Source organism: Streptomyces sp. 15-116A (genome assembly GCF_025290915.1).
Lineage (GTDB): Bacteria > Actinomycetota > Actinomycetes > Streptomycetales > Streptomycetaceae > Streptomyces.
The window spans coordinates 1-55683 of sequence record NZ_JAOCQE010000012.1; the positions used below are offsets into that span (position 1 = coordinate 1).

57 protein-coding genes are annotated in these 55683 nt (G+C 71.0%); 33 read left to right on the forward strand and 24 right to left on the reverse strand.

Going from position 1 to position 55683, the window contains the following annotated elements; all coding sequences use genetic code 11:
* The coding region (locus N4P33_RS04135) for an MFS transporter (RefSeq protein ID WP_260824801.1) at positions 1–1125 on the reverse strand (1125 nt) is incomplete at its 3' end.
* Positions 1126–1302: 177 nt separating this feature from the next.
* Positions 1303–2085 carry an IclR family transcriptional regulator gene (locus N4P33_RS04140; RefSeq protein WP_260824802.1) on the reverse strand — a complete coding sequence of 261 codons (783 nt, stop codon included), beginning with the start codon at positions 2083–2085 and terminating at the stop codon, positions 1303–1305.
* 171 nt (positions 2086–2256) lie between these two features.
* Between N4P33_RS04140 and N4P33_RS04145 the strand changes: the two genes are divergently transcribed.
* From N4P33_RS04145 to N4P33_RS04160, 4 genes are all read left to right on the forward strand, one after another.
* A complete protein-coding gene (locus N4P33_RS04145) occupies positions 2257–3153 on the forward strand; it encodes a 5-dehydro-4-deoxyglucarate dehydratase (RefSeq protein ID WP_260824865.1) in 897 nt (298 codons plus the stop codon).
* A complete protein-coding gene (locus tag N4P33_RS04150; RefSeq protein WP_260824803.1) occupies positions 3150–4439 on the forward strand; it encodes a glucarate dehydratase family protein in 1290 nt (429 codons plus the stop codon). The genes N4P33_RS04145 and N4P33_RS04150 overlap by 4 nt, the downstream gene beginning before the upstream one ends.
* Positions 4440–4609: 170 nt before the next feature.
* The gene (locus tag N4P33_RS04155; protein ID WP_399028517.1) at positions 4610–5941 is read left to right on the forward strand and encodes an MFS transporter; all 1332 of its coding nucleotides are present in this window, start codon (positions 4610–4612) and stop codon (positions 5939–5941) included.
* Positions 5942–6056: 115 nt separating this feature from the next.
* Positions 6057–7166 carry a carbohydrate kinase family protein gene (locus N4P33_RS04160; RefSeq protein ID WP_260824867.1) on the forward strand — a complete coding sequence of 370 codons (1110 nt, stop codon included), beginning with the start codon at positions 6057–6059 and terminating at the stop codon, positions 7164–7166.
* 184 nt (positions 7167–7350) lie between these two features.
* On the opposite strand, the gene N4P33_RS04165 is transcribed toward N4P33_RS04160, so the two are convergent.
* The 6 genes from N4P33_RS04165 to N4P33_RS04190 form a co-directional block, all read right to left on the reverse strand.
* Complete coding sequence (locus N4P33_RS04165; RefSeq protein ID WP_260824805.1) at positions 7351–7839, reverse strand: hypothetical protein; 489 nt, start codon at positions 7837–7839, stop codon at positions 7351–7353.
* Positions 7840–7992: 153 nt separating this feature from the next.
* Positions 7993–8346 (reverse strand): cytidine deaminase, encoded by a 354-nt coding sequence (locus tag N4P33_RS04170; RefSeq protein WP_260824806.1) that lies wholly within the window; start codon positions 8344–8346, stop codon positions 7993–7995.
* A 20-nt stretch (positions 8347–8366) separates the two neighbouring features.
* Entirely contained in the window at positions 8367–8726 is a 360-nt protein-coding gene (locus N4P33_RS04175; RefSeq protein WP_260824807.1) for an MmcQ/YjbR family DNA-binding protein, read from the reverse strand.
* Positions 8723–10027 carry a hemolysin family protein gene (locus tag N4P33_RS04180; RefSeq protein WP_260824808.1) on the reverse strand — a complete coding sequence of 435 codons (1305 nt, stop codon included), beginning with the start codon at positions 10025–10027 and terminating at the stop codon, positions 8723–8725. The genes N4P33_RS04175 and N4P33_RS04180 overlap by 4 nt, the downstream gene beginning before the upstream one ends.
* Positions 10024–10521, reverse strand: coding sequence for an rRNA maturation RNase YbeY (ybeY, locus tag N4P33_RS04185; protein ID WP_260824809.1), 498 nt, complete (start codon positions 10519–10521; stop codon positions 10024–10026). The genes N4P33_RS04180 and ybeY overlap by 4 nt, the downstream gene beginning before the upstream one ends.
* Before the next feature lie 12 nt (positions 10522–10533).
* Entirely contained in the window at positions 10534–11604 is a 1071-nt protein-coding gene (locus tag N4P33_RS04190) for a PhoH family protein (protein ID WP_260824811.1), read from the reverse strand.
* 177 nt (positions 11605–11781) lie between these two features.
* Here N4P33_RS04190 and era point away from each other — a divergent pair, with 177 nt between their 5' ends.
* Positions 11782–12735, forward strand: a complete 954-nt coding sequence (gene era, locus N4P33_RS04195) for a GTPase Era (protein ID WP_260824812.1) — start codon at positions 11782–11784, stop codon at positions 12733–12735.
* Positions 12736–12745: 10 nt separating this feature from the next.
* Here era and N4P33_RS04200 read toward each other — a convergent pair whose 3' ends face one another.
* The 3 genes from N4P33_RS04200 to N4P33_RS04210 are packed head-to-tail and all read right to left on the reverse strand — an operon-like array spanning position 12746 to position 15461.
* Positions 12746–14065, reverse strand: coding sequence for a GH1 family beta-glucosidase (locus N4P33_RS04200; protein WP_260824813.1), 1320 nt, complete (start codon positions 14063–14065; stop codon positions 12746–12748).
* 58 nt (positions 14066–14123) lie between these two features.
* Entirely contained in the window at positions 14124–14390 is a 267-nt protein-coding gene (locus tag N4P33_RS04205) for a protealysin inhibitor emfourin (RefSeq protein WP_260824814.1), read from the reverse strand.
* A 21-nt stretch (positions 14391–14411) separates the two neighbouring features.
* Positions 14412–15461, reverse strand: coding sequence for a M4 family metallopeptidase (locus tag N4P33_RS04210; protein ID WP_260824815.1), 1050 nt, complete (start codon positions 15459–15461; stop codon positions 14412–14414).
* A gap of 360 nt (positions 15462–15821) precedes the next feature.
* Between N4P33_RS04210 and leuA the strand changes: the two genes are divergently transcribed.
* Both leuA and N4P33_RS04220 read left to right on the forward strand, forming a co-directional pair.
* On the forward strand, positions 15822–17543 hold the full coding sequence (gene leuA / locus N4P33_RS04215; RefSeq protein ID WP_260824816.1) for a 2-isopropylmalate synthase: 1722 nt from the start codon (positions 15822–15824) through the stop codon (positions 17541–17543).
* A 227-nt stretch (positions 17544–17770) separates the two neighbouring features.
* On the forward strand, positions 17771–18466 hold the full coding sequence (locus N4P33_RS04220) for a TerB family tellurite resistance protein (RefSeq protein WP_260824818.1): 696 nt from the start codon (positions 17771–17773) through the stop codon (positions 18464–18466).
* An 11-nt stretch (positions 18467–18477) separates the two neighbouring features.
* On the opposite strand, the gene N4P33_RS04225 is transcribed toward N4P33_RS04220, so the two are convergent.
* Complete coding sequence (locus tag N4P33_RS04225; protein ID WP_260824819.1) at positions 18478–19020, reverse strand: N-acetyltransferase; 543 nt, start codon at positions 19018–19020, stop codon at positions 18478–18480.
* A gap of 283 nt (positions 19021–19303) precedes the next feature.
* Between N4P33_RS04225 and N4P33_RS04230 the strand changes: the two genes are divergently transcribed.
* From N4P33_RS04230 to N4P33_RS04275, 10 genes are all read left to right on the forward strand, one after another.
* Positions 19304–20074 (forward strand): SCO2525 family SAM-dependent methyltransferase, encoded by a 771-nt coding sequence (locus tag N4P33_RS04230; RefSeq protein WP_260824820.1) that lies wholly within the window; start codon positions 19304–19306, stop codon positions 20072–20074.
* A 57-nt stretch (positions 20075–20131) separates the two neighbouring features.
* Positions 20132–21976, forward strand: a complete 1845-nt coding sequence (locus N4P33_RS04235) for an SCO2524 family protein (protein WP_260824821.1) — start codon at positions 20132–20134, stop codon at positions 21974–21976.
* 2 nt (positions 21977–21978) lie between these two features.
* Positions 21979–22896 (forward strand): SCO2523 family variant P-loop protein, encoded by a 918-nt coding sequence (locus N4P33_RS04240; protein WP_260824822.1) that lies wholly within the window; start codon positions 21979–21981, stop codon positions 22894–22896.
* Positions 22893–23849: an SCO2522 family protein gene (locus N4P33_RS04245; RefSeq protein WP_260824823.1), complete on the forward strand. Its 957-nt coding sequence runs from the start codon at positions 22893–22895 to the stop codon at positions 23847–23849. Before N4P33_RS04240 ends, N4P33_RS04245 begins: the two co-directional genes overlap by 4 nt.
* A 1-nt stretch (position 23850) precedes the next feature.
* Positions 23851–24846: an SCO2521 family protein gene (locus tag N4P33_RS04250; RefSeq protein WP_260824824.1), complete on the forward strand. Its 996-nt coding sequence runs from the start codon at positions 23851–23853 to the stop codon at positions 24844–24846.
* A 95-nt stretch (positions 24847–24941) separates the two neighbouring features.
* Complete coding sequence (locus N4P33_RS04255; protein WP_260824825.1) at positions 24942–26237, forward strand: hypothetical protein; 1296 nt, start codon at positions 24942–24944, stop codon at positions 26235–26237.
* 157 nt (positions 26238–26394) lie between these two features.
* A complete protein-coding gene (locus N4P33_RS04260; RefSeq protein ID WP_260824826.1) occupies positions 26395–28482 on the forward strand; it encodes an MMPL family transporter in 2088 nt (695 codons plus the stop codon).
* An 82-nt stretch (positions 28483–28564) separates the two neighbouring features.
* Complete coding sequence (locus tag N4P33_RS04265) at positions 28565–29848, forward strand: sensor histidine kinase (RefSeq protein ID WP_399028486.1); 1284 nt, start codon at positions 28565–28567, stop codon at positions 29846–29848.
* Positions 29845–30507 (forward strand): response regulator transcription factor, encoded by a 663-nt coding sequence (locus tag N4P33_RS04270; RefSeq protein WP_260824827.1) that lies wholly within the window; start codon positions 29845–29847, stop codon positions 30505–30507. Before N4P33_RS04265 ends, N4P33_RS04270 begins: the two co-directional genes overlap by 4 nt.
* A 78-nt stretch (positions 30508–30585) precedes the next feature.
* Positions 30586–31758, forward strand: a complete 1173-nt coding sequence (locus tag N4P33_RS04275; protein WP_260824828.1) for an exo-alpha-sialidase — start codon at positions 30586–30588, stop codon at positions 31756–31758.
* Here N4P33_RS04275 and N4P33_RS04280 read toward each other — a convergent pair.
* Positions 31755–32018 carry a hypothetical protein gene (locus tag N4P33_RS04280; protein ID WP_260824829.1) on the reverse strand — a complete coding sequence of 88 codons (264 nt, stop codon included), beginning with the start codon at positions 32016–32018 and terminating at the stop codon, positions 31755–31757. The two genes, N4P33_RS04275 and N4P33_RS04280, sit on opposite strands and share 4 nt — an antisense overlap.
* Positions 32019–32241: 223 nt before the next feature.
* On the opposite strand from N4P33_RS04280, the gene N4P33_RS04285 reads away from it, so the two are divergent.
* The 3 genes from N4P33_RS04285 (at position 32242) to N4P33_RS04295 (ending at position 34300) form a co-directional block, all read left to right on the forward strand.
* Positions 32242–33408: an abortive phage infection protein gene (locus N4P33_RS04285; RefSeq protein ID WP_260824830.1), complete on the forward strand. Its 1167-nt coding sequence runs from the start codon at positions 32242–32244 to the stop codon at positions 33406–33408.
* Positions 33409–33490: 82 nt separating this feature from the next.
* Complete coding sequence (locus N4P33_RS04290) at positions 33491–34078, forward strand: transcriptional regulator (protein ID WP_260824831.1); 588 nt, start codon at positions 33491–33493, stop codon at positions 34076–34078.
* A 15-nt stretch (positions 34079–34093) separates the two neighbouring features.
* Positions 34094–34300 carry a hypothetical protein gene (locus N4P33_RS04295; protein WP_260824832.1) on the forward strand — a complete coding sequence of 69 codons (207 nt, stop codon included), beginning with the start codon at positions 34094–34096 and terminating at the stop codon, positions 34298–34300.
* Here the strand turns inward: N4P33_RS04295 and N4P33_RS04300 are convergent.
* Positions 34255–34461, reverse strand: coding sequence for a hypothetical protein (locus N4P33_RS04300; protein WP_260824833.1), 207 nt, complete (start codon positions 34459–34461; stop codon positions 34255–34257). The two genes, N4P33_RS04295 and N4P33_RS04300, sit on opposite strands and share 46 nt — an antisense overlap.
* 222 nt (positions 34462–34683) lie before the next feature.
* On the opposite strand from N4P33_RS04300, the gene N4P33_RS04305 reads away from it, so the two are divergent.
* From N4P33_RS04305 to N4P33_RS04315, 3 genes are read left to right on the forward strand one after another with little or no spacing between them, the layout of a single operon-like run.
* Positions 34684–35967: a magnesium transporter gene (locus N4P33_RS04305; RefSeq protein WP_260824834.1), complete on the forward strand. Its 1284-nt coding sequence runs from the start codon at positions 34684–34686 to the stop codon at positions 35965–35967.
* A 2-nt stretch (positions 35968–35969) separates the two neighbouring features.
* On the forward strand, positions 35970–36557 hold the full coding sequence (locus N4P33_RS04310; protein WP_260824836.1) for a hypothetical protein: 588 nt from the start codon (positions 35970–35972) through the stop codon (positions 36555–36557).
* Complete coding sequence (locus N4P33_RS04315) at positions 36554–37303, forward strand: ABC transporter ATP-binding protein (RefSeq protein WP_260824837.1); 750 nt, start codon at positions 36554–36556, stop codon at positions 37301–37303. The genes N4P33_RS04310 and N4P33_RS04315 overlap by 4 nt, the downstream gene beginning before the upstream one ends.
* On the opposite strand, the gene N4P33_RS04320 is transcribed toward N4P33_RS04315, so the two are convergent.
* Together N4P33_RS04320 and N4P33_RS04325 are read right to left on the reverse strand one after the other, a co-directional pair.
* Positions 37304–37504: a DUF397 domain-containing protein gene (locus N4P33_RS04320; protein WP_260824838.1), complete on the reverse strand. Its 201-nt coding sequence runs from the start codon at positions 37502–37504 to the stop codon at positions 37304–37306.
* The gene (locus tag N4P33_RS04325; protein WP_260824839.1) at positions 37486–38319 is read right to left on the reverse strand and encodes a helix-turn-helix transcriptional regulator; all 834 of its coding nucleotides are present in this window, start codon (positions 38317–38319) and stop codon (positions 37486–37488) included. Before N4P33_RS04325 ends, N4P33_RS04320 begins: the two co-directional genes overlap by 19 nt.
* 116 nt (positions 38320–38435) lie before the next feature.
* Here N4P33_RS04325 and N4P33_RS04330 point away from each other — a divergent pair, with 116 nt between their 5' ends.
* Genes N4P33_RS04330 through N4P33_RS04350 form a run of 5 tightly spaced genes read left to right on the forward strand, consistent with a single transcriptional unit; the run spans position 38436 to position 41050 of the window.
* Positions 38436–38642, forward strand: coding sequence for a hypothetical protein (locus tag N4P33_RS04330; protein ID WP_260824840.1), 207 nt, complete (start codon positions 38436–38438; stop codon positions 38640–38642).
* The gene (locus N4P33_RS04335; RefSeq protein ID WP_260824841.1) at positions 38639–38854 is read left to right on the forward strand and encodes a hypothetical protein; all 216 of its coding nucleotides are present in this window, start codon (positions 38639–38641) and stop codon (positions 38852–38854) included. Before N4P33_RS04330 ends, N4P33_RS04335 begins: the two co-directional genes overlap by 4 nt.
* A gap of 21 nt (positions 38855–38875) precedes the next feature.
* A complete protein-coding gene (gene recO / locus N4P33_RS04340; protein ID WP_260824842.1) occupies positions 38876–39622 on the forward strand; it encodes a DNA repair protein RecO in 747 nt (248 codons plus the stop codon).
* Between the two features lie 30 nt (positions 39623–39652).
* Positions 39653–40489, forward strand: a complete 837-nt coding sequence (locus N4P33_RS04345) for an isoprenyl transferase (RefSeq protein WP_260824843.1) — start codon at positions 39653–39655, stop codon at positions 40487–40489.
* Between the two features lie 21 nt (positions 40490–40510).
* On the forward strand, positions 40511–41050 hold the full coding sequence (locus tag N4P33_RS04350; protein ID WP_260824844.1) for a YcxB family protein: 540 nt from the start codon (positions 40511–40513) through the stop codon (positions 41048–41050).
* A gap of 28 nt (positions 41051–41078) precedes the next feature.
* On the opposite strand, the gene N4P33_RS04355 is transcribed toward N4P33_RS04350, so the two are convergent.
* The 4 genes from N4P33_RS04355 to N4P33_RS04370 all read right to left on the reverse strand — a co-directional run bounded on the left by N4P33_RS04355 (position 41079) and on the right by N4P33_RS04370 (position 44225).
* Positions 41079–41498, reverse strand: a complete 420-nt coding sequence (locus tag N4P33_RS04355) for a Fur family transcriptional regulator (protein ID WP_260824846.1) — start codon at positions 41496–41498, stop codon at positions 41079–41081.
* A 71-nt stretch (positions 41499–41569) separates the two neighbouring features.
* Positions 41570–42472, reverse strand: coding sequence for a metal ABC transporter permease (locus tag N4P33_RS04360; RefSeq protein WP_260824847.1), 903 nt, complete (start codon positions 42470–42472; stop codon positions 41570–41572).
* Positions 42472–43239: a metal ABC transporter ATP-binding protein gene (locus N4P33_RS04365; protein ID WP_260824848.1), complete on the reverse strand. Its 768-nt coding sequence runs from the start codon at positions 43237–43239 to the stop codon at positions 42472–42474. Before N4P33_RS04365 ends, N4P33_RS04360 begins: the two co-directional genes overlap by 1 nt.
* Positions 43240–43259: 20 nt before the next feature.
* Positions 43260–44225 (reverse strand): metal ABC transporter substrate-binding protein, encoded by a 966-nt coding sequence (locus tag N4P33_RS04370; RefSeq protein WP_260824849.1) that lies wholly within the window; start codon positions 44223–44225, stop codon positions 43260–43262.
* A gap of 173 nt (positions 44226–44398) precedes the next feature.
* Between N4P33_RS04370 and N4P33_RS04375 the strand changes: the two genes are divergently transcribed.
* The 4 genes from N4P33_RS04375 (at position 44399) to N4P33_RS04390 (ending at position 49145) form a co-directional block, all read left to right on the forward strand.
* On the forward strand, positions 44399–45781 hold the full coding sequence (locus tag N4P33_RS04375; protein ID WP_260824851.1) for a glycine--tRNA ligase: 1383 nt from the start codon (positions 44399–44401) through the stop codon (positions 45779–45781).
* 230 nt (positions 45782–46011) lie between these two features.
* Positions 46012–47472 carry a hypothetical protein gene (locus tag N4P33_RS04380; protein WP_260824852.1) on the forward strand — a complete coding sequence of 487 codons (1461 nt, stop codon included), beginning with the start codon at positions 46012–46014 and terminating at the stop codon, positions 47470–47472.
* A 49-nt stretch (positions 47473–47521) separates the two neighbouring features.
* Entirely contained in the window at positions 47522–48532 is a 1011-nt protein-coding gene (locus N4P33_RS04385; protein ID WP_260824853.1) for an aldo/keto reductase, read from the forward strand.
* Positions 48533–48557: 25 nt separating this feature from the next.
* The gene (locus tag N4P33_RS04390) at positions 48558–49145 is read left to right on the forward strand and encodes a TetR family transcriptional regulator (protein ID WP_260824854.1); all 588 of its coding nucleotides are present in this window, start codon (positions 48558–48560) and stop codon (positions 49143–49145) included.
* 18 nt (positions 49146–49163) lie between these two features.
* Here the strand turns inward: N4P33_RS04390 and N4P33_RS04395 are convergent, their stop codons facing one another.
* Both N4P33_RS04395 and N4P33_RS04400 read right to left on the reverse strand, forming a co-directional pair.
* Positions 49164–49370 carry a hypothetical protein gene (locus N4P33_RS04395; protein WP_260824855.1) on the reverse strand — a complete coding sequence of 69 codons (207 nt, stop codon included), beginning with the start codon at positions 49368–49370 and terminating at the stop codon, positions 49164–49166.
* Between the two features lie 334 nt (positions 49371–49704).
* Positions 49705–51150: an MFS transporter gene (locus N4P33_RS04400; RefSeq protein ID WP_260824856.1), complete on the reverse strand. Its 1446-nt coding sequence runs from the start codon at positions 51148–51150 to the stop codon at positions 49705–49707.
* A gap of 84 nt (positions 51151–51234) precedes the next feature.
* On the opposite strand from N4P33_RS04400, the gene dusB reads away from it, so the two are divergent.
* Positions 51235–52368: a tRNA dihydrouridine synthase DusB gene (dusB, locus tag N4P33_RS04405; protein ID WP_260824857.1), complete on the forward strand. Its 1134-nt coding sequence runs from the start codon at positions 51235–51237 to the stop codon at positions 52366–52368.
* A 17-nt stretch (positions 52369–52385) separates the two neighbouring features.
* Here the strand turns inward: dusB and N4P33_RS04410 are convergent, their stop codons facing one another.
* Positions 52386–54185 (reverse strand): CDP-alcohol phosphatidyltransferase, encoded by a 1800-nt coding sequence (locus N4P33_RS04410; RefSeq protein WP_399028507.1) that lies wholly within the window; start codon positions 54183–54185, stop codon positions 52386–52388.
* Positions 54186–54332: 147 nt separating this feature from the next.
* A complete protein-coding gene (locus N4P33_RS04415; RefSeq protein WP_260824858.1) occupies positions 54333–55331 on the reverse strand; it encodes an RNA polymerase subunit sigma-70 in 999 nt (332 codons plus the stop codon).
* Positions 55332–55683 lie beyond the last annotated feature (352 nt).

A 55683-nucleotide genomic window follows, 5' to 3' on the forward strand; every position in this document is an offset into this window, starting at 1 on the left:
CCCGCCGGTGTGCAGGGCGACGGCGGTCATCGGCACGGCGACCAGCAGCAGTCCGGCGCCGAGCACCAGGCCCATGACCGGGTATCCGGCCTGCTCGGACAGGGCGCTGCCGGTCAGCGGACCGGCCGCGGTGCCGAGCGAGGACGCCGAGCCGACGAGCACCGCCCACCGGCCGCGCCCGTCGAGGGAGGCGGCGAGGCCGATCAGGTACGACAGCACCACCGGGTACAGCGTGTTCCAGGCGACCTCGCCGGCCGCGAAGGTCACCGGACCGGTCGCCGACGCGGTCAGCGCGATGCAGGCGGCGATCAGCACGGTACCCGCACCGATCGGCACCGCCCGCCCGAGCCGGGCTCCCAGCGCGCCGGCCGCCAGCACACCGACCAGCCCGGCGCCGAGCGCCACGGCGAAGACCACGCCGAGGGCGGCATCACCGAGATGCGCCTGGGTGAGCCCGATCCGGCCGCTGACACCCCACAGCGAGTTCTGGGCGAGCGACCAGAACACGATGGCGCCGGCCAGCACCAGCCCGGAGCGGCGGTGGGGGAGGGGCGAGCCGTCGTGGGACGCGGAGGCCGCCTCCCGTGTCTGTCCGGCGCCCGGCAGGCGCCCGGTCAGGGGCCACACCGCGAGGGCCGTCAGCGCGATCGCGGCCAGCGGCAGTCCGTGCGCCCGGCCGAGGTGAGGCACGATCAGGTAGACGGCGCCGGCCAGCGCGGACACGGTCAGCAGGCCGAGCGTGGACGCCCGGTGCGGATCGCGCTCCGCGGCTATCCGGGTGGCGGCGATCGTCGTGGCCGTACCCGAGCCGAAGCCGCCCACCATCGCACCGGCGACGACGACCGGGATGTCGGTGGTGAGGGCGGCTGTGCCGTAGCCGAGGGCGGCGAGGAGGAGGCCGAGGCGGGCCAGGGTGCGGGCGCCGACGCGCTCCACCCGGGAGGCGAGCAGGAAGCCCGCCGTCGCCGAGCTCAGCAGCAGCGCGCTGCCGACGGCACCGGCCTGGGTGGCGGTCAGCGGAAGTGAGGTGTCCAGCCTGCCGACGGTGGTCGGCAGCAGATACGGGGCGAGGTACCCGGCCGTGAAGAGGGCGACGAGGGGCCAGGGGGCGGTGCGGGCGAACACGGGCGTTCCCAGGGCATGCGAAAGGAAGGGTTCGAAAAGGGGGAGGGGCGCCGACCGTCGACGGACAGGAACGCGCGGGCAATTTGTATCAAGCACGCAGTCGGGTAGGCGAAGCCAGGGGGTGTGATCTGGCCCACTCTTGCGTTTGGTGTGTGTAGGGCTGGGTAGCAGCGGGCGCTAACGCCAGTGGACCGGCCCGATTCCGCCCGGAATGGTCGCCTCCACCTTGGTCCTGATCTCCCGCATCACCGCGACGATCCGCTCCTCGTGACCGGGCGTCAGGCGGGCCACCGGAACCGAGCAGCTGATCGCGTCCTGGGCCGGGCTGTCGTAGCGCAGCGCGAAGCCGAAGCCGACGATGCCGAGGACGCCCTCCTCCCGGTCGACCGAGTAGCCGCGGGCCCGCACCCGCGCGAGATCGGCCGCCAGTGACTCACGGCCGGTGTGCGTATGGGGCGTGAGCGCCTCGTAGGGCCCCTCGGGCAGCTCCTCGTCCGGCCGTTCCGCCAGGAGTGCCTTGCCCAGGGCTCCGGCGTGGGCGGGCAGCCTGCGCCCGACCCTGCTGATCGTCCTGAGGTACTCGTGCGACTCCCGGGTCGCCAGATACGCCACGTCCCGGCCGTCCAGCCGCCCCAGATGGATCGTCTCGCCCAGCGCCTCCGAGGCCTCGTCCAGATACGGCCGTGCCGCCCGCACCCGGGGGTCGGAGTCGAGATAGCTGGTGCCGGTGAGCAGGGCGTGGATGCCGATGCCGTACAGCGAACCGGTGACGTCGGTGCGGACCCAGCCGCGTGAGATGAGGGTCTGGAGCAGCGCGTACATCGAGCTGCGCGGCACGCCCAGTTCGTCGGCCAGCTCCTGCAGCCGTGCCGGGCGGTCGCCGCGCGCCGCCAGCAGCTCCAGCAGCTCCACCGTCCGCGCCGCCGACTTCACCTCGCGCACGCCGCCCGTCTCCGACATGAGCCGATGGTAATCGCGGCGGCGATCCCAACCGGCGCGGCCATTGACGCCTGCCGTTCACCTCCTTAGGCTCCATCTTCATACATGGACAACGTCTACATAGGGAGATGGCGAGCGGTGAGTCCTGCGAGTCCCGATACGGATGCGGTGGCCCGGCGGCTGAGGGAAGGCATGGCGGACGGCGTGCTGTCGTTCCCGCTCACGAGCTTCCACGCCGACGGCACCCTCGACCCGGACGGCTTCCGGGCGCACATCGCCGCGCAGATCGCCACCGGCCCCGGCGCGGTCTTCCCCGCCTGCGGCACCGGCGAGTTCTTCTCCCTGGACGAGGAGGAGTACGGGCAGGTCGTCACCATCGCCGTCGAGGAGGCCGCCGGACGCCTCCCCGTCGTCGCCGGCACCGGATACGGCTGGGCCCAGGCCACCCGGTTCGCCCGCATCGCCGAGGAGGCCGGCGCCGACGCGCTGCTCGTCCTGCCGCATTACCTGATCGCCGCCCCGCAGGACGGCCTGGTCGCCCAGCTGGAGCGGCTCGCCGAGCGCACCCCGCTGCCCCTCGTCGCGTACCAGCGCGGCCAGGTCGCCTACACGGCCGCCTCGATCCGGCGCCTCGCCGCTGTTCCCACCGTCATCGGCCTCAAGGACGGCCACAGCGACCTCGACCGCCTCCAGCGCCTCACCCTCGCCGCCCCCGAGGACTTCCTCTTCTTCAACGGCGCCTCCACCGCCGAGATCCAGGCCCGCGCCTACGCCACCGTCGGCGTCCCCGCCTACTCCTCCGCCGTGCACGCCTTCGCCCCCGAGATCGCGAACGCCTTCTTCACCGCGCTGAGGAACGGCGACGACGGTACGACCGAGAAGCTGCTGCGCGAGTTCTACGTCCCCCTCGTCGAACTGCGCGACCGGGTGCCCGGATACGCCGTGTCCCTCGTCAAAGCCGCCGCCCGGTTGCGCGGCCGCCCGGTCGGACCCGTGCGCGCCCCCCTCACCGACCCGTCGGCCGCCGACCTGGCCGACCTCGAACGCCTCCTGACCACTGGACTCGACCTCGTAGGAGCCTCCCTGTGAACCTCACCGTCACCGACGTCCGCCTGACGCCGATCCTGGTCGCCGACCCGCCCCTGCTGAACACCCAGGGCGTCCACCAGCCGTACACGCCCCGCCTGATCGTGGAGGTGGAGACGGCGGACGGCATCACCGGCGTCGGCGAGACCTACGGCGACACCAAGTACCTGGAACTGGCCCGCCCGCTCGCCGAGCGGCTCGTCGGCCGCCAGGTCTCCGACCTCAACGGCCTGTTCACCGCCGCGGACGAGGTGGCCGTCGCCGCTTCCCGGGTCTCCGGGCAGGTCGACGTGGGCGGACTGCGCGGTGTCCAGACCGCCGACAAACTGCGCCTGTCCGTCGTCTCCGGCTTCGAGGTCGCCTGCCTCGACGCCCTCGGCAAGGCGCTCGGCCTGCCCGTGCACGCCCTGCTCGGCGGCAAGGTGCGCGAGACCGTCGAGTACAGCGCGTACCTCTTCTACAAATGGGCCGAGCACCCCGAGGGCGTGCCGGCCGAGAAGGACGACTGGGGCGCCGCCCTCGACCCGGCCGGCGTCGTCGAACAGGCCCGCGTCCTCACCGAGCGCCACGGATTCACCTCCTACAAGCTCAAGGGCGGTGTCTTCCCGCCCGAGGAGGAGATCGCCGCGATCCGCGCCCTCGCCGAGGCGTTCCCCGGACATCCCCTGCGCCTCGACCCCAACGGGGCCTGGTCCGTGGAGACTTCGCTGAAGGTCGCCGAGGAACTCGGTGACCTCCTGGAGTACCTGGAGGACCCGGTGCTCGGCACCCCGGCCATGGCCGAGGTCGCGGCGAAGACGGACGTGCCGCTCGCCACCAACATGTGCGTGACGACCTTCGCCGAGATCAAGGAGGCGTTCACCCGCGACGCCGTGCAGGTCGTCCTGTCCGACCACCACTACTGGGGCGGACTGCGCAACACCCAGCAACTCGCCGCCGTCTGCCGCACGTTCGGCGTCGGGGTGTCCATGCACTCCAACACCCACCTCGGCATCAGCCTCGCCGCGATGACCCATGTCTCGGCCACCGTCCCCGACCTGCACCACGCCTGCGACTCCCACTACCCCTGGCAGCCGGAGGACGTCCTCACCGAGCGCCTCACCTTCGACGGCGGCAAGGTCACCGTCTCCGACGCACCCGGTCTCGGCGTCGAACTCGACCGCGAAAAACTGGCGTTCCTCCACCAGCGCTGGCTCGACGACGACGGCACCCTGCGCGACCGCGACGACGCGGCGGCGATGCGGGCCGCCGACCCGGACTGGGTCACCCCCTCTGTCCCCCGCTGGTGAACAGCCCTTTTCTCACACTGCGTCGGTGAGCCCGCCTCTTTTCACACCGCGTTGGTGAACCCCCTTTCCCCTGCCCACGATCGGAGCCGCTCGTGTCAGCAGTACCACCGGCACCACCCGTAGAGCACCCGCCCGCGGTCCAGTCGGCGATCCGCAAGATCTTCCGCCGCGTGGTCCCCCTGTTCTTCGTGATGTTCGTCGCGAACTACATGGACCGCGTGAACCTCGGCTTCGCCCAGGACGAACTCCGCGCCGACGTAGGGCTGTCGGCCGCCGCGTTCGGGCTCGGCGCCGGCATCTTCTTCATCGCGTACGCCATCTTCGAGGTCCCCTCCAACATCCTCATGGAGCGCTACGGGGCCAAGGTGTGGCTGACCCGCATCATGATCAGCTGGGGGGTCGTCGCCACCGCGATGGCCTTCGTCAACAGCGTCGAGATGTTCTACGCCCTGCGCTTCCTACTCGGCGTCGCCGAAGCCGGCTTCTTCCCCGCCGTCATCTACTACTTCAGCCGCTGGCTGCCCGACAGCCACCGCGGCCGGGCCACCTCCGTCTTCCTGATGGGCTCCGGCACGGCCACCGTCATCGTCGGACCGGTCTCCGGCGCGCTGATGGAGATGCACGGCCTCCTCGGGCACGCCGGCTGGCAGTGGATGTTCTTCATCGAGGGCATCTTCTCCGTCGTCCTCGGCTTCGTCGTCTACCGCTTCCTCGACTCGGGCATCGAGACCGCCGCCTGGCTCACCGACGAGGAGAAGTCCGGCCTCGTCGCGGTCATCGACGCCGAGCAGGCCGAGCGGGAGACGCAGCGCGGCACGGCGAAGGTCTCGCGCTGGAAGCTGCTCGCCGACCCGCAGATGCTGCTGTTCCTGTGGATCTACTTCGCGATCAACGTGGCCCTGTACGCGGTGACGTTCTGGCTGCCCTCGATCGTCGACGACATCGGCGGGCTCAGCAGCCTCCAGGTCGGCTTCCTCACCGCCGTGCCATGGCTGTGCGCGATCGCCGCCGTCTACGTCAGCGGGCGGGTCTCCGACCGCATCGGCAAGCGGCGGCCCGTCCTCGTCACCCTGCTGCTGCTCGGCGGCTGCGGCACGCTGCTCGCCGTGTACGTCTCGCCCTGGGCCGGCCTCGGCGCCCTGTGCCTGGCCGCCGTGGGCTTCAAACCGGCCTCCCCGGTCTTCTGGACCATTCCCCAGAGCTACCTCGACGCCCGCGCCGCCGCGCCCGGCATCGCGCTGATCAACTCCATCGGCAACCTCGGCGGCTTCGTGGCCCCCACGGCCTTCGGGATCATCGAGGACACGACCGGCTCGACCAAGGGCGGGCTCGTGGGGCTCACGGTGGTCGGCTTCCTGGCCGCGCTGAGTGTGCTGCTGGTGCGCGGGGGCGGGCGCAACGACCGGGTGCGCGAGCGGGTGGGCAGGCAGTCAGGGCCCGCCGAGGCGAAGACGGCCCCCGGTGCGGCCCGTAGCGCCGAGGCGGGGGCGGCCCCGGCCTGAGGGTCTCGGGGAGGACGCGGTGTGACGGCGTGAGCGTTGTCAGTGGTGTGGTGCAGACTGGCCAGATCCGCACCACGTCAGGGAGCGCATCGTGATCGCGTCCACCGCGTCTTCCATGCCGGCCGGAGAAGGAGCGCACCGCCGCCAGATCCAGGTCGACCCCCTCGCCCTGCTGCGCACCACGCAGGACCCGCCGTGGGACGTCTATCTCACCGGCACCGTCTTCCTCGACATCATCTTCACCGGGCTCGATTCCGCCCCGGTGCGCGGGACCGAGTCCTGGGCACGCGGGATGGGGTCGAGCCCCGGCGGTGTCGCCAACATGGCCACCGCGCTGGCCCGCCTCGGCCTGCGGACGTCCCTCGCGGCGGCGTTCGGCGACGACCACTACGGCGAGTACTGCTGGGACGCGCTGGAACAGGGCGAAGGTATCGACCTGTCGCTGTCGCGCACCGTGCCCGGCTGGCACTCGCCGGTCACCGTCTCGATGGCGTACGAGGGGGAGCGGACGATGGTGTCCCACGGGCACGAGCCTCCGCCGGAGGAACCCGCCCCCGACTGCCCGCCGCGCGCGAGAGCCGCCGTCGCCTCGCTCACGCCGGGGCGCAGCGCGGCGTGGATCGCGCAGGCGGCGCGCAAGGGGGCTCGGATCTTCGGTGACGTGGGGTGGGACGACACCGGGGCGTGGGATCTGGCGGGGCTGCCGGATCTGCGGTACTGCGAGGCGTTCCTGCCGAACGCGCAGGAAGCCATGCGCTACACGAGGACGGACTGTCCGCGGGCGGCCGCGCATGCGCTCACCGAGCATGTGCCGGTGGCGGTGGTGACGCTGGGCGCGGAGGGGGCGTACGCGGTGGACGGGCGGACGGGGGAGTGTGCCGAGGTTCCGGCGATCGAGGTGGAGGCGCTGGATCCGACGGGGGCCGGGGATGTGTTCGTGGCCGGCTTTGTGACCGGGACGCTGGCGGGGTGGTCGCTGGCGGACCGGCTGGCCTTCGCGGGGTTGACCGCGGCGCTGTCCGTGCAGGAGTTCGGGGGGTCGTTGTCGGCGCCGGGGTGGGCGGAGATCGGGGCGTGGTGGCGGAAGGTGCAGTCGGTGGAGGGGCAGGAGCCGGTTGCGCTGCGGCGGTACGGGTTTCTGGCGGAGCTGGTTCCGGAGGAGCTGGTGCGGCCGTGGCCGCTGCGGCGGGCGGTGCCGACGATCGGTTTCCGGCGTTCAGCCTGACACGGGGCTCCGCCCCGCACCCCGCCAGGGGGCTCCGCCCCCTGGACCCCCGGGCCTATGCCCACCCACCACCCGACTCGGTCGGTCGAGAGGCGGGCCGCTCCGCGGTTCGGCTCGGTCGGTCGAGAGGCGGGCCGGACGCCGCGTGCGGGTCCGGCCCGGTCGGCCGTCCTGAGCGGGACGGTCAGTCGAAGACGAACGGGCCCGGCGACTGCGGCCCGGTCGCGGTGCAGGTGATGGTGATGAAACCGAACACGGTCATCTTCAGCGAGCCGCCGTACGCCTCCAGGCTGTCGCCGGAGGCCACGGTGCCGGAGAGCGGCCCGACCGAGAGGGGGTCGCCCACTGCCATGGCCGGGTTCTTGGTGCCGGAGAAGACGCTGGTGCCGCCGCCTGCCTTGACCAGGGTGAGGGTCGAGACGATCGAGTCCTGCCCAAGGGCGACGGGCGCGGTCATGGCGGAGGTGCTGAGGGTGAAGGTGGCGGCCGTGCCGTTCTGGGTGGCCGTGAGCGTGGCCTCGCCGCCGCCGTAGCTGCCGCAGTCGGCGGTGATCGTCGCGGTGCCGGGGGTGACGGCCGCGGCGGTGGGGGCGAAGGCGAGCCCGCAGGCCGCGAGAGCGCCGGCCGTCGCGGACACGGCTGTACCGATGCGCTTGCCTCTGGTGCCTCTCATGGGATCCGGTTCCCTTTCCGTGTGGGGGGAACTACCGGCGTCTGACATACCGTCAGATCAGCCGGTTCCATTGATGCGCGAGAGGCAGTGCACGACAAGGTTGAAAACTGGCCTATTTACCGCCGGTAACATCAGCCGTGACGCGGGAGCGCCTCACCCCGCGGTGACCGTCTCCCGTACCGTCCCGTCCGGGCCCGCCACCAGGACCGGGGTCTGGGGCCCACCGAGGTCCCGTACGGCCGCCCGGTCCTCCGCGGAGACGGCCCCCGCCTCGGTCACCACCGCCGCCGCCTCCAGAGACCTCGCGCCCGACGCCACGGCCATCGCCACCGCCGTCTGCAGGGCGCTGAGCTTCAGTGAGTCGAGGGCCACCGTGCCCGCGACATACGTGCGTCCCGTCTCGTCGCGTACGGCCGCCCCCTCGGGCACACCGTTGCGGGCCCGGGCGGAGCGGGCCAGGGTGACGATCTTGCGGTCCTCGGGGTCGAGCGCGCTGCTGTCGGTCATGATCCGAGCATAGGACGCGCTCAGGGACGGTCGAGACGCAGGCGGTCGGCGCGCGGCAGACCGGCGACGACCAGATCGTAGGAGTCCTCGACCAGCTCCCGGACCAGCGCGTCGGGGAGGGCGCCGTCCACGACGACCGTGTTCCAGTGTCTCTTGTTCATGTGCCAGCCGGGGACGATCAGGCCCTCGTACTCCGCACGGAGCCGCAGCGCGTCCTCCGGGTCGCACTTGAGGTTGACCTTCAGGGGCCGCGCGTCCAGGTTCGTCAGGGCGAACAGCTTGCCCTGGACCTTGAAGACCGAGAACTCCGGGCCGAACGGGAAGTCCTCCACCGCCGCGTTGAAGGACAGGCACAGGGCGCGCAGCTCCTCGGGTGTCATTCCTGGTGCTCCTCCTCGGCGCCGGCCCGGTCGCCGACCGGCTCCACCAGCACGGTGACGATCTTGTTCCGGCGGCCCGCCGCGGCCTCCGCGGTCAGGCGCAGGGTGCGGGCGTCGGGGAGCTCCACCACGGCGGAGGCACCGGCGATCGGGACCCGGCCGAGGGCCTTGGCGAGCAGTCCGCCGACGGTCTCCACGTCCTCGTCGTCGAACGACTCCAGGCCGTACAGCTCGCCCAGGTCGCCGATGTCGAGGCGGGCGGTGACGCGGAAGCGGTCCTCGCCCAACTCCTCGATGGGCGGTAGCTCGCGGTCGTACTCGTCGGTGATCTCGCCGACGATCTCCTCGAGGATGTCCTCGATGGTGACGATCCCGGCCGTGCCGCCGTACTCGTCGACGGCGACGGCGACGTGGTTGCGTTCCTTCTGCATCTCGCGCAGCAGATCGCCGGCGTTCTTGGTGTCCGGCACGAAGACGGCCGGGCGCATCGCGGTCGACACCAGCTCGTTCTCCGCGTCCCGGCTGATGTGCGTCTTACGGGCCAGGTCCTTGAGATAGACGATCCCGACTATGTCGTCCTCGCTCTCACCGGTCACCGGGATGCGCGAGAAGCCGGAGCGCAGGGCGAGGGTGAGGGCCTGGCGGATGGTCTTGTAGCGCTCGATGACCACCAGGTCGGTGCGCGGGACCATCACCTCCCTGACCAGGGTGTCGCCCAGCTCGAAGACGGAGTGCACCATGCGGCGCTCCTCGTCCTCGATCAGCGACTCCTTCTCCGCGAGGTCGACCAGCGCGCGCAGCTCCGCCTCGGAGGCGAAGGGGCCGCGCCGGAAGCCCTTGCCGGGGGTGAGCGCGTTACCGATGAGGATCAGCAGGGACGGGATCGGGCCCATGATCCTGGCGAGCGGCAGCAGCACGTACGCCGCCGCCGTGGCCGTGTTCAGCGGATGCTGACGGCCGATGGTGCGCGGGGAGACACCGACGGCGACATAAGAGACCAACACCATGATCGCGATGGCGATCAGCAGGGCCTCCGTGGTGCTGTCGAACTCCTCCAGACAGCCGTAGGTGATCAGCGCGGCGGCGGCCATCTCGCAGGCGACGCGGACCAGCAGCGCCACGTTGAGATAGCGCGTGGGGTCGGCGGCGATCTGGGCGAGCCCCGCGCTGCCCCGGCGGCCGGAGCGCACGGCCTCCTCGGCGCGGAAGCTGGAGACGCGCGCGATGCCGGCCTCCGCGCACGCGAACAGCCAGGCGACGACGACCAGCGCGATCGCGCCGAGGACGAGCCCGGGACTCATGAGACGGTCGGGGCCGGGGACGGGCCGGTCAGGCCCCTCTCCGCGCGCCAGCCGTCCACGATGGCGGCCTGCAGGCCGAACATCTCGGCCTTCTCGTCCGGCTCCTCGTGGTCGTAGCCGAGCAGATGCAGCACACCGTGGACGGTGAGCAGCTGGAGCTCCTCGTCCATGGTGTGCTGCGTGGGTGCCTCGGCGCCCTGCTTGGCGGCGACCTCGGGGCAGAGCACGATGTCGCCGAGCAGCCCCTGCGGGGGCTCGTCGTCGTCCTTGGACGGCGGCCGCAGCTCGTCCATCGGGAACGACATCACGTCGGTCGGCCCGGGCAGGTCCATCCACTGGATGTGCAACTGCTCCATGGCCCCGGCGTCCACGACGATCACCGAGAGCTCGGAGAGCGGGTGGATGCGCATCCGTGCGAGGGCGTAGCGGGCGATGTCGAGGATCGCCTGCTCGTCGACCTCGGTTCCGGACTCGTTGTTGACGTCGATCGACATCTGGTGCTCGGTCTACTTCCCCTTGTGCCCGGACTTGCCCCGGCCGCCCTTGTGGGTGCCGTTCTGGGTGCCGTGCTTGCTGTCGTACAACTCGTACGCGTCGACGATACGGCCCACCAGCTTGTGCCGGACGACGTCGTGGGACGACAGCCGGGAGAAGTGGACGTCCTCCACTCCCTCCAGGATCTCCTGCACCTGACGCAGACCCGACTTGGTGCCGTCGGGCAGGTCGACCTGGGTCACGTCACCGGTGATGACGATCTTCGAGTCGAACCCGAGCCGCGTCAGGAACATCTTCATCTGCTCGGGCGAGGTGTTCTGCGCCTCGTCGAGAATGATGAAGGCGTCATTGAGCGTCCTGCCCCTCATGTACGCCAGCGGCGCGACCTCGATCGTCCCCGCCGCCATCAGCCGCGGAATCGAATCCGGGTCGAGCATGTCGTGCAGCGCGTCGTACAGGGGCCGCAGATACGGGTCGATCTTCTCGTAGAGCGTGCCCGGCAGGAAGCCGAGCCGCTCGCCCGCTTCCACCGCCGGCCGGGTCAGGATGATGCGGTTGACCTGCTTGGACTGCAGGGCCTGGACCGCCTTGGCCATCGCCAGATACGTCTTGCCCGTACCCGCCGGGCCGATGCCGAAGACGATGGTGTGCTGGTCGATCGCGTCCACATAGCGCTTCTGGTTGAGCGTCTTGGGGCGGATCGTGCGGCCGCGCGAGGACAGGATGTTCTGCGTGAGTACCTGGGCCGGGGTCTCCTGGCCGTCGCTCTCCCCGTTCTCGCTCGCCTTGAGCATGGCGATCGAGCGTTCCACTGCGTCCTCCGTCATCGGCTGCCCGGTGCGGAGCACCAGCATCATCTCGTCGAACACGCGCGAAATGAGGGCGACCTCGGTGGCGTCGCCGACCGCGCTGATCTCGTTTCCCCGGACGTGGATGTCGGCCGCCGGGAAGGCCTTCTCGATCACGCGCAGGAGGGCGTCTCCGGAACCCAGCACGGTCACCATGGGGTGCTGGGCGGGGACGGTGAGCTGTACTCTCGCCTGCCCCTGCGCGGGGGTGTGAGCTGCGGGTGTCTGAGTCATGGGCCGGCGCTGAAGGCCTGCGGTTCCTCCTCGTCACGGCCGCACAGCTGAGGGCGGCCTCGCGTGTTCCAGGGTACGACGCGGGGGTGACAAGGCCGTAGGGCTTTTCGTACTGCCCCTCTCGGCCCCACCGGCATTGGTACGGAGGGGCTTCGGGGATCAGGGAGAATGGGCGGCATGAGTGTTCGTACCCAGTCATCCGAGCAGCCGGCCGACGCCGCACACCGGGCCGGCTTCGCCTGCTTCGTGGGCCGCCCCAACGCGGGCAAGTCCACCCTCACGAACGCTCTGGTCGGGCAGAAGGTGGCGATCACCGCCAATCAGCCGCAGACGACCCGGCACACGGTGCGAGGGATCGTGCACCGACCGGACGCCCAGCTGATCCTGGTGGACACCCCCGGCCTGCACAAGCCGCGTACGCTGCTGGGCGAGCGGCTGAACGACGTGGTTCGTACGACCTGGGCCGAGGTCGACGTGATCGGCTTCTGTCTCCCGGCGAACGAGAAGATCGGCCCCGGTGACCGCTTCATCGCCAAGGAGCTGGCGGGGATCAAGAAGTCCCCGAAGGTCGCCATCGTCACCAAGACGGACCTCGTCACCTCCAAGGCCCTGGCCGAACAGCTGATCGCGATCGACCAGCTGGGCAAGGAGCTGGGCATCGAGTGGGCGCAGATCGTCCCGGTGTCGGCGACCGCGAACAAGCAGGTCGACCTGCTGGCGGACCTGCTGATCCCGATGCTGCCCGAGGGTCCTGCCCTCTACCCCGAGGGCGACCTCACCGACGAGCCCGAGCAGGTCATGATCGCCGAGCTGATCCGCGAGGCCGCCCTTGAGGGCGTCCGCGACGAACTGCCGCACTCCATCGCCGTCGTCGTGGAGGAGATGCTCCCCCGCGAGGACCGCCCCGCCGACAAGCCGCTCCTCGACATCCACGCCAACCTGTTCATCGAGCGCCCCAGCCAGAAGGGCATCATCATCGGCCCCAAGGGCAAGCGCCTGAAGGAGGTCGGCATCAAGTCCCGCAAGCACATCGAGGCACTGCTCGGTACGCCTGTCTTCCTCGACCTCCACGTGAAGGTCGCCAAGGACTGGCAGCGGGACCCGAAGCAGCTCAGGCGGCTCGGGTTCTGAGGTCATTGCGTCAGCGCTGGGCGCGTACGACGTCCCGGTACCAGGCGTACGACGCCTTCGGAGTGCGGGCCAGCGTCTCGTAGTCCACGTGGACCAGGCCGAAGCGGCGGGCGTACCCCTCCGCCCACTCGAAGTTGTCCAGCAGCGACCAGACGAAGTAGCCGCGGACGTCCACGCCGGCCTCCAGGGCCTCGTGCAGCGCCCGGAGGTGGCCGTCCAGGTAGCCGATGCGGTCCTGGTCGTCGACGCCCTCGTACGAGCAGCCGTTCTCGGTGATGACGACGGGCGGGAGGCGGTCGCCGTAGCGGGCGCGGAAGGTGGTGAGGAGGTCCGTCAGGGCCTCCGGCACCACCGGCCAGCCGAAGTCCGTCCGCGGCCGGTCCTCGATCTCCCGCACCGAGAAGGGCAGTTCCGCCGGCATCCGCACCCCGCCGAAGTCGATCTCCGTGCCCTGCGGGGCGCCCACCTTCGTCGGGGCGTAGTAGTTGACGCCGTAGAAGTCGAGCGGTTCGGCGATGACCTTCAGATCGGCCGCCACATCGCCCGGCATCAGCTCGCCGATGCCCTCCGGGTACGCGCCCAGCAGCACCGGGTCCGCGAACAGGCGGTTGAGCAGGACGTCGTAGAAGTCCGCGGCCTCCACGTCCGCCGGGTCGGCCGACGCCGGCCAGGTCGGTCCGTGCGAGTTGGTGAGCCCGACCTCGGCCGCACCGGACGCGCGCAGGGCCTGTACGGCCAGACCGTGGGCCAGCAGCTGGTGGTGGGCCACCGGCAGCGCGTCGAACATCAGCCGCTCACCCGGCGCGTGCGTGCCCAGCGCATGGCCGAGGAGGGTGTGCTCGGCGGGCTCGTTGAGCGTGATCCACTGCCGGACCCGGTCGCCGAGGCGGGCGGCGACCGTCGCCACGTACTCGGCGAAGAGGACCGCCGTGTCCCGCTCGAGCCAGCCGCCCGCCTCGTGCAGGGCCAGCGGCAGATCCCAGTGGAACAGCGTCGGCACCGGACGGATCCCCGCCGCGCACAGCTCGTCCACCAGCCGGTCGTAGAAGTCCAGGCCGCCCTCCCGCCGCACCCTCGGCCAGGAGATCGAGAAGCGGTACGCGTTCACGCCCAGCCCCGCCAGCAGGGCCACGTCCTCGCGGTAGCGGTGGTAGTGGTCGCAGGCCACCGCCGCGGTCGAGCCGTCCTTCACCCGCCCCGGCCGCTCCGTGAAGGCGTCCCACACGGACCGCTCGCGCAGTTCCACCGCGCCCTCGATCTGATGGGCGGACGTGGACACGCCCCACTGGAAACCGGCCGGGAAGCGGGGGAACGGATGCGTCGTCGCCATGCCCCGGATCATCCGTACCCCGGGTAACCGAAGTCAACGCCCCAGCGCTGCCCAGGCGTTACGCGCCCTCCTTCAGCACCCGGCTGATCAGCGTGCGCTGCTCCTCCGTCAGCCGGGGGTCCGCGCAGTACACGGTCTTCCCGTCCACCGTGATCTGGTAGCTGAACCCGTCCGGCACCCCGACCGGCGGCGTGCCCCGGCCCGCGGACACCGCCCGCTCGGCCAGGGCATGCCACTCGGCGGCGTCGGCCCGCCCCGAGGTCTCCACCTCGGCGTGCCGCTCGATGCCCGCGAATCCACCGGTGCGTCTCACCTGAATGCGCATGGGTCCGTGTCTAGTACGGAACTACAGCGTCCGCACCCCGACCTGTTCCCACGCCTTGCTCACCGCGTCCAGTTCCTCGCCGTCCCCGTACCGGGCGCGGGCCGCCTTCACCGTGAGCGTCGCGAAGTCCGTGAACAGCGCGTCCTGCTTCAGCTCGCCGCCGGTCAGCACGTCGTACCAGACCTGCCCGGCCCGCTCCCAGGCGTGCCCGCCGAGTGCGGTCGCCGCGAGGTAGAAGGCGTGATTCGGGATGCCGGAGTTGATGTGCACACCGCCGTTGTCGCGGCCGGTGCGAACGTAGTCGTCCATCGTCGCGGGCTGCGGGTCCTTGCCGAGGACGTCGTCGTCGTACGCCGTGCCCGGCTCCTTCATGGAGCGCAGCGCCTTGCCCGTGACGCGCGGGGCGAGCAGGCCGGCGCCGATCAGCCAGTCGGCCTCGGCGGCGGTCTGGCCGAGCGTGTACTGCTTGATCAGGGCGCCGAAGACGTCCGACACGGACTCGTTGAGCGCGCCGGGCTGGCCGAAGTAGGTGAGGTTCGCCGTGTACTGGGTGACGCCGTGGGCGAGCTCGTGGCCGATGACGTCGATGGGGATGGTGAAGTCCAGGAAGATCTCGCCGTCCCCGTCGCCGAACACCATCTGCTCGCCGTTCCAGAAGGCGTTGTTGTAGTCGCGGTCGTAGTGCACGGTCGCGTTCAGCGGGAGTCCGTTGCCGTCGATCGAGTCGCGGGCGTATGCCGTGAGGAACAGCTCGAAGGTGGCGCCGAGGCCCGCGTAGGCGCGGTTGACGGTGGCGTCCTTGCCGGGTGCGTCGCCCTCGCCGCGGACCTTCTTGCCGGGCAGGTCGGTGCGGTGCTGGGCGTCGTGGATCGTGCGGTGGGGCTTGCCGGGCTCGGCAGAGGCGAGCGGGGCGGCGGTGGGGGCGCCGATGACGGTGGTGAGGCGGCGCTGGGTGCGTTCGTAGGCGTCGCGCTGGAGGGTGCGGCGGGCCGGGCCGGCGAGGGCGGGGTCGTCGGCCTGGGCGAGTTTGTCGAGGACGTGGGGCGGGACGATGGTGCAGAACACGGTCATGCTCGGCACGATTGCACTGCGTGAGCTTCGTGTCACTAGGTGCGACCTTGATTGGTGAAATGTAGGGATCTTCGCGCCGTGGGTGGTTGCGCTGTGTTATCGACCGCGGCTGCGTCGTGGCTTGTCGCGCAGTTCCCCGCGTCCCTGAAGGGCGCGTTGCAGTCCCGCATACTGATACAGAGGCCCGCGTTTGTGGAGGGCTCGGATAGCATGCTTCGCATCATGCGTTTCGGGCTGCTTCTCCTTAGCTGCCGCGGCGAGGGCCTGTAGTCGAGGCCGACCCCCTCCCCGCGGAGTTCGGCGCTGCGCCGTCGGCCGTCCATCCGGACACCCCGCGGACCCCTGAGGAGCCCACCCACCATGGCGAACCGCCAGCAGCCCAGCCCCATGCCGATCCACAAGTACGGCCGCTACGACCAGGTCGACATCCCCGACCGCACCTGGCCGGACCAGCGGATCACCACCGCCCCCCGCTGGCTCTCCACCGACCTGCGTGACGGCAACCAGGCCCTGATCGACCCCATGTCGCCCGCCCGCAAGCGCGCGATGTTCGATCTGCTGGTCAAGATGGGCTACAAGGAGATCGAGGTCGGCTTCCCGGCCTCCGGGCAGACCGACTTCGACTTCGTACGGTCGATCATCGAGGAGCCCGACGCCATCCCGGACGACGTGACGATCTCCGTCCTGACCCAGGCCCGCGAGGACCTGATCGAGCGGACCGTCGAATCGCTGAAGGGCGCCAAGCGCGCCACCGTGCACCTGTACAACGCCACCGCGCCCGTCTTCCGCCGGGTCGTCTTCCGCGGCTCCAAGGACGACATCAAGCAGATCGCCGTCGACGGCACGCGCCTGGTCATGGAGTACGCCGAGAAGCTGCTGGGCGACGAGACCGAGTTCGGCTACCAGTACAGCCCCGAGATCTTCACCGACACCGAGCTGGACTTCGCGCTGGAGGTCTGCGAGGCGGTGATGGACGTCTACCAGCCCGGTCCGGGCCGCGAGATCATCCTGAACCTGCCCGCCACCGTCGAGCGCTCCACCCCCTCCACGCACGCGGACCGCTTCGAGTGGATGCACCGCAACCTGTCCCGCCGCGAGTACGTCTGCCTGTCCGTCCACCCGCACAACGACCGCGGTACGGCCGTCGCCGCCGCCGAGCTGGCGCTGATGGCCGGCGCCGACCGCGTCGAGGGCTGCCTGTTCGGGCAGGGCGAGCGCACCGGCAACGTCGACCTGGTCACCCTGGGCATGAACCTGTTCTCCCAGGGCGTCGACCCGCAGATCGACTTCTCCGACATCGACGAGATCCGTCGTACGTGGGAGTACTGCAACCAGATGGACGTCCACCCGCGCCACCCGTACGTGGGCGACCTGGTCTACACGTCCTTCTCCGGCTCCCACCAGGACGCCATCAAGAAGGGCTTCGACGCGATGGAGGCCGAGGCGGCCGCCAAGGGCGTCACCGTCGACGACATCGAGTGGGCCGTGCCGTACCTGCCGATCGACCCGAAGGACGTCGGGCGGTCGTACGAGGCGGTCATCCGCGTCAACTCGCAGTCCGGCAAGGGCGGTATCGCCTACGTCCTGAAGAACGACCACAAGCTGGACCTGCCGCGCCGGATGCAGATCGAGTTCTCGAAGATCATCCAGGCGAAGACGGACGCCGAGGGCGGCGAGATCACGCCGAAGGACATCTGGGCGGTCTTCCAGGACGAGTACCTGCCGAACCCCGAGAACCCGTGGGGTCGTATCCAGGTCAGGAACGGTCAGTCGACGACCGATCGGGACGGGGTGGACACGCTCACGGTGGAGGCCACCGTCGATGGCCAGGACACCGTGCTGACCGGTACCGGCAACGGTCCGATCTCGGCGTTCTTCGACGCGCTGCAGTCCATCGACATCGACGTGCGCCTGCTGGATTACCAGGAGCACACGATGAGCGAGGGTGCGTCCGCGCAGGCCGCGTCCTACATCGAGTGCGCCATCGGGGACAAGGTGCTGTGGGGTATCGGCATCGACGCCAACACCACGCGGGCCTCGCTGAAGGCGGTTGTCTCTGCCGTTAATCGGGCTGCTCGGTAGCGGGCGACTACTGGGGTGCCGCGGGGGGTTGTGTGTCGGCTGCGGGTGGGTCGTGGCTGGTCGCGCAGTTCCCCGCGCCCCTGAGGGTGTGCTGCCTGCCCGGTGCTTATGAGCCAATCACCGGGCAGGTCACGGATTGGTCTCGTCCTGAGGGCTGACTCCGGGTGGCGGATGTGGCTAACATCACGCAAGCGCGGCGACGATGCTGTGGCTGATGGAGGTGCGACGTGCTGCCAGGACGGGGACCGAACGGCCGTGCCGCCAGGCTTGCCCGGCTCCTGGGCACCCGCACCTCATGGACACCGGTGGGCGACGGGGAGTTCTTCTGCCCCGGCTGCGGCGGTGACCGCAACTACCAGCGGCTGACCGGGCAGCGGCGTTTCGCCCTGCTCGGGGTGCCCGTGCTGCCGCGCGGGGAGACCGGGCCCGTCGTCGAATGCGCGGCCTGCCGCCGTCACTTCGGCACCGATGTCCTGGACCACCCGACGACCACCCGCTTCTCCGCGATGCTCCGCGACGCCGTGCACACCGTCGCCCTCGCCGTGCTGGCGGCGGGCGGCACCTGTTCGCGGGCCGCGCTGGAGACGGCGGCGGCGGGGGTGCGCGCGGCCGGCTTCGAGGACTGTACGGAGGAGCAACTGGCCGCGCTGGTCGATGCGGTGGCGGCCGACACCGGACGGTTCACCGGGGAGCCCTGCGCGGCCGGTCTCGCCATCGAACTCCACGAGGCACTGGATCCGCTCGCCCCGCATCTCGCCGCTCCCGGGCGTGAGTCGATCCTGCTCCAGGGCGCCCGTATCGCCCTCGCCGACGGCCCGTACACCCCCGCCGAGCGGGACACGCTGGCCACCGTGGGCGCGGCGCTGACCATCTGCGCCGACGATGTGCACCGCCTGCTGACCGCGGCCCGCACACCGTCCTGACCCTGTACGGATCACCTGCGCAGGTCCAGACGCATCACCTGACGGTCCTCGCCCGGGCCGAAGTAGTCGGGGCGCAGGCCGCCGTGGGGCTGCTCGGGGACGAAGCCCAGTGACCGGTAGAGCAGGATCGCGGCGTGGTTGCCGGGTTCCACCGTCAGCCGGACCTGTTCGGTCCCGCAGCCGTGCAGGCGGTCGAGGGCCGCCAGCATCAGTTCCGTGCCCAGACCGCGCCGGCGGCGTTCCTCGGTCACGCACAGGCCGAGGATCCAGCCGGCCCGGCTGTAGGCGGTCGTCGCGGCCAGGACGTAGCCCCGCAGCCGGCCCGCGCCGTCGTCCAGCACGAGGAAGTGCTCGGCGTACAGGTCGTAGAGCTGCCGCAGCAGGAACGGGGGGTAGGCGACCTGCTGGAAGACCTCCTGGTCCAGCCGGCGCAGCTCCGGCAGGTCGGACTCCCGTACCGGGCGCAGCTCCAGTGGCCGTGGGTCCGGGAAGGAGGCCGCTGCTCGCGGTCGGGTGTGCAGGGTTTGGGCGCGCTCCAGTGGTTCGGCGGTCATGCCACCCCCAGTCGGGACCGGTGCGTCAAGGGACGGGAGCCGGCCCGGTACTTCCAACGGGTGGATCGTCCATGTGGTCACCGGCGCTCCCAATGGCTACAGTGAGCGTCCAACTGACCGTGTGCAAGGGTGAGTTCAACTGTGTGCCGACGGTTTGCCGACGTGCGCCCGCTGTGCACCCGGTCGGCCGGATCCTGGTTACGCTGCGCGCGCCGGGGCTACTCGTACAACTGCCGACGTCCACGTGACGCGTGCACAGGGCACGGTTTTGTCCGCCAGCGAAATGGAACGTGGCAGGGTGATCATGGATCGCAACGCCGACGCACCGTGGTCGAAATTCGATCCCGAGGCGTATGTCGACCTCAACTACCGCACGCCGCTCGAGGTCGACCTGCTGATCGTGCGGCTGATGCGAGACCACTTCGCCCGCTGCTACGCCGCCGGCCTGCCCCCCTCGGTGCGCGGAGTCGACGTCGGCGCCGGCGCGAACCTGTATCCGGCCCTGGCGATGCTGCCCTGGTGCGAGAAGATCGTCCTGCTGGAATACGCGCTGCCGAACATCGAGTACCTGGAACGGCAGCTGGCCCCCGGGGGCTACGACAAGGAGTGGGACGCGTTCTGGGAGGTCCTGCGCGAGCACCCCGCCTACCAGGACACCGACCCGCGAAGCACCTTCGGCGACGTCGTCCGGGTGGAGCGCGCCGACCTGCTGTCCCTCGACGGACAGCGGCGGTGGGACATCGGCACGATGTTCTTCGTCGCCGACTCCATGTCCGAGTGCCCCGAGGAGTTCAGGAAGGGCGTGCGCTGCTTCCTGGAGGCGCTCAACCCCGGCGCCCCGTTCGCCGTCGCGTTCATGAAGGAGTCGCGCGGCTACCAGGTCGGCGCCCACCGCTACCCCGCGTACCGGGTGGACGAGAAGCAGGTGTGGGAGAACCTGGAGCCCTTCACCGGCGAGCTGGAGATCCACGATCTGCGCCACGTGGTCCGCAAGGGGCACGAGGGAATGCTCCTGGCGCTCGGGCGGCGCAATTCGGCGATTGCCGCCCCGTAGGAACGGGGACCATGCTGAAGCACGGGCGCCAACGAGATCTGTGTGAGGGGTGCGGGGATGCAGATCAAGCCACGGCAGCATCTGCTGGACATCTGGCAGGCCACGGCCGGTCACTCGTTCCATGACGGGAAGCTGATCTGGGGCGAGACCGACGGGCTGAGCAGTGTCGCCGACGCCGAGCGGCTGCTGTGCCTGCTGTACCCCGCCACCGAGGTGCCCGCGTTCCGCCTCGACCAGCCCGACACCACCGAACGGGACGTGCTGCGCGCACTGGAACGCGTCGGCAGCCGGCTGGAGATCCCGCCCAACCTGATCACCGCCCTCACCCAGTTCATGCGCACCCACACCGGTCCGGACGGCAGCCCCGTCTTCTCCGGCGGGCACTACTTCAAACCCGCCGACCCGGAGGACGAACTCACCCCGGAACAGCACCGGTTGGGCGTGGTCGACTCCTACTCCATGTCCGTCACGCTGTGCCTGGCGACCCTCGGCTTCCTCAAGGTCTACGAGACCAGCACCACCCGCCCCGAGGTGCGCAAGTCCATCGGGGAACTGCGCGAGGCCACCAACCTGCGGCTCACCGCCGCCATGATCAGCCTGCTGCGCTCCTTCACCGTCAACGTCTTCGACGCCGAGTCGGAGCAGGGCCGCCGCCTCATCCAGGTCATCGGGCAGGACAGACAGCCCGACCGGACCGTGCTCCAGCAGTTCTCCCGCCGCTTCCGCCCGCTGCGCGCCACCATCATCGAGAGCCTCCAGCGCGGCATCCAGGTCGACGAGAGCATCCGCGACGAGAGCCAGCTCTTCGAGTGCGGCTGGGCCTGGGGCGTCGTCAAGGACGCGCCGAAGATCACCGACCTGAGCGTCAAGGTCCCCGGGCAGAGCGACGGCATCGCCGACCGGCTGCCGTACGTGTACTTCACCGTCGTCGCCCTCGACGGCATCCAGGACCTTTTCTCCGAACGCACCCTGACCCTCGGCCTGCTGGACGCCGACCAGCAGAAACTCGCCGAGGCGTTACGGCTGCGCTGGGAACTCAGCCAGCAGTACTGGTCCGCCATCGCCCGCTTCGGCAGCGAACGCTGGCCGCTGGAGGACCTGCCCTGGCAGACCACCGGACTGCAACTGGAGTCGGAGTACTTCTCCCTCACCGTCGCCGCCATCCTCGTCCACGACCTGGTCCGCCGGAAGGCCACCGACGACGACCTCACCCGGACCGTCGCCATCATGGAACGCCTCGCCGACCGGGGCCGCGTCACCAGCCGGATGACCAGGGACGATCCCGCCGTACGGCTGCACAGCCCGGGCGTCACCATGCCGCTCGCCGGGTCGGAACGCTCCGGCGGCACCCTGCAGTGGCGGATGACCGACTTCTCCGCGCAGCTGCTCAAGCGGACCGTGCAACTCGCCGAGCTCTCCCGGAACATCGGCGCCCAGGACCGGCTGCTGCGGCTGGCGGAGCAGGCGTTCGAGCACCTGTGGAACCGGAGGATCGAGGACGGCGAGGGCACCGGCCTCTGGGACGACGTACGGGCCGTCTACCCGGAAGCGCGCGATGTCGCACCCCGCCTGTCCTGGAGCATCACCGAGCGCGTCACCGAATGCCTGGTCGCCGCCCGCAACCTCTACGAGCAGCAGCCCATCCGCAGTCCCGAGATCGCCCAGCTGGCACGGCAGTTGCTCAGTGAGGCCACGCATCTGTTCGGCAGGGAACAGCTGGAGGGGTCCGTCACCGCCGACGGCAGCCGGGGCCGGGCCATGCGCAGCATAGAGAGCCGTCTGGACCACGCCCGCAGCCTCGTCGACGACCGGCCCGCCACCGCGTTCGCCCTCGCCCTGCCCGTGCTGCGGGAACTCGACACCCTGGCCCAGGCCCGGAGCGCCGCCGCGCAGGAGGTGTAGCCGTGCTCGTCTTCGCCGCCTCCGACAAGGGAGGCACGGGCCGCTCGGTGACCAGCGCCAACCTGGCCTACCAGCGGGCCCTGGCCGGAGACCATGTGGCGTACGTGGACTTCGACTTCGGCTCGCCCACCGCCGCCGCCGTCTTCGACGTGCCCGGCGCGATGCGCGGCACCGAGGAACAGGGCCTGCACTCCTATCTGGAGGGCGCGATCACCGAGCCCGCCCGCATCGACGTGTGGCGGCAGACCGAGCACCCCCTGCTGCGGTCCCGGCCCAACCAGTCCGGGCGCCTGGTGCTGTTCCCCGGCGACGCGGGCGGCGGCGAGTTCGTCACCGACGAGCACGCCCTCGAACGCTGCGTCGACCTGCTGCTGCGGCTGAACGGCGAGTACGACCTGATCATGGTGGACCTCAGCGCCGGCCGCAGCTACGCCGTGGACATGGCCCTCAAGGCGACCGCGCACCCCCGGATGCGTCATGTCCCGTTCCGCTGGCTGGTCTTCCACCGCTGGACCCGGCAGCACGTCATCGCCGCCGCCGGACTCGTCCACAAGGACCACGGCATCATCAAGGGCGGCGTCGACCGCGGACACGACAAGGAGGCGCTGGAGGGCGCCATCCGCTTCGTCCGGGCCGCCGTCCCCGACCCCGAGTCCCCGCTGTGGTCGCACGGCACGCCCGCCCAGGCCGCCTGGATGCAGGCCTGCGACGAGGCGCTGCGCCGGCTCGCCGCCGACCACGGCATCGGCGACAGCGTGGTGCTCGGCGTCGTACCGCTGGAGCCCATCCTGCAGTGGCGCGAGCAGCTGATCACCGAGGAGGACGTGCTCGCCACGCAGATCGCCAACAAGGAGACGCTGGAAGCACTGGAGGAGATCGCCCGGAGCCTGACCGACGACTCCTGCTGGGGCCGGCCATGACGGACGCCGTGTTCAGCGAGACCACCGCCGAACCCCGCACCCGCGCGGTGCCGCTGGCCCATCTCTCGCTGGAGCTGGGCCACCTCTACATGGAGGACTTCGAGGCCGGGTCCGACCGGCTGCGGGAGCACTTCGCGAGCGTGCGCCCCTGGGCGGACGCCGCCCGCGCCGCCGTCACCGCCCGCACCCCGGGAGGGCGGCCCCGCATCAGCACCTGCTTCCTCGTCGACGACTACTTCACCCGCTTCTCCAGCCCCGCCGAACTCGTCCCCCTGCTGCGGGAGGAGGCCGAGCGGGCCGGGCTGAGCATCGACTACCTGGCCCGCGAGTCCGGCTGCGCCGTCGCCGGGAAGGTGCCCGTCGCGCAGGCGGTGGCCGGCCGGCTCGTCGAGGAACCCCCGCCCGGCAGCCACGGACTGCGCCCACCGGCCGCCGAGACCGGCTGGCTCGCCAACGGCGAACGCGGCACCGTCGCCCGCGCCCCGCAGGCGATGCAGCGGACCGCCGCCTGGCAGCCGCCCCGGGAGACCGCGGCCCGCCGTCACTCCGTCTTCCTCGACGTCGAACTGTGGAACGACACCGACGGGCAGCGCACCTGGTCCTGCCCCTTCCTCGCCGCGGTCTGGCAGCTCGCCCGGCTGGGGCTGCTGCGCGCCGAGGGCGAACCCGTCCTCGTCCCCGAACCGCACACCGGCCTGCCCGACGACTGGGACGACCTGCCGCCGGTCGTCCAACTCGCCCCCAAGGCCGCCGCGTTCACCGCGTATCGCACCTGCTCGGTGCTGCCCAACCGCTTCCTCCCCGTCGAGCACGCCGTCCGTGTCGTCCTCGACCAGACCGAGGTGGACCAGGAGGCGCTGCGCCAGGTCGCCGAGCGGGCCCAGGGGGAGAGCGTGACGCTCCCCGACCCGGTGGCCGAACGGATTTCGTACGTGTTCTACGAGGGGACCTGAGATGGGGGCGGGGGAGTCCGCGTCCACGTCCGCGTCCCGGGAGCAGGGCTGCGCGCCGCCTGTCGTGCTCGTCTGCGGCGAGATCCGCACCTGCCTGCTGCCCAGCCTCCAGGCGCTCGACAGCGGGGCCGCCGCCCAGCTCCTCGCCCTGCGCGCCGACGAACGCGTCCTGCTGTCCGAACGCCCCAACCTCCACGCCCGTTCCCCCGACACCCTCACCGGCGTCGACTGCCCGCTGCCCAGCGCCAACGGCGCCCGCACCCGTGCCGTCGGCACCGTCGCCGCACGGGCCGTGCTCACCGAGGGACGCGTCCTGCAGACCTCCGCCCACTGCGGCATCCCCGCCGCCGGCCCCGATCACCGCCAGCCCTGGGGCCACTACCTGGTCCGGCCCGCCGTGGTCGAGCCGCTCGGGAAACTCCCGCACGAGGCGGTGGCCCAAGGCATCCTCGACGGCGGGCGGCACGGCGACCTCGACCTCGGGCTGATCGCCGTCCAGCTGCTCACCCGGCTGCTGCGCAGTCCCCTGCTCGACCACCGGCCGCCCCTCAAGTCCCGGCCCACCCGCCTGCGTTGGGTCGCCCTGCCCACGGACGGAGACGGGCCTCCGGCGATCGAGCGGTTCACCGTCGCCGAGGACGAGCTGCGCACCGTACGCCTGAGAGTGCCCGAGGGAACGCCCGGCGCCGACCTCGCCGGACTCTGCGCCGACCTCGCCCTGCACGACTGGCTGCTCACCACCGTGGTGCGCGTCCTGGACGGCCTGCGCCTCGGCGGCCGGCCGACGATCGAGCGGCTGCGCCCGGCCGTCGACCATCTGCTGCACCTGTGGATGCCCCGCGCCCGGGTGACGAAGGAACTGGCCGCGCTGTGGGACCCGTTGGAGGAACAGCCCGGCTTCACCCGGCAGTGGCGGACCCTGGTGCAGCGCATCCGCGACCAGCTCACCCTGCACGCGATCCAGGCCCGGTACCGTGAGGTGGAACCGGCTCCCTGACCGGACGCGTCCAGCCTTGGCAGGCTCCGGCAAGCCCACGCACATCCCCGCACGCACCCCGATCCGACACGCATCCCAACGGGGGGAGAAGCGAGATGAGCACGGCACCATCACCCCAGCCCGGTATCCCGCACGTGCCGGCCGACGGTCCGCCCTGGCCCCGCAGACTCCTCGGCGGTGCCCTCCTGGGCCTCGTCGCCTGGGGCGTCGCCGCGCTGCTGAGCCCGGAGGACGGCACAGGCCGGCACCTCGCCGCGGCCGCCCTCTGCGCCGCCGCCGCGGTGGCCGTCCCGTACGTCCTGGGAGTGGACCGACGCCGGCAGGAGGAGGCTCACAGGGCGGAGGAGCTGACCCGGCGGGTGGACGAACATGGCGCATTTGCAAGGGAGTTGGTCCAGCAGTCGGTGGAGCATGCCCGGCACACGGACGAGTTGATCCGGCAGGGCGAGGAGCAGGCCCGTCGCGTAGAGGAACAGACCCGGCAGACCCGCGAGCTGGCCCGGCAGGCGGAGGAACACGCCCGGCGCACGGACGAGCTCGCCCAGCAGGCGCAGGAGCAGGCCCGCCGGATCGAGGAGCAGGCTCGCCGGGCCGAAGAGCACGACCGGCGTACGCAGGACCGGCTGCGGGAGATGGAAGGCGTACTGGCCGAGACCGCCGCCCTCGTGCGGGACGGGCTGCGGCCGCCCGACCGCCGTCCCGCGCCCTACCCGGCGCTGGACCGGGCCCGCATCGACAGCGTGCCCGAGCTGGCCACGAGCTTCGCGGAGGCCCTCGCCCCAGAGCCGCCGATCCTCCACACCTTCGTCCGCCTGGAGATGACACGGGTGGTCGGCGCCCTGGTGGAACTCACCAACCTCAGCGTCGAGTGCCCCGGCGAGAACCACGACTGGATGCTCGCCCTCACCCGTGCCGCCACCCGGTCCATCTGCGCCACCAGCACCTCCGTCGACCGCGAGTTCTGGAACAGCGAGCCCGCCACGCGCTACCTCAAGGCCCAGCAGGAGGCGATCGAGGAGCACGACGTACCCGTGCGGCGGCTGTTCCTGCTGGAGAGCGCCCGGGAACTCGGCGACCGGCTGCTGCGGTTGTGCGACGAGCAGGAGGCGCTGGACATCGAGGTGCGCGTCGCGGTCCTGCCCGAACTGCCGCCGCACCTCCAGCGCGGCTCCACCAACGACTTCATCGTCTACGACGAGGAGGTCTCCTACGAGATCGAGCAGGACCTGCGCGACGTCAACATCCGCACCCGGCTCATCGCGCGCCCCGATCACGTCCAGGACCGGGTCAGGCGCTTCCGGGAGTTGTGGGAGGCGAGCATGAGCGTGCGCGAACTGGAGGTGCGGATCGACAACGAGGCGGAGGACGCCTGGATGGTCGACCAGGGCTGAGCGGCGTACGAGGCCGGTACTCCCCCGGGAGTACCGACCGTGCCGCACCGCCCGTCGCAGTACCCCGAACCTCGCCCCCACGCCCGACGAAACGCCCTCCGGGTGCCGGGAGTCTGGAGACCGTTCCAGACACCCGAACCGGAGGGAGGCCCGTCTCATGGGGGCCGCAAGGACACTTTCGCCGAGGCGGCGTGCCGTGCCCTGGGTGGTGGTCGGCCTGTGGCTGGCCGCGCTCGTGGTGCTCGGGCCGCTCGCCAGCAAGTTCAGCGACGTACAGCAGAACCGTGCCGTCGACTATCTGCCCGACAGCGCCGACTCCACCCAGGTCGCCCGCATCCAGGACCAGCTGCCCGGCGGTGAGGCCACCGACCTGGTGCTCGTCTACCACCGGGACGGCGGGCTGACCGCCGAGGACAAGCGGACGGCCGGGGAGCAGATCGCCGAGGTCGAGGGCGCCTACGAGCTGACGGACCAGCCGCGCGGCATCCCGTCCGAGGACGGCAGCACCCTGATGTACCCGGTCTCCAGCACCGAGCCCGGCCAGGACGAGGAGGCCCGTAACGCCTTCGTCGACGGGGTGCGCGAGATCGCCGAGGGCGATGGTGGGCTGAGCGTCGAGGTCGGCGGGGCGGGCGCCCTCAACACCGACATGGGCAAGGTGTTCGAGACCATCGACGGCACCCTGCTGCTGGCCACCCTCGGGGTCGTCACCGTGCTGCTCGTGCTGATCTACCGCAGCCCGTTCCTGTGGGTGGTGCCGCTCGCCGTCGCGGGTGTCGCCGCGGCCCTGTCGATGGCGGCCGCGTACGGGCTGCACGAGCTGTTCGACGTCACCATCACCGGGCAGAGCGGCGGCATCATGACCGTCCTCGTGCTCGGCGCGGGCACCGACTACGCTCTGCTCCTCGTCTCCCGCTACCGGGAGGAACTGCGCCGCCACGAGCGGCCGTACGACGCCATGCGCACCGCCCTGCGCGGCTGCGGACCGGCGATCCTCGCCTCCTCCGGCACGGTGGCCGCCGGACTGCTCTGCCTGCTCGCCGCCGACCTCAACTCCAGCAGCGGCATGGGCCCGGTCGGCATGGTCGGCGTCCTCGCCGCCCTGGTCGCCATGACGACGCTGCTGCCCGCCGTGCTCGTGCTGCTCGGACGGCGCGTGTTCTGGCCGCTCATCCCCGCGTTCGGCAGCGAGCCGAAGGCCCGGCGGTCCCTGTTCGCCGCCATGGGTACGTCGGCCGCCCGCCGTCCCGCCGCCGTCCTCACCGGCGGTGCCCTCCTTCTCGGCGCGCTCGCGCTCGGCACCCTGAACCTCGACGGCGATCTCAAACAGGAGGACTTCTTCACCGGCCGGCCCGAGTCCATCACCGCGATGAGCACGCTCGCCGAGGCGTACCCCGAGCGCAGCAGCAGCCCCGTCACGGTGATGGCCCCCGCCGACCGCGCCGGCACCGTGCTCGCCCAGGCCCGCACCACCGCCGGGGTCGCCGACGCGACCGCCGGACGCAGCGGCGGCGAGTGGACCGAGATCTCCGTCTTCCCCACCGCCGCCCCGGAGTCGCCGGGAGAGACGAGGACCATCGAGGCCCTGCGTGACGCGCTCCACGACGACGGCGCCCACGTGGGCGGGCCCAGCGCCCAGCGGCTCGACCTCGCCGACAGCGAGGCCCGTGACCGCAAGGTGATCGTGCCGCTGGTGCTCGCCGCCGTGTTCGTCATCCTCGTCGCCCTGCTGCGCAGCCTCGTCGCCCCGCTGCTGCTGCTCGCCGCGGTCGTCGCGGTGTGGGGCGCGGCCCTCGGCATCGGCGGGCTGGTCTTCGAGCCATTGCTCGGATTCCAGGGCACCGACCCCGGACTCGGCCTGCTGTCCTTCGTCTTCCTCGTCGCCCTCGGCGTCGACTACGGCATCTTCCTGATGCACCGCATGCGCGAGGAGTCCCTGAACGGCGCCGAACCCGAGGCCGCCGCGCTCACCGCGCTGCGCACCACCGGCGGGGTCATCGCCTCCGCGGGCATCGTCCTTGCCGCGACCTTCGCGGTGCTCACCACCCTGCCGCTGGTCCCGCTGGTCGAACTCGGCTTCGTCATCGCCGTCGGCGTCCTGCTCGACACGTTCCTGGTGCGCACCTACCTGGTGACCACGGCGAGCGTGCTGCTGCGCCGCCGCATGTGGTGGCCGGGCCGCCTCTCCCGCGCCCCGCGTCCGGTACGGCCGGAAGGGCAGGAACGGCAGCCGGAACCGGTGTAGCGACCGGCGTACTCGCACCAGGACCGGCTGATCGCACCAAAGGGCGCCCCTCCCTCCCGGAGGGGCGCCCTCCTCCCGGAGGATGGACCCCGTGACCCCCGTGCAGGAAACGACGACCGCGGCCCCCGCACCGGGGCCCCCACCCCCGCGCCCCCGCATCGGCGAGCGGATCATGGCCGCGATCAACCGCGACCCCCTGACCGCCCCGCACGCCCTGCGCAACGACGCCGTCCTCGCCCTGCTCACCACCACCCACGCGATCGTCGTCGCCCTGCTCACCGACGAGGGGCGCCGCCCCGACGCGCTCGGCTGGACCCTGCTGCTCGCCGCCCAGATCCCGCTGGTGTGGCGGCGCCGCCGGCCGATGCTCGTGCTGGCCGCCGTCGTCGCACTGATCGGCCCGTACCACGCCCTGGACTTCAACCACGCCGCCCCGACCCCGGCCGCGTACGTCGCGCTCTACACCGTCGCCGTCACCAGCCGTCCCCTGCGGGCGCTGCTGACGGGCGGCATCGTGCTCGCCGTCCCGCTGACCGTCATGGTCGTCGTCAACACCCACCAGGCCGTGGAGCTGCTGCGGATCTCCGGCTGGGTGGTCGTCGTCATCTTCGTCGGCATCGACGTCCGCTTCTACCGCCAGTACGTCGCCGCGATCGTCGAACGCGCCGAACGCGCCGAGCGCACCCGGGAGGAGGAGGCGCGCCGCCGGGTCGCCGAGGAGCGCCTGCGCATCGCCCGCGACCTGCACGACCTGCTCGCCCACAGCATCACCCTCATCGGTGTGCAGACCTCCGTCGCCGCACACGTGCTGGCCGCCGACCCCGAGCGGCTCGACCGGCAGACGGTCGCCAAGGCCCTCGACGACATCGCCGAGACCTGCCGCACCGCCCGCGGCGAACTGCGGACGACCCTGGAGGTGCTCCGCGAGGCCGGCACCCCCAGCGACGGCCGCGACCCGCTGCCCGCCCTGGACGGCGTGTCCGACCTGGTGGAGGCCGCGCGCCTCGCCGGTGCCCGCGTCGAGCAGACCGTACGGCTCGGCCCGGTCCCGCCCGCCGTCGGCGCCGCCGCCTACCGCATCGTGCAGGAGGCCCTGACCAACGCCGTCCGGCACGCGGGCCCCGAGCCGTCCGTCCAGGTCACCCTGCACGAACAGGACGGCGCCCTGCACGTGTCCGTCACCGACGACGGCACCGGACCCGACCCCGGCGGCACCCCCGGCTTCGGCCTGGTCGGCATGCGCGAGCGCGCCCGCAGCGTGGGCGGCACCCTCGATGCCGGGCCGGGTGAGCAAGGCGGCTTCCGGGTGACCGCCGTGCTGCCCCTGTCGACCACCGACCGAACCCAAGCCCGAGGGACCCGATGACCATTCGTGTGCTGCTCGCCGACGACCAGACCCTCGTGCGGGAGGCGTTCGCGATGCTCGTCGAGTCGGCCCCCGACATGGAGGTGGTCGGGCAGGCCGCCACCGGCCGCGAAGCCGCCGACCTGGCCCGCGCCCGCCGCGCCGACCTCGTCGTCATGGACATCCGCATGCCCGACCTCGACGGCATCGAGGCCACCCGCCTCATCGCCGCCGACGACGACCTCGCCGGGGTGAAGGTCCTCGTCCTGACCACCTACGACACCGACGAGAACATCGTGGACGCGCTGCGCGCCGGCGCCTCCGGGTTCCTGGTCAAGGACACGCGGCCCGCCGAGCTCCTCGACGCCATCCGCACGGTCGCCGCCGGGGACGCGCTGCTCTCACCGGGGCCCACGGCACGGCTGATCGAGCGGTTCCTGCGCAGCCCGGCGCTTGAGGTGACCGCCGGTCCCGAGTGCCTGTCCGGCCGGGAGCGCGAGGTGCTCACGCTGGTCGCGCGCGGGCTCAACAACACCGAGATCGCCGAAACGTTGGGGCTGAGCCCGCTCACCGCGAAGACCCATGTGAGCCGCATGATGGGCAAGCTCGGCGCCCGCGACCGGGCCCAGCTGGTGATCGTGGCGTACGAGTCGGGGCTGGTGGCACCGGGGACGCTGTGAGCGTCGGCCACCCTGTCGGCCTCCCCGTCCGCCGCCCGTGCGTCACCCCGTCGGCCTCCCCGAAGGGACTCCGAGCCCATGCCCCTGCACGCCCTCGTCCTCACCGCCGCCGCCCTGCTGACCCCGCTCACCGCCCCGCACCACCCCGAGCCGAAGTGCACCTCCTCCGTCCCGTACGTCTCCGGGCAGGGCGGCTACACCGCGTACCGCATCCCGGCGACGGTCCGCACCATCCGCGGCACGATCCTCGCCTTCGCCGAGGGCAGACGGGACGGGGTGGGCGACACCGGCGACATCGACGTCGTCGTGCGCCGCTCCACCGACGGCGGCTGCACCTGGGGCCCGCTGACCGTCGTCGCCGCCGGGAACGGCGACACGCGCGGCAACCCGGCCCCGGTGGTCGACCCGCGTACGGGCAGGATCGTCCTGGTCACCTGCTCCAACGCCGGTGATGTGACGGAGGCGCAGATCATGCGGGGCGAGGTCCCGCCGGAGCGGGGCCGCAGGGTGTTCGTCCAGCACAGCGGGGACGACGGGCGCAGCTTCACCCCGCCGCGCGAGATCACCGACCGGGTCAAGCCGGACGGCTGGCGCTGGTACGCCACGGGCCCCGGCCACGCCCTGGCCCTCACCCGGGGCCCGCACGCCGGCCGCCTCGTCGTCCCCGCGAACCACTCCGCCGCCCCACCCCCCGGCTCCGGGGACACCGGCCGCGAACCCCGCTACTACGGCGCCCACGCCCTGCTGAGCGACGACGGCGGCCACACCTGGCGCCTGGGCTACATCGACGCCGTGTACGACGGCCGCGTGAACGCCAACGAGTCGACGGCGGCCCAACTCCCCGACGGCCGCGTCTACTTCAACGCCCGCGACCAGCAGGGCACGGACCCGGGGCACCGCCTGGACGCCCACTCGGCGGACGGCGGGGAATCACTGGTGAGTCCCCTGGCTCCGCAACCGAGCCTGGACGAGGCGCCGGTCGTGCAGGGCAGCGTGCTCCAACTGCGCGGTCTGCGGGCCCCGTTGCTCTTCTCCGCACCCTCCGTCCCCACCTCCCGCGAGGCGATGGCGGTCTGGAGCAGCAGGGACGAAGGGGTGACCTTCCACAAGGAGGTGACGCTCAGCGGGCAGCGGGCGGCGTACTCGGACCTGGTGCCGCTGGACGCCGATGGCCGGACGGCCGGGATCCTGTACGAGACGGGGGCGGCCGAACCGTACGAGACGATCGAGTTCCGCAGGCTGCCGCTCTAGAGGGTGTGATGCAGCCAGCGCTGGATCGTGGTGTTGATGCTGCCGGGCAGCGCGCTGAGGCTGTCGATGGCCTCGCGGTCCTCGGGCCGGGGTGGGATGCCGGCGGCGGTCAGGGCGGCGTGCAGCTCCAGACGGCGGCGGTCGCGCGGGTCGATGCCGAGGTGGACGTCGAGATCGGCGTCGAGGTCCATCCGCTCGGCCGGGTTCGGCGGGGGCAGCAGGTAGTCGCCGTCGCGGTACTCGAAAGTGGTGGCGGTCATGGCGGTCTCCTCACCCAGGGGTGTCGGTTGTGCAGGAGAGGAGGGCGGGGAGGGGGCGGCCGGTTGCGGCGGGGGCGAAACGTCACGCCAAAGGAGCCATCGACAGTTCATCGTCCGGTCCGACGAGCGGAGTGGGAGCAGGCGGTGGGTGGCTACCTTCGGCGCCGTGCCGTAGACCGATGGCCGACAGCGGAACGGGGGCGGGGTCGGCCACGGTGGGCGTATGGAGAACACGGGGAACACACAGCGCGGGGCAGGGATCAGCAGGGCACGCTTCCTGGCGGGGGCGGCGGCGGTGGGAGTCGCGGGGGCGGTGGGGACGGCGGGCCGGGCGCAAGCGGTGCCGGCGACGGCGACGGATCCGGGGAACCGTCCGGGCGGTCTGCGTCGCCACGGCGTCGTCTACACGGTCGGGGCGGGTGAGACACCGGGCACCGCGTGGAGCGCGCGCCGGATGCGTGCCGACGTCCGTGCCATCCGCGACGAACTGCACGCCGACACGCTCGACGTCACCGGCGACGGGGTGGAGCGCCTCACCGCGACCGCCGCCGAAGCCGCCGAACGGGGGCTGCACGTCTGGCTCCAGCCGACCCTCGGTGACGTACCGCAGCGGGACATCCTCGAACACCTCGCGGAGACAGGCCGGTTCGCGGAGCGGCTGCGCAGGCAGGGGGCGAGCGTGGAGCTGAGCGTGGGCTGCGAGTTCTGGCTGTTCGTGCCGGGGATCATCCCGGGGGAGACGGCGGTGGAGCGCATCGAGAACATCCAGAACGGCACGGTGGACTGGGAGTCGGCGCTGCGCTGCCTGGACCGTTTCACCGCGAGGGCGGCGGCGGTCGGCCGCTCGGTCTTCGGGGGCCGACTCAGCTATGCCGCCGCGCAGGACGACCGGGTCGACTGGACCCTCTTCGACGTCATCGGCATCGACTACTACTCGTACCACCCCCGCCCCCAGGACTACGTCCGCGAGCTGCGCCGCTACCTGCGCTGGGGCAAGCCCCTCGCCATCACGGAGTTCGGCACCTGCGCGTACGTGGGCGCGCCGAAGGCGGGCGGCATGGCCTGGGACGTGGTGGACCACGACAAGGAGCCCCCGGAGATCAAGGGCGACCTGGTCCGCAGCGAGCGCGTGCAGGCCGAGTACGTGACGGACCTGCTGGACGTCTTCGAGTCGATGGGCCTGTACGCGGTGATGGCCTTCGAGTTCATCGCCGCCGACGCCCCGCACCGCCCGGACGACCCGCGCCACGACCTGGACATGGCGACGTACGCCATCACCAAGACCCTCAAGGACGACCCGGACGACCCGTCCTCGGACTGGCACTGGGAGCCGAAGCAGGCGTTCCACGCACTGGCACGGAGGTACGAGAGGGCGGCGGGGAGGGCGTAAGGACAACCGCTCTCCGACATCCAAAGAACCCGTTGCAAAGAAAGCGTTGCAACGGGTTCTTTGGATGAGTAGTCTCGGGGTCATGAAGGAGTCCCAGGACCCGCAGGAGGTCCGCAGCCTCGACGCCCGCTCGCTGCGGGGCCTCGCCCACCCCCTGCGCATGCAACTGCTCAACGCCCTCCGCCGGGGCGGTCCGGCGACGGCCTCCCAACTCGCCGCGAAACTGGGCGAGTCCAGCGGTGCCACCAGCTACCACCTGCGTCAGCTCGCCGCCCACGGCTTCGTGGAGGACGCGCCGGAGCACGGGAAGGGGCGCGAACGGTGGTGGAAGGCGGCCCATCTGGGCGTCCGCTTCGACGGCAAGCTCTTCGAGGACCGTGACCCCGAAGTGCGCGGCGCCGCCGACCTGTTCATGCACGAGGTGGCCAACCAGCACACCCGGGAGCTGGCCACCTGGCTCGGCACCCGCGACGACTGGTCCGAGGAGTGGCAGCGCACGTGGGACATGAGCGACTGGACGCTCAGCCTCACGCCGGAACTGGCCCGCGAGCTCATCGAGAAGATGCACGACCTGGTGGAGACCTATCGCGTCCAGGCCCCCGCCGAGGGCACCCCGGGCGCCGAGCAGGTACGCCTCCACTCCCACGTCATGCCCATCCACACGGACTGAGAGGCAGCCCGAGCGATGCATCCCGAGACCCACCTCGCCCTGCACCACCTCCGCGCGGCCGAACTCCGTACGGGCGCCGAGTCACACCGACTCGCCAGGCAGCACCCTCGCACCCACCTCCGCACCCGCCTCGGCTGGACCCTCGTGGAACTGGGCCTGCGCCTGGCCACCAAGGATCAGAAGGTGCCGACTCGGTCGGTCGTGGTGGCCAGGGTGGTGTAGGGACCCTCGGCCAGCTTCCGAGCGTGCATGGAGGTCAGCCGTACGGCGAAGTGTGCTGCGGCAGCGGCGGCGACGGCGAACAGCAGGTCGACGACGATGTACAGCCCCACGGCGTTGCGCAGTTCGAGCGGTGAGTCGGCCTGGTCGAGGCGGCACCCCACATGTCGGCGGCGATGCGGTACGGCATCCAGAGGTTCGCCACGGGAATGAACCAGAACCTGCCCCGCCCGCTCGTACAGCGAGTACGGGCTGAACGAACGACTGACCCGCGGAGATCTCACGTCGGTCCAGAGCGGTGCGGGGAGGGAGGACGGGCGTCGAGGGCTCGATGAGGTAACGCCACTCCTGGCTTCCGGGTGATCGCTGATACAGTCGCGCGGCTCATGCGAATCTCCACGTCACTCCGTACGCACCCCGCCGTGCTCGCCATTCCCTTTGTCGGGGTCTTCTTCTGCTATGTCTTTCTGACCAGCACCCGGCGTATCGAGCACCTCGTAGATCTGCCCTGGGCGGCGCAGGCGGCGTCGTACGCGGTGCACGCGCCGTTCCCCATGGCTGCTGCGGCCGCGGCCGGGCTGAGTGCTGTGGAGGCGACCCGGCTCAAGGCGCTGGGCACATGGGAGTTGGGCAGCGCCAAGCCCACCTGGCGTATTGCAGTGCAGCCCATCCTGATCACGGTCGGGTCGCTTTCGGTGCTGACCGCCGGTGTCATGGCAGGCGGGCTGTGGGTGGTCGGCGTCTTCCCTGATCTGTACGCGCTGCAGCTCATGGGCATCGTGGTGGTCCTGCTCACCGCCCACGCCGTCATCGGATTCGTCATCGGGTACAGGCTTCACGCGCTGTACTCCGCGCCCCTTGTGGCGGTGGCGGTCTTCACCGGCATCAGCTTTCCGCTCGGTACGGACCGCTTCTGGGCGCACCATGTCACCGGGTCGATCGGCTGGGTGGGATTCGGCGAGGCGTACTCGCCGGCCATGACGGCAGCCGCGATTCTTCCCACGGCCGGTCTGGCCATTGCCTGCGTCGCACTGGCGGGCCCCCGCCGCATCCATGTCCGCTCGGTCGCCCTGGCACTCGTCGTCGCCGTCGGCGGCCTGCTCGGCGCCTACGGCATCACCATGGACTGGCGGTCGGTTCCCCCGACCTCCAAGGGACTGGCCCCTGTGACCTGTTCGGGGAACAAGCCCACGCTGTGTCTGCCGGAGGCCGGATCCGATCACCTCGGCGAAGTCCGGGCCAGGCTCGCGGAGATGACGGGCCGCTTGAAGGCACGGGGCATTATCGCCCAGGAACCCCGGCGTATCACCGACAGCGCCGTGGCGGACGTTCCCCAGATCGACACGACCGGACGGGACTGGACACTCGCCCTCGGCCCGGGCGACGCGGACCAGGTTCTCCGGGAGAACATCGCCATCTCCGTCGTCGGCATGCCCTGCGAGAAGCCGGACTGGGACATCCTGCACTTCAACACCCTCTGGGTGGCCCAGACGATCGGCGTAGAGGACGACTACCTGGCGTGGCTCTCCCGGGAGACCCAAGAGTTCAGCCAGGGCCAGACCAGGGATCAGCTCCTGACCGAGACAGCCCGAGTGAGCAAGCTGCCTCCGCAGGAACAGAAGGCCTGGTATGCGCAGCAGCTCCGGTCCGCCTGCCAGGCAGGTCGCTGAACATGATCTGGTGGCTGCGTCAGCGGGGAGCTCTCGGACTGCTGCCCGGCGCACTGCTCGCCTTCGTCCTGGGCGTCGGCGTGACCGGCGGTGTGACCCTCGTCCTCCCCGCGTTCATCGGGCACTACGCGACGGTTACGGAGCTCAGCAACTTCGTGTCCCTCATCCCGAGCGTCTGCCTGATCGCCTGCCTCGAGAGGCGCATGTCCCCGGTGGAACGCTCCGCCGTCCGCCGACTCGACGCCAGGGACGTCACGCTGGTGTCCGGCTGCGCGCTGCTCGCCACAGCGTCGGCCGCGGCCCTGGCCCTCCTGGGCTCGGCGGCCGCGCTGACGGCCGCCCGGAACAACCTGCTGTTCTGTGGACTCGCCCTGGGCGCCTGGCCCTTGATGGGACACCGTGCGCCGTTGCTCTCCGTCTTCTGGATGATCCAGGCCATGTTCCTCGGCGGCCGGACCCGCGACGACCCCTACCCCTGGGTGATCGTCACCGAGGAGTCCCACGTCCCCCATGCCGCCCTCGGCGCCGCCGCCGTCTTCCTGACCGGGCTTGTCTCTCTCATCTGCTTCGCACCGAGGACCGACCGATGACTCTGCTGCTCCACCGCGTCACCTTCCGCTACCGCCGCTGGGACCGCCCCGTTCTCTCCGACTTCAGCTACGAAGTGCCGGACGGCGGGCTGACGATCCTGCTCGGCCCCAACGGAGCGGGCAAGTCGACCATGCTGTCCCTCCTGGCCGGGACGGTGAGTCCTCTCGCCGGGCGCGTCCTTCTCGCCGACTCGTCCCTCAGCTCCGCCAGCCGTGAATACCGCCGCCACGTGGCCTGGCTGCCCCAGCGGGTGCCGACGTCACGGCAGCTCACCGCCCGCGAGTACGTGGCCTACGTCGCCTGGCTGAAGGGCGAGAACCGCACCAGCGCGTGGCAACGCGCGGGAACCGTCCTCGACCAGGTGGGCCTCGCGGAGCAGAGCGGCCAGAAGACGGCCAAGCTCTCCGGGGGCCAACTCCGCCGTGTCGGCATCGCCTGCGCGCTCGCCCACGACGCCCGCGTCATCCTCCTCGACGAGCCCACGGCCGGCCTCGATCCCCACCAGCGCACGGTGTTCCGGGACGTGGTGCGGAAGGTCGCCGCGCGGATCCCGGTGCTGATGTCCACCCACGACATCGCCGACCTCGCCGACGAGGCGGACACCGTCTCCCTCATGGACCGTGGCCGCATTCTCCACCACGGTGGAACCCAGAGCTTCCTGGACCACGCACGCCCCGACGCAGCGCCGGGCCGCCAGGCCGAGTCCGCGTACTCCGTTCTCATGGGGCTCGACGGCACCCCCTGATCAGGTGCGCGCCCCAACGGTACGTATGAACTCCGTCCAGGCCGCCGACCCGACGACGATCACTGGACCGCCGTCCACCTTGCTGTCCCGGACGGGTACGACGCCGGGCAGTTCGGAGGCGACTTCCACGCAGCTGCCTCCGTTGCCGTCGCTGTACGTGCTCTTGCGCCAACGGGCGTTGCTCAGGTCGTACTCGCGCATCGTCTGTGGTCCTTCGTGGCCGATTCGATCAGGGCCAGGGACGCCTCAGGGGACAGCGCGGCGGCCCTGAGCAGATCGTATGCCGCGTGTGTTCGCTTCACCACGGCAGGATCGTCGAGCAGGTTCCCCGAATACACGGCTTCTGTATAGGCAGTTGGCGGCGCGTCGTCGAACTCCATGAGCACCACCATCCCGTTCATGAGCGCGTACGCCCCCGCCACGGTCGGCAGTACCTGAACCACCGCCGTGCGCGCACGTGCGACCGCCGCCACGTGCTCGAGCTGCTCAGCCATCACCGCGTGCCCGCCGACCGGAACGCGGAGCACGTTCTCGTGGAGGATCACCCAGTACTTCGGGCGGGTCGCGTCCTTGAGGATCCGGGCTCGCTCGATCCTGCCGGACACCTTCTCCTCGATGTATTCGTCCGGAGCGAGCGGATTCATGGCGAGCGTGACCGAGCGTGCGTACTCCGGGGTCTGGAGAAGTCCCGGCACCAGCGTGGGCGCGAACTCGGAGATACTCGTCGCCAGCGCTTCCAGCTCGGCCGCCCTCGCGAAGTAATCCGCATACCGCCGATCGTCAATCAGCTTCCTGCACAGCCGCTCGAAAATACCGTCGGTTTGCAGGATCTCGTCGATCCGCTGGGCCACGTCCAATTGCGGTTTGCGAATGGCCTGTTCGAACTGGCCGATATAGCCGCCCGACACGAACACCCGCGCACCCAGCTCCACCTGCGTCAGCCCGGCCTCCTCCCGCCGGCGCTTGAGCTCCGCGCCGAAGAACTCCCACGCCGCCTGGCGCGAACCGTTGGCCATTGATCAACCCCTTTGTGCAGCACGGTAGTTGTAGTGCGCAAAACTCTTCCGAGTGTAGGGGCGGAGCCGCACCGTTGGGGTGTGATGAGTGAAAGTCGAAAAGGGAGGGGATCAGCGTGACGGCACGACACTCGGCGTTCTGCGTCGAAGAAGCGGAGGAAGTGGTGAAGGAATTGCGGGCGGCACTCGCGAAGGCCGGAATTACTCTGCCGTCACTCGGGTTGGACCCGGTGAGTCTTGCGCGAGAGGCGCCCTGTCCGCTCGTGGAATTGGGGCGGTGTTCCGTGGAGACGGCACGGCGACTCGCGGGGGTGGTGGCGTGAGGCCGCCTGTCGGATCCCTCGTCGTGGACACCCGGAGCGAACGGGTCGGGGTCGTCATGGGGCATCAGGGACCCTACGTCCAGCTCAGACCGTACGGCGGCGGCAAGGAGTGGGACGCCGACCCCGGCGCCGTACGGCAGGCGACCCCCGCCGAGCGGCTGCGCGCGGCGACGGCGTACGCCAATGCCCGGAGTCGCGGTGAGGTGCCCTGAGCGTGGGCGACAATGGGTGCCATGAGTCTGTTCCGCGACGACGGCATCGTGCTGCGCACCCAGAAGCTGGGTGAGGCGGACCGGATCATCACCTTGCTCACACGCGGTCACGGACGCGTACGCGCCGTGGCGAGAGGCGTGCGCCGGACGAAGTCGAAGTTCGGTGCGCGCCTCGAACCGTTCTCGCACGTCGACGTGCAGTTCTTCGCCAAGGGGAGCGAGCTGGTCGGGCGCGGACTGCCGCTGTGCACGCAGAGCGAGACGATCGCGCCGTACGGTGCCGGGATCGTCAGCGACTACGCCCGGTACACCGCCGGGACGGCCATGCTGGAGACCGCCGAGCGGTTCACCGATCACGAGGGTGAGCCGGCGGTGCAGCAGTATCTGCTGCTCGTGGGTGCGCTGCGGACCCTCGCCCGGGGCGAGCACGCGCCCTCCCTCGTCCTCGACGCGTTCCTGCTGCGGTCCCTCGCCGTCAACGGGTACGCCCCCAGCTTCGGTGACTGCGCGAAGTGCGGGATGCCCGGTCCGAACCGGTTCTTCTCGGTCGCCTCCGGTGGTTCCGTCTGCGGGGACTGCCGAGTGCCCGGCAGCGTCGTACCCTCGCCGCAGACCCTGGAACTCCTCGGTGCGCTGCTCACGGGAGACTGGGAGACCGCGGACGCGTGCGAGCCGCGGTATGTGCGGGAGGGGAGCGGGCTGGTGTCCGCGTACCTGCACTGGCATCTGGAGCGGGGGCTGCGCTCGCTCCGGTACGTCGAGAAGTAAGCGCAAGTCGTTTAAGGAGACGAGAGACACATGGCCGTACGCGGGTTCCTGGGGCGTCAGCGCCGGGAGTACAGGACGCCGGAACCGCACCCCTCCGGCGCGCGGCCGCCGAAGCTCCCCGGGGAGCTGGTCCCGAACCATGTGGCGATCGTCATGGACGGCAACGGGCGCTGGGCCAAGGAGCGCGGGCTGCCGCGGACCGAGGGGCACAAGGTCGGGGCCGAGCGGGTGCTGGACGTGCTCCAGGGCGCCATCGAGATGGGCGTGGGGGCGATCTCGCTGTACGCCTTCTCCACCGAGAACTGGAAGCGGTCGCCGGACGAGGTGCGCTTCCTGATGAACTTCAACCGTGACTTCATCCGCAAGACCCGGGATCAACTGGACGAGCTGGGGATCCGGGTGCGGTGGGTCGGGCGGATGCCCAAGCTGTGGAAGTCCGTCGCCAAGGAGTTGCAGGTCGCTCAGGAGCAGACCAAGGACAACGACCGGCTGACGCTGTACTTCTGCATGAACTACGGCGGGCGCGCGGAGATCGCGGACGCGGCGCAGGCGCTTGCGGAGGATGTGCGGGCGGGGCGTCTCGATCCGTCCAAGGTGACGGAGAAGACGTTCGCGAAGTATCTGTACTACCCGGACATGCCGGATGTGGATCTGTTCCTGCGGCCCAGTGGCGAGCAGCGGACCTCCAACTATCTGCTGTGGCAGAGCGCTTACGCCGAGATGGTCTTCCAGGATGTGCTGTGGCCGGACTTCGACCGGCGTGATCTGTGGCGGGCGTGCCTGGAATTCGCCTCGCGGGACCGGCGGTTCGGTGGGGCCATCCCGAACGAGGAACTGCTGGCCATGGAGGGCAGGCAGCAGTCCTGACGGACGGTACGATCCCGCCTCATGGTCATGGACATGGGGCGGGATGCCGCGCAGGACGAGAGCGTGGTCGAACTGACATACCAGCCGACGGTGGGGGACCTCACCCAGGCGCTGTGGGCGCGGCTACGGGCCAGCCGGGCGGGACGTTTCCAGCGGTGGATGCCCGGCATCGCCGCGGTGCTGGCCGCTCTGTACGCGGCCCTCGCCCTTGCGGGCGGTGACTGGGAGCCCTTGTTCTTCGTCTGGATGCTTTTCCTGGCCGTCCTGGCACCGCTCACGCCCTGGCTCCAGGCCCGCCAGTTCCAGCGTCTCGCCGCACGGCAAGGCACGTTCCGCGTGGCGGTGTCGGACGCCGGGCTGAGCGTGGTCACCGACACCAGCACGACGACGATGAACTGGCTGGCGATGCCGCGCTTCGCGGAGACCCGTGATGTGTTCGTCCTGCTCAGCGGCGACAACAAGGCCGTCGGCGTGACCGTGCTCCCCAAGCGGGGGATTCAGGGCCCGGACGGCGCCGACCGGCTGCGGGCGGTCCTGGACCGCCATCTGACCCGCGTCTGAGAGCCGGGCTCAGTCCTGAGAGCCGGGCTCAGCCCTTCGCCGCCCGCGCGCACTCCGCGCACGTGCCGAAGATTTCCACCGTGTGGGCCACGTTGACGTAGCCGTGTTCCGCGGCGATGGCCTCCGCCCACTTCTCCACCGCGGGGCCTTCCACCTCCACCGCCTTGCCGCAGCCGCGGCAGACCAGGTGGTGGTGGTGGTCGCCGGTGGAGCAGCGGCGGTAGACGGACTCGCCGTCGGCGGTGCGCAGGACGTCGACCTCGCCGGCGTCGGCGAGGGACTGCAGGGTGCGGTAGACCGTGGTGAGACCGACCGAGTCGCCCTTGTGCTTGAGCATGTCGTGGAGTTCCTGCGCGCTGCGGAACTCGTCGACCTCCTGGAGCGCAGCCGCCACTGCGGCACGCTGCCGGGTGGCGCGGCCCTTCACGGGCGGTCCTGCGGTCGTCACCGGTTGCCTCCTCGCCTCTGCTACTGCCCGGGCCATTGTGCCAGCCCGGACAGAGCGCGGTCGGACGTCGCTCAGACGCCGACCTCGTCCCCGGACTTCCGGGTGGCCGGAATCGTGCACTCCGCGGGGTCTCCCGTGGGGTGCGCCGCGGCCAGCGCGCGGGCACGGCGGCGGGCCAGCGGGGTGGCCAGCGCCGTGAGGGCGATGAACGCGGCGATGGTCAGCAGCACGATCGTCGCGCCGGGCGGAACGTCCTGGTAGTACGAGGTGACCGTGCCGCCGAGGGTCACGCTCACGCCGATCGCGACGGAGATCGCGAACGTGGCCGCGAAGCTGCGGCTGAGCTGCTGGGCCGCCGCGACGGGTACGACCATCAGCGCGCTCACCAGGAGCAGGCCCACCACGCGCATCGCGACGGTCACCGTCACCGCCGCCGTGACGGCCGTGAGCAGGTTCAGCAGCCGCACCGGCAGGCCGGTGACCCGAGCGAACTCCTCGTCCTGGCTGACCGCGAACAGCTGGCGGCGCAGCCCGAGTGTGACGAGGACCACGAAGGCGGCCAGGACGCAGATCGCCGTGACGTCGGACTCGGAGACCGTCGAGAGCGAGCCGAAGAGGTACGACGTGAGGTTCGCGTTGGAGCCGCCGGGCGCGAGGTTGATGAGCATGACGCCGCCCGCCATACCGCCGTAGAAGAGCATGGCGAGGGCGATGTCGCCGCGGGTGCGGCCGTACCAGCGGATCAGCTCCATCAGGACCGCGCCGAGCACCGAGATCAGCGTGGCCACCCAGACCGGCGACCAGGACAGCAGGAAGCCGAGGCCCACGCCGGTCATCGCCACATGGCCGATGCCGTCGCCCATGAGGGCCTGGCGGCGCTGGACGAGGTAGATGCCGACCGCGGGGGCGGTGATGCCGACGAGGACGGCCGCCAGCAGGGCCCGCTGCATGAAGGCGTAGTTCAGGATTTCCATCAGCTCAGCAGTCCCGTACGGATCGGTTCGGCGCCCGCGGGTGCGTGCGGGTGGACGTGGTCGTGGCCCGGCAGAGCGTGCTGGCCGACGGCCTTCGGCGGCGGGCCGTCGTGGACGACGCAGCCGTCGCGCAGGACGACCGCGCGGTCGATCAGCGGCTCCAGCGGGCCCAGTTCGTGCAGGACGAGCAGCACGGTGGCGCCCTCGGCGACCTGGCGCCGCAGGGTCTTCGCGAGCACTTCCTGGCTGGCGAGGTCCACGCCCGCCATCGGCTCGTCCATGATCAGCAGTTCGGGTGCGGCGGCGAGCGCGCGGGCGATCAGCACCCGCTGGTGCTGGCCGCCGGAGAGCGCGTCGACCGGGTCCTTCGCCCGGTCCGCCATGCCGACCAGCTCCAGGGCGTGCCGTACCGCCTCGCGGTCGGCCTTGCGGAAGACGCCGAAGCGGGTGCGGGCCAGGCGGCCCGAGGAGACGACCTCGGTCACCGTGGCCGGGACGCCGCCCGCGGCGGTCGTGCGCTGCGGCACGTAGCCGACGCGCGCCCAGTCGCGGAAGCGGCGGCGCGGGGTGCCGAACAGCTCGATCTCGCCGGCGCTGACCGGCACCTGGCCGATGATGCCGCGTACGGCCGTCGACTTGCCGGAGCCGTTGGCGCCGAGCAGGGCGACGACCTCACCGCGGTGCACGGTGAGGTCGATGCCGCGCAGGACGGGCCGCGAGCCCAGCTCGGCGCGGACGCCGCGCAGGGTGATGACGGGCTCGGTCATGCCGTCCTCCTTCGGGTCGTTCACTTGGCTCCCAGGGCCGACCGCAGGGCCTTGAGGTTGGCTTCCATCACCTGGAAGTAGTCGTCGCCGCGGGACGTGTCGGTGATGCCCTCGACCGGGTCGAGGACGTCGGTCTTGAGGCCGGCGTCGTTCGCGAGGGTCTTGGCGGTCTTGTCGCTGACGAGGGTCTCGTAGAAGACGGTGTTCACGCCGTCCTCCTTCGCCATCTGCGACAGCTCCTTCACCCGGGCCCCGCTGGGCTCGGACTCGGGGTCGAGGCCGGTGATGGACTCCTCGATCAGGCCGTAGCGCTCGGCGAGGTAGCCGAAGGCGGAGTGGGTGGTGATGAAGACGTCGGTGTCGCGGTTCTCCAGGCCGGTGCGGAATTCTGCGTCGAGGCCGGTCAGCTTCTTGACCAGCGCCTCGGTGTTCTTCTGGTAGTCGGCGGCGTGGTCCGGGTCGGCCTTCTCGAAGGCCGCGCCGACGCCCTCGGCGACCTCGGCGTACTTCACCGGGTCGAGCCAGATGTGGGGGTCCTTGCCGCTCTCGCCCTCATGGGCGTGGTCGTGGCCTTCGTGCTCGCCGGCGTGGTCGCCGGTCTCCGTGCCGTGTTCTTCGAGGGAGGTGAGCGTGGCGGCGTCGATCTTCGTCTTCACTCCGGACTGGCCGATGGCCTCGTCGACGGAGGGCTGCAGGCCCTTGAGGTAGAGCGCCGCGTCGGTCTCCTCGAGCTGCGCGGTCTGCTTCGCGCTGATCTCCAGGTCGTGCGGCTCCTGGCCGGGCTGGGTGAGGCTGGTGACGTTCACATGGTCGCCGCCGATCTGCTCGGCGAGGAACGCCATCGGATAGAAGGAGGCGACGACGTCGAACTTCTCGGTGTTGCCCGCGGCGGCGCTGTCGCCGGCGCAGCCGGTCAGGGTGCCGAAGCCGAGAGCGGTGACCGCGGTGAGCGTGGCCGCGGGTATGAGGCGTCGTCGTACGTTCATGACACTCATTTTCAAATGAGATGGAAACCGTTGTCAACAAAGCAGGTGGGGGCCCGTGCGGGAGGCGCTCAAGGGGGTCCCGATTTGGTCGAGGGGCAGGCCGCGCCGGTAACCTGAAGCATTCGCTGGAAGCATCTCGCTTCGTCGCCCGTCGTCGTAATGAAGAGAGCACCGTGGCCGCCGACAAGATCGACACCATCGTCAGCCTGAGCAAGCGCCGTGGCTTCGTATTCCCCTGCAGTGAGATCTACGGCGGCCAGCGGGCCGCCTGGGACTACGGGCCCCTGGGTGTCGAGCTCAAGGAGAACCTCAAGCGCCAGTGGTGGCGCTACATGGTGACGTCGCGCGAGGACGTCGTCGGTATCGACTCGTCCGTGATCCTGGCCCCCGAGGTGTGGGTGGCCTCGGGCCACGTCGCCACCTTCACGGACCCGCTCACCGAGTGCACCTCTTGCCACAAGCGGTTCCGCGCGGACCACCTGGAAGAGGCGTACGAGGAGAAGAAGGGCCGGGCCCCGGAGAACGGCCTCGCCGACATCAACTGCCCGAACTGCGGTACGAAGGGCCAGTTCACCGAGCCCAAGCAGTTCTCCGGCCTGCTGTCGACGCACCTCGGTCCGACCCAGGACTCCGGCTCCATCGCCTACCTGCGCCCCGAGACCGCGCAGGGCATCTTCACCAACTTCGCCCTGGTGCAGACCGCTTCGCGCAAGAAGCCGCCGTTCGGCATCGCGCAGATGGGCAAGTCCTTCCGCAACGAGATCACGCCGGGCAACTTCATCTTCCGGACGCGTGAGTTCGAGCAGATGGAGATGGAGTTCTTCGTCAAGCCGGGCGAGGACGAGAAGTGGCACGAGTACTGGATGGAGCAGCGCTGGAACTGGTACACCGGCCTGGGTCTCCGTGAGGAGAACATGCGCTGGTACGAGCACCCGAAGGAGAAGCTCTCCCACTACTCCAAGCGCACCGCCGACATCGAGTACCGCTTCCAGTTCGGCGGCAACGAGTGGGGCGAGCTGGAGGGTGTCGCCAACCGCACCGACTACGACCTCGGCGCCCACTCCAAGGCCTCCGGCCAGGACCTGTCGTACTTCGACCAGGAGGCCGGCGAGCACTGGACGCCGTACGTCATCGAGCCGGCGGCCGGTGTGGGCCGGGCCATGCTCGCCTTCCTGCTCGACGCGTACGTCGAGGACGAGGCGCCCAACGCCAAGGGCAAGATGGAGAAGCGCACGGTGCTGCGCCTGGACCACCGGCTCGCCCCGGTGAAGGTCGCGGTGCTCCCGCTCTCCCGCAACCCGGAGCTGTCCCCGAAGGCCAAGGGTCTCGCGCAGGCCCTGCGCCAGCACTGGAACGTCGAGTTCGACGACGCGGGCGCCATCGGCCGCCGCTACCGCCGCCAGGACGAGATCGGTACGCCGTTCTGCGTCACTGTCGACTTCGACACCCTGGACGACAACGCGGTGACCGTGCGCGAGCGCGACTCGATGAAGCAGGAGCGCGTGTCGCTGGACCAGATCGAGGGCTACCTGGCAAGCCGCCTGATCGGCTGCTAGCCGAGCACGCATCCCGAGAACGCCGGGCGAGCTGAATGATCAGCTTGCCCGGCGTTTTTTCGTGGCCTGAAATCGCTACTCGCGAGTAATGAAGGTGCGTCGGCGCGTTAGCGTGCGTGTGGATCATGGTCTGGACGGGCCGTGCATCGGCTTCCCATGCCCGCGACTGCCCTTCTGGACCTTCTTTGACGTCGATCGATCGCTCGTTGGATGCGCCACCGCGCTCCGCCATGGCTGTGGCGACGTCCGTTGCTGCCGAAGCCGCTGACCGGCGTCGTGGTGTGCCTGTGTGGGTGCTTCCCGTGGTGTGGACCGTCGGTCTCGGGCTGTGGGGGATCTCGCGGCAGGGGAGTGTGTGGCGGGACGAGGCCGCGACCTGGCAGGTGGCCCGGCGTTCTTCCGCCGAGATCTGCCGCATGCTGGAGAACGTCGATGTCGTGCACGGCTGTTACTACCTGCTGATGCACGTGCTGTTCGAGTGCTTCGGCGCCGGCACCACCACACTGCGGCTGCCGTCCGTCCTCGCCACCGCAGTGGCGGCGGGCTGCGTGGCCGTCATCGGGCAGCGGCTGGCGGGCGTGTGGGCGGGTTCCGCGGCAGGGCTGGCGTTCGGGATGCTGCCCGCGGTGCAGTTCTATCTGCAGGAAGGACGGCCGTACGCCCTGGTGGCCGCCGGGGCCGGTATCTCCACCCTGCTCCTCGTCACCGTGCTCCAGCGGCGCGTTCATGGGCTGCGCTGGGTCGCGTACGGTGGCACCGTCGTGGTGATGGGCCTGCTGAACTGGCTCTCGCTGATGATCCTCGCGGCCCATCTGGCCACGCTGCTCTGGTGCCGGGCCCGGCGTGAGGTCTGGGTGCGCTGGACGGTGGCCTCCGGCGTTGCCGTTGTCTGTGTGCTGCCGCTCATCGTGTTCAGCCGGAGCCAGGCGGCCCAGGTGTCCTGGATTCCGCCGCTGACCTGGCACATGCTGATCGGTCCCGCGGTGCTCCTGGTGATCGGCGGCGTCGGCGCGCTGCTGGACCGGCCGCGGCCGCGCCGCCTGTCCGTGGCGGCTGTCGGGCTGCCCCTGCTGGCCGTGCCGCAGCTCGGCCTCGTCACCGCCTCCCTGCTCCAGCCGTTGTTCCTGGACCGGTACGTCCTCTACAGCCTGCTGGGCCTGGCGCTCCTGATCGGCGTTGCCGTCGGGGCGGCAGTGCGGGCGGTCGGGCGCCGGAACGTCGGCGCGTCGAAGTGGGTCCTCCCCGTGGGAGTCGCCGTGGCGATGGCGGCGCTGCTGCCACAGTCGCTGGCGAAGCGATCTCCGGTCAGCAGGGTGGACGACGTCATGGCCATAGCGTCGGACGTGCGGCGGACCAAGGAGACCGGGGATGCGGTGCTCTTTCTTCCGTCGGCCCGCCGCGACGCCAAGTCGGTCTCCCCGGACGCGTTCGCCGGGCTGCGGGACATCGCTCTGCTGGAGAGCCCGGCGAAGTCCGGGACGCTCAAGGGCGTTGAGGCGAGTCCGGAGCACATACGCGCCGCCATGCTGCGGCAGAAGCGGATCCTGCTGATGGCCGACGCACCCGCGGTGGCCAGGCCGGTCACGGCGGAACGGGACCGGATGAAGGCCGCGGTGCTGAAGGCGCACTTCAGGGTCGTATCGGACGACCAGGTGCGGGGCCGAAGGCTGACCGTGTACGAACGCCGCTGAACGAATGACAGATATTGAAATCTGTTAGCTGTCATGCCAAGCTGGAGGCATGACGATGCATACCCGCACCCTCGGAAGCACCGGCCCCCGCGTCTCCGCGCTCGGCCTCGGCTGCATGGGCATGTCCGCGCTCTACGGAGACGCCGACCGGGCCGAATCGATCGCCACCATCCACGCCGCCCTCGAAGCGGGGGTGACCCTGCTCGACACCGGTGACTTCTACGCCATGGGCCACAACGAGATGCTGATCGGCGAGGCGCTGCGCAGCGCTCCCGCCGACCGGCGCGAACAGGCCTTGCTGAGCGTGAAGTTCGGTGCGCTGCGTGATCCGGACGGCGGCTGGAGCGGCTACGACGGACGGCCCGCCGCCGTGAAGAACTTCGCCGCCTACTCGCTCCAGCGCCTCGGCGTCGACCACATCGACGTCTACCGCATCGCCCGCGCCGACCCGGACGTGCCGATCGAGGAGACCGTCGGCGCCATCGCCGAACTCGTCGAGAAGGGGTACGTCCGGCACATCGGTCTGAGTGAGGTCGGTGCCGAGACGATTCGCCGGGCCGCCGCCACGGCGCCCATCGCCGATCTCCAGATCGAGTACTCGCTGATCTCCCGCGCCATCGAGGACGAGATCCTGCCGACCACCCGTGAACTGGGCATCGGCATCACCGCCTACGGAGTGCTCTCCCGCGGCCTGATCTCCGGCCACTTCACCGGCGACCGGCAGCTCGCCCCGAACGACTTCCGTGCCCACTCGCCCCGCTTCCAGGGCGACAACCTCCGGCACAACCTCACCCTCGTCGAGGCCCTGCGCAAGGTCGCCGAGGCCAAGGGCGTCTCCGTCGCCCAGATCGCCATCGCCTGGGTGCTGGCGCGCGGCGAGGACATCGTGCCGCTGGTCGGTGCCCGTACCCGCGAGCGGCTGGCGGAGTCGCTGGGCGCGCTGGACGTCACGCTGGAGCAGGATGACCTCGCGGCGATCGAGCAGGCCGTGCCGGCGGGCGCCGCGGCCGGTGACCGCTACCCGGCACCGCAGATGGCACACCTCGGCACCAAGGAGTGATCCCCCCTCCGGGTACGGTCGAGTCATGGCACCGACCGAGACCCTGACCGCCGAGCGCATCCTCGAAGCGACCGAGGAGGTGCTGCGCCGCCACGGCCCCGCGAAGGCGACCGTGGTGGACGTGGCCCGCGCGCTCGGCGTGAGCCACGGCAGTGTCTACCGGCACTTCCGCACCAAGGCGGCGCTGCGCGAGGCGGTGACCAAGCGCTGGCTGGACCGCACGTCCGAGGCGCTGGCCGGGATCGCGGCCGACGGCACGCGGGACGCGGAGTCCAGGCTGCGCGACTGGCTCGCCGAACTGTTCGCCGCCAAGCGCCGCAAGGCGGAGGACGACCCGGAGCTGTTCGCCACCTATCTCGTCCTCGCCGGGGAGCAGGGCGAGGCGGTCGCCGAGCATGTCGACGATCTGACGGGCCAGTTGGCCCGCATCGTCACGGCCGGTGTCGAAGCGGGCGTCTTCAGCAGCGCCGACCCCGCGGCCACCGCCCGGGCCGTCTTCCACACCACGGGCCGCTTCCACGATCCCAGCTACGCCGCCGAGTGGAAGAAGTCCGGCGTCGACGCCGACTTCGCGGCGGTCGTGGACCTGGTGGTGCGAGGGCTGCGCGCCTGAGGGCGCAGGTGCGGCCGGTCACGCGGCGGTCGGGTCCACGGTCGCCTGGTGGGCCTGAGCCAGGTGCTCCTCGGCCTTCAGCCAGGGCAGGAACTGCGCCCCTCTGCGCCAGCCGCACGTATCGCATCTGATCGTGCGCTGCACGCCGGTGCGCTGGACGCGGACCACGTGTTCGCGGCCGTGCTGGTCCCAGCGGCTGACCTTGCTCGTGTCGATCTGCGGCATGACGCCTCCGGCATCCGTGTGCGGTGTCGCCCTCCTACTGCCCCGGTTCCGGGACGACAAGGAGTGTGCAGCAAGAGCAACATCAACAGGGGGCGCACGGCCGGGAATTCAGCGTTCGTACAACAGGTCCCGGGGACGCATGACCTAGTGCCGCGGCAGGCAACGTTCGCCCGTGAAGGAGCGGCGTCCGGTGCGTGCTCTGGGGGTCCCCCCGGCCGGAGGCTGGGGGAGTGCCGGCCGGAAGCCCTCGTACTGGATGTACTTGGGCTTTCGGCCGGTGCGGCGAGAGGGCGTGCCGGGCGTCGCGACGGGGCGAACGTTGCCTGCCGCGGCACTAGGAGCCGAGGCTCGCTGCCTCGCGGATCTCCCTCGACTCCAGGCGTTCGGCGGTGCGTTCGGCGGTGCGGCGGGCCCAGGGGCCCGAGGTCAGGGCGCCGAGGACCAGGACCGCCAGGCCGCAGGCGGCCAGGATCCACCAGGCGGGGCGGGCGGCGGCCACGAACGACTCCGCGTACGACGACGAGCCCACGCCGGCCGCCAGTACCGCGCCGATCACCGCGACGCCGAGGGTCTGGCCCAGCTGGCGGCTGGTGGAGGCGACCGCGGAGGCCACGCCCGCCTGGGCGCGGGGCATGCCGGAGACGGCGGTGTTGGTGATGGGGGCGTTGACGAAGCCGAAGCCGACGCCGAAGAGGACGTAGCCGAGGAAGAGGGTGACGTCGGACGTCTCGGCCTCGAAGAGGGCGAAGAGGAGTCCGCTCGCCGTCATCGCGCCGCCCGCGATCAGCAGCGGCAGCCGCGGGCCCCGGCTGCCGACGAGGCGCCCGGCGAGCGGCGCGCACAGGAACGTCGGGACGGCCATCGGCAGCATCCACAGACCGGCGTCCAGGGCGGACAGGCCGCGGACGTTCTGCAGATACAGGGTGGACAGGAAGAGGAAGCCGCCCAGCGCGGCGAAGGCGCTCACCGCGATCATCGTGGCTCCGCTGAAGGGGGCCGAGCGGAAGAAGCGCAGGTCGATGAGGGGTTCGCGGCGGCGCGGCTCGTAGCGGAGGAGCGCGGTCAGGGCGGCGAGGGCCAGGACCGCGAAGGGGGCGATCGCGGGGAGGCTCGCGTGCGGGGCCTCGATGATCGCGTACGTCAGCGAGCCGAACAGGACGATGACCAGGAGCTGGCCGACCGGGTCGGGGCGGCGGGCGGTGCCCGCGCGGGACTCGGGGACGAAGCGCAGGGTGAGTAGGAGGGCGGCGAGGCCCACCGGGAGGTTGACCCAGAAGATCGAGCGCCAGCCGACCGAGTCCACCAGCAGTCCGCCGACCAGGGGACCGGCGGCCATCGAGATGCCGACGACCGCGCCCCACACGCCGATCGCGCGGGCGCGTTCGCGCGGGTCGGTGAAGGTGTTGGTGATGATCGACATGGCGACCGGGTTCAGCATCGAACCGCCCACCGCCTGCACCATCCGGAACGCGACCAGCGCTTCGAGGTTCGGCGCGAGGGAGCACAGCAGGGAGCCGAGGGTGAAGACCACCAGGCCCGCCATGAAGACCCGCTTGCGGCCGATCCGGTCGGCGGTGGAGCCCGCGAGCATCAGCAGAGACGCGAGCACGAGGGTGTACGCGTCGATGGCCCACTGCAGGCCCGAGGTGCTCGCGTGCAGGTCGCGCTGCATGGAGGGCAGGGCGACGTTCAGGACGGTGTTGTCCAGGCTCACGATCAGCAGGCTCATGCAGCAGATCGCGAGCACGAGGAGGCGCCGGCGGGGGCTGAGCTCGGGCATGGGGTCCACTGTACGACGACATCGATAGTGCGCCTAACTAATGAACTGCCCCTGGGTGCGGTGCGGGCACGGCACAATGGAGGAATGTCCACGCCCCTGCAGATCGGTCCGCACACCGTCCAGCCGCCCGTCGTCCTGGCCCCCATGGCCGGGATCACCAACGCGCCCTTCCGCACCCTGTGCCGGGAGTTCAGCGGCGGCAAGGGCCTGTTCGTCAGCGAGATGATCACCACCCGGGCGCTGGTCGAGCGCAACGACAAGACCATGCAGCTGATCCAGTTCGACGCGAGCGAGAAGCCGCGCTCGATCCAGCTGTACGGCGTCGACCCGGTCACCGTCGGCAAGGCCGTCCGCATGATCGCGGAGGAGGACCTCGCCGACCACATCGACCTCAACTTCGGCTGCCCCGTGCCCAAGGTCACCCGCAAGGGCGGCGGCTCGGCCCTGCCCTACAAGCGGAACCTGCTGCGCGCCATCCTGCGTGAGGCGGTCAGCGGCGCCGGGGACCTGCCGGTCACGATGAAGATGCGCAAGGGCATCGACGACGACCACATCACCTACCTCGACGCCGGGCGCATCGCCGTCGAGGAGGGCGTCACCGCGATCGCGCTGCACGGCCGCACCGCCGCCCAGCACTACGGCGGCACCGCCGACTGGGACGCCATCGCCCGGCTGAAGGAGCACGTGCCGGAGATCCCGGTGCTCGGCAACGGCGACATCTGGTCGGCCGAGGACGCGCTGCGGATGGTGCGCGAGACCGGCTGCGACGGCGTGGTCGTCGGGCGCGGCTGCCTGGGGCGGCCGTGGCTGTTCGCGGATCTGGTGGCCGCCTTCGAGGGGCGTACGCAAGACGTCGCCCGGCCCACGCTGCGGGAGGTCGCCGACGTCATGGTGCGGCACGCCACGCTGCTCGGGGAGTGGATCGGCGACGAGTCCCGGGGCGTGATCGACTTCCGCAAGCATGTCGCCTGGTACCTCAAGGGCTTCGCGGTCGGTTCCGAGATGCGTAAGCGGCTCGCGGTCACCTCCTCGCTGGAGGAGCTGCGGGCCGGGCTCGACGAGCTGGACCTGGACCAGCCGTGGCCGGCCGGTGCCGATGGGCCCCGGGGGCGTACGTCCGGCAACAACCGGGTCGTCCTGCCGGACGGGTGGCTGAAGGATCCGTACGACTGCGCGGGCGTCGGGGAGGACGCGGAGCTGGACACCTCCGGGGGCTGAACCAAGGGCAGGCCCGGTCATTCCTCGGTCGGGTGCGGGGTGGAGCCGTACGCAGTCAGGAAGCGGTCGCGGAAGGCGCTCATCTTCCACACGGGCGCGTTCTTCGCGGGGCGGAGCCCCTCCGTCCAGTTCCAGGCGTCGATCTTCTCCAGCACCTTCGGGTCCTTGGCGACGATCGTGACCGGGACGTCGCGGCTGGCGTTCGCTCCGCTGACGCGCGCGATGGGCTGGTGGTCGCCGAGAAAGACCAGGACGGTGTCGTCGGTGCCGTAGCGCTCCAGCCACTGGGTGAGGCTGGTGACGGAGTAGCGGATGGACTTTCCGTACTCCTGCCGGGACTCGGCGGTGTCCGCGATGACGTCGGAGGGCTTCTTGCCGGCGCGCTGGATGGCGTCGAAGCGCGAGCCGTCGCCGAGGGCGTCCCAGTCGACGAGCTCCGGGATCGGCGCCCAGGGCTGGTGGCTGGAGGTGAGGATGATCTCCGCCATGAGCGGCCTGTCGCGTTTCCGGCCGTGCTCCAGGCGCTGGAAGGCCTCCAGGGCGTACTGGTCCGGCATGGTCGACCAGCTGAACTTCGGTCCCCGGTAGCCCAGTTCGAAGGCGTCGTAGACCTTGTCGAGGCCGTACCACTCGGCCTCCGGCCAGCCCTTCTGCACGCCGGGCATGACGCCGACGGTGTCCCAGGCGCCGGTCTTCCGGAACGCCTTGGTGAGGGTGAGGTGGTCGCCGGCGGTGACGGTGCGGTAGCGCTGCTGGTTGTCGATCCACAGCCCGGACAGGGCGGTGGAGTGGCCGAGCCAGCTGCTGCCGCCGTAGGTCGCCGAGGTCAGCCAGCCGCTGCGGGCCCGGAAACCGGCCTTGGTCAGGGCCTCGGTGCTCTCGTCGAGCGCGCGGGTGACGCCGGGGGCGATGGCCGGGTCCTCCAGAGCGCTGCGGCCGTAGCTCTCGATGAAGGTGATCAGCACGTCCTTGCCGCGCAGGTCCGGCACCAGCTGACCGGGGGGTGTGGCGCCGAAGGTGTCGGCCCGCGCCTCGCGCGCGAACGCGGCCTCGTCGCGCAGGGTGTCCACCACGCGCCGGGTCTGCACCTTCAGGGCACCGGCCGCCCGTTCCGAGGCGACCGGCACGCCCGAGATCTGCAGGCCGAGGGCGGCGCAGGTGATCCACACGGTCGCCGCGAGCAGCGCGCCCCGGGTGGCCCGCGAGCGGTGCCGGGCCAGCAGGTTGCCCAGCCGGACGGCCGCGAGGGCCATGAGCACCACCAGCAGGACGACGAGCACGACCGCGCCGACGGCCGCCGCGGTCGCGGCCGTACCGCCCATCGAGTCGGCGACATAGGCCTGGGCGTCGTCGAGGAGCCCCCAGTCGAGGACGAGGTTGAAGCCCCGGCCCAGATACTCCCGGAAGCCCATGTCGAGCAGGTTGAGCACGGTCAGTACGCCGAGGCCCGCGCCGTAGAGGGCGGCGACGACGATCCTCGGGCGGCGGGGGAGGGCGATCACCAGCACGGCGCCGAGGATCGCCTCGGCGGGGATCCGGGTGAACCGGTTCGGGCGCAAGGCGGCGAGGGAGTTCGGGAGGAGGAGCGCGCCGAGGAGGAGGGCGGCGGCGAGGAGGTGGAGGGTCCAGCGGGCGGAGGGGTGCGTGGTGAGACGGGCAAGCTGGATGCGGAAGCGAGACTTCCAGTCGGCGTCCCGGGTGCCTTGGGTGTCTTGAGAGCCCGCGGTGCCCTCTGCCTCCTTGGTCTCCTCCGTCTCTTCGGTCTCTTGCGTCGGAGTCGGCGTCGGTTTCCGGCGCAGGCGTGTGTAGACAGGCACCCCGGAGGTCCTTCCGTACCCGTGACTCGGTGAGGACTGGCGGACCCGGCGTGGGGGCCCGGGTCCGCCGTCAGTCCGTACGGGTGCGCTGACCGGTGCGTTCAGCCCCTCGGGCGTGCACTCGGCAAACAGCTCGCAAACGCTCGGCTACGCAGTGCCGTCCGCCGGCAGGCGCTCCGGCAGTCCGAGGCTCGGGAACCGGTCGTCGTGGAAGGTAATGATCTCGGCGATCTCCCCGCCGGCGACGCGCAGGACGTCGAGCGTCAGCGGCAGGTACGCGTCCTCCTCCTCGCTGAAGAGGTAGAAGGCGACGGCGGGCTGTCGGTTCACGGAGGTGGGGACGCCGCGCAGGCCCTTCATGCCCTCGAAGCCGCTCTCCACCCAGTCGTTCACGACTGCCTCGCGGCCGATGTGCAGCCCCGGTGTGGGCGGCATCGAGCAGCGGACGTCGTCCCGCAGCATCGCGGCGAGGGCCGGGATGTCCGTGGCCACGCTGGCGTCGGTGTAGCGGCGCACCAGCTCGCGCGTGCCGGCGTCCTCCCCGTCGTCGGTCCAGTCCTGCCGCTCGGCGGGCAGATGCTCCCGCAGGCCGGCGCGGGCCCGCTGCAGCGCGCTGTTGACGGAGTTGACGGAGTCGCCGAGGAAGCCCGCGACGTCCTTCGCCGGCCAGCCGAGCACGTCCCGCAGGATCAGCACGGCCCGCGGGCGCGGTGCGAGGTGCTGGAGGGCGGCCAGGTAGGCCAGCTCGATCGTCTCCCGGGCGACGGCGACGGCCTCCGGCTCGTCCGCGTCGCCCGCGGGCAACTCGTCGAGGAGGCGGTCCGGGTAGGGCTGCAGCCACAGCACCTCGCCGCCGGTCGCGGGCTCCGGGCGGCGCTTGGCGAGCAGGTCCAGGCAGGCGTTGGTGGCGATCCCGTACAGCCACGCCCGGAACGTCGACCGCGCCTCGTAGGTCTCCCGCCGCCGCCAGGCACGCAGGAACGTCTCCTGCACGGTGTCCTCGGCGTCCTCGAACGACCCGAGCATCCGGTAGCAGTGCACATGCAGCTCCCGCCGGTGCCGCTCCGCCAGCCCGGCGAACGCCTGCTCGTCGATGTCGCCCAGCCCGCCCCTGCCCGATGCCTGCGACCGCGTGTCCGTACTCATCACGTCGTCCTTCCGCCTCACGTCGTGTCCCGTCGTAGGTGTGACGGCCGCGGGCGCGAAAACTCATCACCCGGAACCACCGGCGCCCTAGGCCCTGTCGTCAAATCCCCGTCTGCCTGGCGACGCCATGCACGCACTCTCGCCGCACCGGGCGCCGACCACGTACAAACCAGTACGCCGGTCGACGCCCGGCACGCCGAGAGCACGCTCCCCCACCCTCGAACCGCGCTTCGCACGGCTCGGGCGGGAGGTGCCCCCACGCCGCCGCCAGGCCCGCCCTCCGGGCGGACGACGGGGATTTGACGACAGGGCCTAGACGTGCGACGGCGAGAGGGCGGGCACCCCCGCACGG

Bases quoted from the DNA above. Each gene is read 5' to 3' on its own strand.
- N4P33_RS04270 (WP_260824827.1), top strand. From the start codon at position 29,845: ATGACCATTCGTGTGCTGCTCGCCGACGACCAGACCCTCGTGCGGGAG.
- N4P33_RS04360 (WP_260824847.1), bottom strand. From the start codon at position 42,472: ATGGAAATCCTGAACTACGCCTTCATGCAGCGGGCCCTGCTGGCGGCC.
- era (WP_260824812.1), top strand. From the start codon at position 11,782: ATGAGTGTTCGTACCCAGTCATCCGAGCAGCCGGCCGACGCCGCACAC.
- N4P33_RS04165 (WP_260824805.1), bottom strand. From the start codon at position 7,839: ATGAGAGGCACCAGAGGCAAGCGCATCGGTACAGCCGTGTCCGCGACG.
- N4P33_RS04385 (WP_260824853.1), top strand. From the start codon at position 47,522: ATGACGATGCATACCCGCACCCTCGGAAGCACCGGCCCCCGCGTCTCC.
- N4P33_RS04290 (WP_260824831.1), top strand. From the start codon at position 33,491: ATGAAGGAGTCCCAGGACCCGCAGGAGGTCCGCAGCCTCGACGCCCGC.
- N4P33_RS04170 (WP_260824806.1), bottom strand. From the start codon at position 8,346: ATGACCGACAGCAGCGCGCTCGACCCCGAGGACCGCAAGATCGTCACC.
- N4P33_RS04380 (WP_260824852.1), top strand. From the start codon at position 46,012: ATGGCTGTGGCGACGTCCGTTGCTGCCGAAGCCGCTGACCGGCGTCGT.
- N4P33_RS04295 (WP_260824832.1), top strand. From the start codon at position 34,094: ATGCATCCCGAGACCCACCTCGCCCTGCACCACCTCCGCGCGGCCGAA.
- N4P33_RS04265 (WP_399028486.1), top strand. From the start codon at position 28,565: ATGGACCCCGTGACCCCCGTGCAGGAAACGACGACCGCGGCCCCCGCA.
- recO (WP_260824842.1), top strand. From the start codon at position 38,876: ATGAGTCTGTTCCGCGACGACGGCATCGTGCTGCGCACCCAGAAGCTG.
- N4P33_RS04200 (WP_260824813.1), bottom strand. From the start codon at position 14,065: ATGGCGACGACGCATCCGTTCCCCCGCTTCCCGGCCGGTTTCCAGTGG.
- N4P33_RS04390 (WP_260824854.1), top strand. From the start codon at position 48,558: ATGGCACCGACCGAGACCCTGACCGCCGAGCGCATCCTCGAAGCGACC.
- N4P33_RS04145 (WP_260824865.1), top strand. From the start codon at position 2,257: ATGGCGGACGGCGTGCTGTCGTTCCCGCTCACGAGCTTCCACGCCGAC.
- ybeY (WP_260824809.1), bottom strand. From the start codon at position 10,521: ATGTCGATCGACGTCAACAACGAGTCCGGAACCGAGGTCGACGAGCAG.
- N4P33_RS04205 (WP_260824814.1), bottom strand. From the start codon at position 14,390: ATGCGCATTCAGGTGAGACGCACCGGTGGATTCGCGGGCATCGAGCGG.
- N4P33_RS04320 (WP_260824838.1), bottom strand. From the start codon at position 37,504: ATGCGCGAGTACGACCTGAGCAACGCCCGTTGGCGCAAGAGCACGTAC.
- N4P33_RS04160 (WP_260824867.1), top strand. From the start codon at position 6,057: ATGCCGGCCGGAGAAGGAGCGCACCGCCGCCAGATCCAGGTCGACCCC.
- N4P33_RS04255 (WP_260824825.1), top strand. From the start codon at position 24,942: ATGAGCACGGCACCATCACCCCAGCCCGGTATCCCGCACGTGCCGGCC.
- N4P33_RS04285 (WP_260824830.1), top strand. From the start codon at position 32,242: ATGGAGAACACGGGGAACACACAGCGCGGGGCAGGGATCAGCAGGGCA.
- N4P33_RS04245 (WP_260824823.1), top strand. From the start codon at position 22,893: ATGACGGACGCCGTGTTCAGCGAGACCACCGCCGAACCCCGCACCCGC.
- N4P33_RS04280 (WP_260824829.1), bottom strand. From the start codon at position 32,018: ATGACCGCCACCACTTTCGAGTACCGCGACGGCGACTACCTGCTGCCC.
- N4P33_RS04275 (WP_260824828.1), top strand. From the start codon at position 30,586: ATGCCCCTGCACGCCCTCGTCCTCACCGCCGCCGCCCTGCTGACCCCG.
- N4P33_RS04180 (WP_260824808.1), bottom strand. From the start codon at position 10,027: ATGAGTCCCGGGCTCGTCCTCGGCGCGATCGCGCTGGTCGTCGTCGCC.
- N4P33_RS04260 (WP_260824826.1), top strand. From the start codon at position 26,395: ATGGGGGCCGCAAGGACACTTTCGCCGAGGCGGCGTGCCGTGCCCTGG.
- N4P33_RS04310 (WP_260824836.1), top strand. From the start codon at position 35,970: ATGATCTGGTGGCTGCGTCAGCGGGGAGCTCTCGGACTGCTGCCCGGC.
- N4P33_RS04395 (WP_260824855.1), bottom strand. From the start codon at position 49,370: ATGCCGCAGATCGACACGAGCAAGGTCAGCCGCTGGGACCAGCACGGC.
- N4P33_RS04235 (WP_260824821.1), top strand. From the start codon at position 20,132: ATGCAGATCAAGCCACGGCAGCATCTGCTGGACATCTGGCAGGCCACG.
- N4P33_RS04350 (WP_260824844.1), top strand. From the start codon at position 40,511: ATGGTCATGGACATGGGGCGGGATGCCGCGCAGGACGAGAGCGTGGTC.
- N4P33_RS04230 (WP_260824820.1), top strand. From the start codon at position 19,304: ATGGAACGTGGCAGGGTGATCATGGATCGCAACGCCGACGCACCGTGG.
- dusB (WP_260824857.1), top strand. From the start codon at position 51,235: ATGTCCACGCCCCTGCAGATCGGTCCGCACACCGTCCAGCCGCCCGTC.
- N4P33_RS04225 (WP_260824819.1), bottom strand. From the start codon at position 19,020: ATGACCGCCGAACCACTGGAGCGCGCCCAAACCCTGCACACCCGACCG.
- N4P33_RS04190 (WP_260824811.1), bottom strand. From the start codon at position 11,604: ATGACTCAGACACCCGCAGCTCACACCCCCGCGCAGGGGCAGGCGAGA.
- N4P33_RS04140 (WP_260824802.1), bottom strand. From the start codon at position 2,085: ATGTCGGAGACGGGCGGCGTGCGCGAGGTGAAGTCGGCGGCGCGGACG.
- N4P33_RS04415 (WP_260824858.1), bottom strand. From the start codon at position 55,331: ATGAGTACGGACACGCGGTCGCAGGCATCGGGCAGGGGCGGGCTGGGC.
- N4P33_RS04175 (WP_260824807.1), bottom strand. From the start codon at position 8,726: ATGACACCCGAGGAGCTGCGCGCCCTGTGCCTGTCCTTCAACGCGGCG.
- N4P33_RS04400 (WP_260824856.1), bottom strand. From the start codon at position 51,150: ATGCCCGAGCTCAGCCCCCGCCGGCGCCTCCTCGTGCTCGCGATCTGC.
- N4P33_RS04365 (WP_260824848.1), bottom strand. From the start codon at position 43,239: ATGACCGAGCCCGTCATCACCCTGCGCGGCGTCCGCGCCGAGCTGGGC.
- N4P33_RS04210 (WP_260824815.1), bottom strand. From the start codon at position 15,461: ATGACCGTGTTCTGCACCATCGTCCCGCCCCACGTCCTCGACAAACTC.
- N4P33_RS04345 (WP_260824843.1), top strand. From the start codon at position 39,653: ATGGCCGTACGCGGGTTCCTGGGGCGTCAGCGCCGGGAGTACAGGACG.
- N4P33_RS04305 (WP_260824834.1), top strand. From the start codon at position 34,684: ATGCGAATCTCCACGTCACTCCGTACGCACCCCGCCGTGCTCGCCATT.
- N4P33_RS04370 (WP_260824849.1), bottom strand. From the start codon at position 44,225: ATGAACGTACGACGACGCCTCATACCCGCGGCCACGCTCACCGCGGTC.
- N4P33_RS04315 (WP_260824837.1), top strand. From the start codon at position 36,554: ATGACTCTGCTGCTCCACCGCGTCACCTTCCGCTACCGCCGCTGGGAC.
- N4P33_RS04325 (WP_260824839.1), bottom strand. From the start codon at position 38,319: ATGGCCAACGGTTCGCGCCAGGCGGCGTGGGAGTTCTTCGGCGCGGAG.
- leuA (WP_260824816.1), top strand. From the start codon at position 15,822: ATGGCGAACCGCCAGCAGCCCAGCCCCATGCCGATCCACAAGTACGGC.
- N4P33_RS04250 (WP_260824824.1), top strand. From the start codon at position 23,851: ATGGGGGCGGGGGAGTCCGCGTCCACGTCCGCGTCCCGGGAGCAGGGC.